This is a genomic window from Sphingobacterium chuzhouense, from assembly GCF_014692525.1.
Lineage (GTDB): Bacteria > Bacteroidota > Bacteroidia > Sphingobacteriales > Sphingobacteriaceae > Sphingobacterium > Sphingobacterium chuzhouense.
Window position 1 is genome coordinate 230,685 of record NZ_JACNYL010000005.1, and the last position, 57,671, is coordinate 288,355.

Here is a 57,671-nt window from a genome sequence, read left to right on the forward strand (position 1 = left end):
TACAGCGTTTCTGGCGTATTACCCACACCTCCATAAGCAGCCTTTATACGTAGAAAATCAATCGCTTCGACATTAAAAAAGGACTCTTTATGTATGTTCCATGCACCACTTACTGAAAAGAAATTACCATACTTCGTATTCGTTCCGAAGCGGGAAGACCCATCCCGCCGGAATGACGCCTGCATAATATAGCGGTCTGCATAGCTATAGTTAACGTTCATCAATACCGATTGGAAAGCATAATCATTGGTCGTACCTTCCAAGGACAAAGGTTCCGATGCACCATCAGGTACCGTGATGCCCGGCACAATACCCTTACCAATACCTACATTATTCTTGTAAGCATAGTCGTTATACTCATAAGCCACTAAAGCGTCAATCATGTGCTCATCAAAAGACTTTTTATACGTAAGCATCTGATTCGTAAAACGGGTTGTTCGATACGCATTGGCATTTTCCAAGCGCCCTTGATCCGATAAGCCGGCGATAGATCGAGGATCGACATAGTCCATACCGTCCGCTACATAGTAGGTGATGTTATTGGTTGTCTTAAATGTTAACGACGGCAGTATTTCATAAGATGCATCCAGATTGGCCATAATGTTAAATACATTCTCCTTACTGTAATTCCATTGCAAATCGTATAAATAGTTGGTCAAATCTCTTCCTCTCCAACCTGATCCCGGCGCTTGCGCATTAATTGGGCTGCCCGATTCATCGTATGGCTTATCCCACGGCAGATATGTAAACATGTCATACAAACTATGCTCCCGATCATCCGTCGTACTGTAGGTCATAGATAATTTAGGGCTCACCGTGAGTTTATCGGAAATCTTATAATCTAGGTTCAGGCGTCCGGCAAACCGCTCAAACGTCATTCCTTTTACCGAACCGGATTCTTTAAAATAGTTGAAACCCGTAAATACACTGGTTTTGCCCGAATTGCCATTCAAAGAAAGGTTATAATCTTGGATTATACCGGTCTGTGTCCCCAGTTTTTGCCAATCGGTGTTTGTTTGGAGTAGGTCTTCATTATACCAAGAAGGTATACCACTCTGGTTACCGAACGTCGACCAAAAATCATATAACTCCGGTCCATCCATCACTTTAAAGCCGCCAGTATTGAAATCCGAAGCGCCTGTTTTACTGCTGAAGCTAATGGTTGTTTGCCCGTCACCTTTTGCTCGACGGGTGGTCACGACGACCACGCCATTTGCGCCACGTGAACCATATAAAGCTGCCGAAGAGGCATCTTTCAAAACGGAAATCGACTCTACATCTTGTGGATTTAAACGGGGAGTATCGTGCTGAATAACCCCGTCGACTACCCAAATAGGATCACGGGAAGAGCGGATAGAGCTTACGCCCCGAATACGGATCGTAGGTAATTGCCCCGGTTGACCCGTTCCAGCACTCACATCTAAACCGGCAACTTTCCCTTGCAACATATTGCTCACATTCGGTGACGCTACATCGGTCAGCTCGTCACTGCTTATAATCGCAACGGATCCGGTAATATTTTCCTTTTTCTGACTGCTATACCCCACGACAACTACTTCTTCTAAATCAGCAATCGAAGGTACCATCACAATCGTCATATAGGTGTCTTCAACTGAGATTTCACGGGTGATATAACCTACATAACTACACTGGATTTGGCTGTTCCCCGGTTGTAACGCCAACGAAAACTCACCTTTATCATCCGTTGACGTCCTTCCTTGCCCATCAACTTCCTGGATAGACACACCAACAAGGGGATGGTTGTCCGAATCTGTAACTTTTCCCGTTATTGTACGCTGCTGTCGGGTAGGTGCCTTATTTTTTGCCGCTCTATTGAGTACAATGTTATGGTCGTAAACTTCATAACCGATACCTAAAGGTTCAAAAAGTGCTTTGAGTGCATCTGACAGCACATATTCTTTTGAAGCAGGTATAACGGTTGCTTGGTTCGCACCGATCAGCTCCGGACTATATACGAATGTGACCCCAAAAGCTTTTTCCAATGCTTTAAGTTGGTTACTCATGGTCTGGGTAGATTTTATTAAAGGTGCTTTCTTCGTTAGTACACCTTGTGCGATGGTGTTATTCGCAAAGGCTGTTCCCATAACCATCAGTAAAAAAAAGAGTTGCAATGTTCCTATTTTCATAAGGATTAACAGAGTTGAATTATTTTTCATACATTAGGATGTTAGATTTTATGATTAAGATTTAACAGATTTTTTGTTCTCAACATCCGTCGAACGACCAATTTTTCGGATGTATGAGATGTATTTTTGTCAGCGATGTTCCAGACATCGCTGATATTTTTCTCTTCCTTGTCTCTATATTCCCATACGCTATTTTTTAGTTTGATAGAATAATGATGCGGCCATCCACCAATTGATATTTTGCTTCCACCGCCTTACAGATTAATGCCAACTTTTCATACAGGTGCAAATCACCCAAAGACAATGTTATGGTGCGTTGTGCCAACCCCTCCTCCGGAATTTCAATGGCTATATTATATTGATCAGCTAAAGCGTCCAATACAATCTCCAGTGGGCTTTCCTGAAACGTAAACAATTCGTCCACGATCTCCTTAGACAATGGAGCTTGTTCACGCATAGCTTCTTGGATCAGTTCGTTCTTATTTACTTCATATATTGCTTCTTGATTTGCGGAGACACGTAAAGTCTCATTGCCACTTTTAACTTCAACCAACCCCGTATTGACTGTCACTCTGTGAGCCGAATTTTGCCGGTTGGCACTGACACGGAAACTCGTTCCTAAAACTTTCGTTTCCAAATGTTCGGTACGCACGATAAAGGGCATTTGTGGCATACGTTCGACTTCGAAGAAGGCTTCTCCCGTCAAATGAACCACTCTGTCTTTCAAAAAGCCCTGCTCATCATACACAATAGAACCCTGCGGATCGAGTACGATAGTAGAATTGTCCGGCAACAGCACAACTAACGGTATCGTAGCGGTATTGGTAATTTTTTTCTTATTTACATTTTCTTTTACATTTTCTGTAATCAAATACATGTCTTGCTGTTGTTCTCCGAATTGGAAATATAGAAATGCTCCGATAGTGATCAACAGGGAAGCAGCAACCGTCCATGCGGCCAATTTGTAATTTGCAAAACGATTCTTTGTTAGCAGTACCTCCGTATGCCGGGTATACTGTTTTATATTGGCCATCAGATCAGCTTTCATTCCTGCCGGCATTTTGGAATGGGGTTTTATCTGTATCCTTAGCAAGATGTCACGGGCCTGTTCGATAAGAGGAACGACCTTAGGATTGGTCGTCATTACATTTTCCCAATAGCGGTTGGAATCTATATCCGGAAATAAAACCCAGTTAACGAAATCATCATCAATAAGGAAATCTTCTATTAAATATGCCGCATATTTCTTCATTACATGGACTCTTTTATTATAAAGAGGCAGGTATTAAAGAAATCTACTCATACATATTTAAAAAAAGTAAAAAAATTATACTGTACATCAACGCGACTACGGCTTCATAATCCACAACTTTCCGCAATGCAGATAAAGCACTGCGTTGCAGGTTGTATACCGACTGCCTGTTTAATTGCATGAGCTCGGCTATTTTATCCTGTTTTAATCCTTGATAAAATCGAAGATAAAGTAGCTCTTTTTGGCGTGGTGCCAAGGAAGCAATATAGGATAAGAATTTTTGCTGTGCTTCGGGAGAAATAGGAGACTCCTGTTCAATCTCAATGTTAAGCTGGAAATTTGTTTCGTCGTAGATTTGTTCCAGTGGCGTGGACTGTGCCCATTTCGGTATTTCCCGAATGACTTTCTGTCTTAGGGATTTCATCAAATAGAATTTGACCGATCTCACTTCGCTCAAATTTTCTTTCCTATTCCACAACACATAGAAAATATCTTGGATACAGTCCTTTATAAGTTCGCTGTCTTTTGAGAATCGTACGCCATAGTCGTACAGAACGTCGCTATACTTATCTACAATTTGGGTAAAGGCTTCGACATCTCCACGTTGAAATCTTCGCCACAATAGCTCATCATCTTGCCGATAGTGTTCCATACTTCATGATATGCTTATGGTCGTTTGTTGAATTAGCAAAGCTAACATCCCGTCGTTATTTGTTCATTAATAAAACATAAACTATTTATTAGGCTTTGTCATGGAATTATATCACTGACAGTAATAGTACTTTTCTATTATATTACGTTATGTAATATCAATATTACAGAATATAAACGAGGTGTGCAAAAAGAAGTTCTAAGCAATCGATTGTTTAAACAGTAGCGATCACCTATCCGATTCTGTGTTAACATCCCCAGCTCCATTAAAAGCAAATTTGGTTTACACTCATTTTTTCTTAAATTTGAGAAACATCAAAGTAAAACCATTATGACAAATTTGCTCAACAACCACCAACATTTCCCTAGAAAAGCAATGATCAATGTATTCACCGATCTCTTTAAAATCTTACCTGAACTGATCGGAGAGTTAACACCAGAAGGATGGGAAAAAAGTGCCTATCATGCGTTATTCCATTTAAACGCAAGAGAACATTTCTTTGAGAAACTCTATTACAAGGTTATAGACCATAACTTTGACCTGCAGCACGGAACAGACTCCCGCGTCCGAAAAACAGGCGTTCTATCAGAAAACCCAATTGATCAAGAAATCTGGGAAGTGTTAAACACTATTGATCCTATTACAACAAGTTATGAAAAGAGACCGTACAGCCCTGAATTGGAATTGGCTTCTTTATTCGCAGAAACGCTCTTTTTTTTATCCCGTTGCCTTTATTTTCAATCCAAAGATTCCGAAGAATGGTTAGAAGTACATCCTGAAGTGGCTAGCAATGCTGCTACCATTGTTGCCCGTGACTTAGGAATATTTGAGGGACGGTCTTATACACAGTTCCCAAGAATTTATGGGTACAAACGAATGTTGATCCGTAAGGTTAAATGGCTCCCGCTTATGAAAATTTTGATAGGGGCATTCCAAAAAACGGAATATTCGTTGGTATATATTGATTACGAACTTCTGGAAGTTATAGAGAATCATTTGAACGAGCCTAATGAAACATCAAAGAAGATCCCTAATTATAAAAATAGGGAACACTATCAGTTAGGCATAACCAGTGATCCCGACATCGACGAGGTTTTCAATAACGCAGCGAGGGAGCTACCCTCCGAAGCGGTTATCGCTTATTTCGATGTTTATGGTGACTGGCCCCAAGGCTATCCGCCGACGCAAGAAGAATATTTCGCATTATACAAAAAGCTGGAGGAAAAGGGGTAACCAATCAATTGCCTTGCCATGACACAGACCAATGATAGCATTCGTATTTCATTACCTAAATCTGACGTAGCGGGCGACAGTAGCCCTCCGGGGCTGCATCTTAATTTTCTGACAGCGGACGATTTTATTCTTTGCGAGAAGAAACAGTATGTTGCTTCCAGGCAGCAGAAAGATATGTATGTCATGGAAGTCAAAGGAACGTTTGAATCAGACTGGCATATAGAGCTTCCGGCGCAACCAGACTGTTTTTGGTTGCTTTTTCAGTTTGCCGGGCACTCTCAACGAGACAAAGCACAACACACCGCATTATCCATTGATGGATATCGGGGTTTTTACGGCATGAGCCGGCCACAGAGAATAGGTATCAAGACCGGAAGGGTCTGGATGGTGCTGCTGGGTTTGAATATCGACAACGCAAAAGCCTTTACATCCGAATGGCCTTTGCTCAAAAAGCCAACTACCGCAGCCCAGCCCTACTTTTCCAGGATAAACATCGGCTACCGTATCAAACAAATCTTCAAAAAAATGCGGCAATTTGCGGATACCCCTTACTCGCTACATGGCAAAATTCAGGATCATTTTTGTCAACTCACAGATGTATATCATCAAGATCTGCATGATAAAGTCCGTTCGCTTCACAAAGAAGATATTGTAATCTATCATGAAGCCATCGAGTACATTACCGAGCACTATATGGATGAGGATATTAACATTGACACCATCGCTGAACGTATACATGTCAGTTCGCGCAAGCTATATCGAGCCTTCCAAGACAAACACATGACCGTCCATAAAGCCATACAGACCATCCGATTACATAAAGGTCGGGAATTACTCCGTGAAACAGATGACTCTATAGACATCATCGCTTTTCAGTTAAATTTTTCCACGGCACACTATTTCTACAAACAATTCGTACAATGCTTCGGCCATTCCCCTACCAAAGAACGGGAGATGTACCGCAAGTCGAAAAAGAAGAAAAAGCGTGGAGCTTTATAAAAAATGATGGCTCTTCCGCAAGATTGTAGCCATCTTTTGCCGTATATGAGCAATACATTCGAAAAAAAGAGCAATATTTTTTCTTTTCATATACATCCTAAGCAGAATTAGACGGATACCCCGCAAAAAAAGATCAATACTATTTTGTGCGGTATCGACATAATCCCGTATTATACTGCTATAAAATCGCACATGATCGATCTCCTGCAAAATATGTTCGATACTTTGCCACATCATAGCCTTCCCAAAAGAAAAAGAAACGGTAAAAAATGCCGATGTACCGATATCAAAAGAAATGGTATCGCTATAGTGCAAAAAAAGTGCATTCTTTTTTTGCGCTGTCGCATTCTTGCTAAAAAAAAGCGTGCTCTTTTTCAAAAAGAGAATGCGTTTATACTTTTGTCATATTTCTATATTTATTCCTAAAAAACAGCACTCAGCATATTTTAAACAACGTTTTTTTGTCATAAACCAACATACAAGAACTCGTTCTATATGGTAAAATCCTGCCAAAAGTTTTTCGGGGTACCCCCAATTTTGGCAGGATTTTACCATATCGGCGCCAAACTCATGTCGTATGTTTGTATCGTTGCAACAAGTTAAATAACAATGTATAATTTTTAAAAAAGTAAAAAAATGAGTAAACCCACAACACAATCGCAAAGATTGAAAGATGACAATCTGATGCAGTATGTAGAACAAATTATCACCAACATGAGAGCCGCGACAGCGACCTATCCGGAACCTGTACCGGGACTGGACACGATGGAAGCAGCGCTCACCGACTTCCGGCTATCGGCTACGGAAGCTGCCTATCGCGACCGCCGCGCAATCCGGATTCGGCAAGACAAAAGAAAGCGCCTGGAATACTTGCTTACCGAGTTGGCGAAATATGTGGACACGATTGCCAACAAGGACGTAAACCTCATCTTGGCTTCGGGCTTTGCGCTTCCTAAAGACGTCCAATCCTACGACGGCCCGGCACCGAAGGCTACGAACCTGGTTGCCGAACCGCAACAGGTCGGTTCCCGGCGCATCAAATTGAAGATAGACCGCTGGAAAGGAGCACGTATGTACCGGTTTGAAGCGCGCAAAAAAGGCGAAACAGAATGGCAAACGCAGTTCAGCACCAGGTCTACCTGCACGCTGGAAGGCCTCGAGATGTTTGAGGAGTACGAATTCCGTGCCACCTATATGGGCATCAACTCCGAACCGAACTACAGCAATGTAGTATCCAGCTACGTGGTTTAAGACCGTTCTGCAGAAGAACATTTTCCAAGATTAATAAATGAACTTCTAACGTAATAGAAGTAAGAAAACAACATGCAGAAGCATCATAAACTCAAAGAAAGGCGCCGTTATTTCTGATCTTCATCACGAGATTGGAATAACGGCAGCCATTTTCCATAAAAATAACTGTATATTGTAATAAAATGAAAGAGATCGTAAAAGAACATCCCCTACGCCCTATTATACTTCGATTTGACCTAAAAAAGAAAGCGCTAGATTTCGAGGTAAAGGCACTGGAAGCCTATTACCGCATGCATGACCAGACATGGGAGACGAAACAGGATCTGATGTATCATAAAGACAGTTTTTTGGAGATTGATTTGAAAACAATCGAACTCGAACACCGACTTTCACTTATAAAACAGCAACTGATTTTTCTGGAAGCGGCCTTTAAGCTCGCAGAAAACGTGGAACTCCCCGATATGGGAGAACGGTTTTCGATCGATATAGCGGATTTCTACACCGCGGTGGACAGCCATAACGAAGATCTTCGCGCGTTACATCGGTTGGTTGTGGAGGAAATGCAGTGGTTCGACGACTGGGCAGACTATATTTATGAAAACGAGTCATGGTTTGACAGGCAGGACGACAAGGGTGATGAATTGATCCACCAGGTTTTCCGCCGTTACGATGATGTTTCCGTCGATATCATCTCATTGGATCGCGACCAGCAGGAATTTTTCGGCGTACTCGGTGATACACGCAAACTCCAACAGGAATATTTTGATTATGGTGAGGAGGTCTCTGAACAATACAGCCGTGTGCATCATGAGTCCGAAGCGGTTTACCAAAGGGCGTTGCGTGTGCAGCAATATGTTAATAAGCATTATCCGTTGGATAAAAAATAGCGGTGTAGACATACTCACTAAAAAACATTCCTTTCGGTGAACATAAAAGTAAAAATCCCTTCCAACTTTGTAAATGCCTACGATGCGGATGTTCATATCATTACTAGAGCACTTATACTATCACACAACTTGATTTAACACTAACAAACAAAACTCCTGCATAAAAATGAATTTCAGAACAAAAATTCGTACATATTTTTGTATTTACGTATCCGCACTTCCATGAGCAATTATAGAGAATAACGAGGAACAAAAAGTATAGTACCACTCCCCCTAATTCACTAAAAAGCATTACTTTTGGTGAATTAATTCACTAAAAAGCATTACTTTTGGTGAATGGGAGAGAAATAATGATTGAAAGAACGATTAAAAATACAATTTCGAGCAAATTGTTTAAGGGAAAAACGATTATACTGATCGGTGCAAGGCAGGTCGGGAAAACGACGCTTATTAGAGAAATATTAAGAGGATCAGATTTTTTGTTTCTTGATGGTGATGACCCTTTGGTAAGAGAAAGGCTAACCAATCCTAACACCAAGGAAATCGAGAGCATCATTGGAAATTCCAAGATTGTTTTCATAGATGAGGCACAACGGATTGAAAACATAGGACTTACAGCAAAAATTATTCATGACCAGTTCAAAGCTGTACAGTTGATTATGAGTGGTTCATCAGCTTTTGAACTTCGGAATCAAATGAACGAACCGCTTACAGGTAGAAAATTTGAGTACTTTCTTTTCCCTGTTTCTTATGAAGAATACGAAAAATCGATCGGTTATTTAGATGCTGCAAGAGATCTCGAAAACCGTTTGATTTATGGTTTTTATCCGGATGTAATCAATAACACAGGCGAAGAGCGGGAGATTCTGAACGAGATTACGCAGAGTTACCTATTTAAAGATATCCTATCTTTCGCGAATATCAAGAAACCTGAAATCCTGGAAAAAATCCTTCAAGCATTGGCATTTCAGGTAGGAAGCGAAGTCAGTTATAACGAAATTGCACAGCTAACAGGAGTAGACAAAAACACCGTTTCAAGCTATATCCATTTACTAGAACTTTCGTATATCATCTACCCACTGACGTCATTTAGTCGCAACCTCCGTAACGAAATCAAAACAAACCGAAAGTTTTATTTCTATGATAACGGTATCCGCAATGCACTGATCCAGAATTTTAATCCAATAGGTCTACGGAACGACGTAGGGGTTTTATGGGAAAATTTTCTGATGGCTGAAAGACTCAAGCGAAATCATTACCACCGACAATACTGCAACTCCTATTTCTGGCGCACCAAACAACAACAAGAAATAGATTATGTGGAAGAGTCCGATGGAAAAATCAAAGGATTTGAGTTCAAATGGAATCCAAAAGCAAAAGCCAGTATCCCGTCAAACTTCGTTACAACGTATCAGGCGGATGTTAAGGTGGTCACCCGAGATAATTTCAGGGATTTTATTATGATGGTTGATGATGTGAAATAAGGATTTTCCGATAAATCGGGACTAATCTTGCGAGAGGCGAAAGCGAAGTCGGCTACAACGAAATAACACAGTTCATTTTTAGAATTCGAACATTTCTATTGTATCCATCGAAATACTACCGTTATTAAAAGTATACCTTACCAATTCCACCCCTTCACAAAGTAAACTTCCATAAAAGGTGTCATTTTCTTACTCTAATCCTCGTACATGTGATCGATTCCGATCAATCCTTTGACATCTCGATTCACTCTGTTTAAATTTTCCACCCATTGACTATTAGGCTTTGGTCGGAAAATACTGTACAGATCATTTGCTTTTCAAAACCGTAGACTGAATCCAAATAGCAAATACGATTTCCGCAATAAAAACACCTTTAATTACAAATACCTTAACATCAAATCATTTTTTTTAAAAAAATTACAACAAAAAACATTTTTTATTCATATATTAGCAACCAAATATTTTGAGGAGAGAAATGACAAACGAAAGATTACCGGAACAAGGGCTGTATAATCCTGACTTTGAGCGTGATGCGTGTGGTGTCGGCTTTGTAGCTCACATTAAAGGCAAGAAGTCGCATCAGCAAGTCAAGGATGCGTTAACCATGTTAGAAAACATGGAACACCGGGGTGCATGTGGTTGTGACCCTGAAAGTGGTGACGGAGCTGGGATTATGATTCAATTACCACATGAATTTTTGTGGGAAGAGTGTATAAACCTTGGCATCCAATTAGAAGAGCCGGGTTATTACGGCACGGGCATGGTCTTTCTTCCTAAAGAGGAAGAGTTGAACCAGATTTGTCGTAACACCATTATGGAAGCAACGGAAGAGCGCGGCATGAAGTTTTTAGGCTTCCGCGACGTTCCTGTCAACCGTGAGGGCATCGGCCCAACGGCATTGGGCGCAGAACCCGAGATTGTTCAGTTTTTTGTCTCTCGCCCTGATGGTGTGTCCGGCACAACGGATTTCGAACGGAAGCTTTTCGTTCTCAGGCGCCTCATTATCCAAAAAATCAAACAACATCAAGCATATCCATTACCGCTATATATCGCTTCATTGTCTTGTAAGACGATCGTATATAAAGGTCAATTAACGACCTATCAAGTCGGTACCTATTTCGAAGATCTGAGAGACCCACGTGTTGTATCGGCATTCGGATTAGTGCATTCTCGTTTTTCTACGAATACCTTCCCTTCCTGGTCGTTGGCACAGCCGTTCCGCAATATTGCGCACAATGGTGAAATCAACACCTTGACCGGAAACCTAAATTGGTTTTATGCCGGAGCAAGGGCGCTTTCATCTCCTTATTTCACTGAAGAAGAGATGCAGATATTGCTTCCTGTAGTAGATCGCGGGCAATCGGATTCGGCTTGTTTGGATAACGTCGTGGAATTGCTTTTACATAGCGGAAGAAGTTTGCCGCATGTGATGCTCATGCTTGTACCGGAAGCCTGGGACGGCAATACCCAAATGGATCCACTGAAGAGAGCATTCTATGAATACCATGCAACCTTAATGGAACCGTGGGACGGCCCTGCTGCCTTGTGTTTCACAGATGGTAATACCATTGGCGCAACACTCGATCGCAATGGTTTGCGACCGCTTCGTTTTGCTATTACCTCTGATGATCGCGTGGTCGTGGCTTCAGAAGCGGGTGCATTACCCGTACCGGAAAGCCTAATCATAAAAAAAGGCCGTCAGCAACCTGGGAAAATTTTCGTCGTGGATATGGAAAAAGGCTGTATCCGTTCCGACGAGGAAGTCAAAGGCGAACTTATTCGCCAACAACCCTACGGTGAATGGCTAGATAACTATAAAATCCGCATGGCGGAATTGGAAGCCCCTCGTGTTACATATACTTACCTTAAAAAAGAATCAGTATTCAAATACCAACAGGCATTCGGTTATTCACGTGAAGATTTAGAAAGTATCATCACGCCGATGGCATTGACCGGTTATGAGCCGATTGGCTCGATGGGTACGGATGTACCATTGGCAATTCTCTCCGACCAACCGCAACACCTGTCCAGCTATTTCAAACAATTCTTTGCCCAAGTTACCAATCCGCCGATCGATCCGATCCGCGAACGTTTGGTGATGAGCTTAGCGACATTCATCGGTAATGCGGGGAATATTTTAGTAGAAGACAAAAAATTCTGTCATTGTGTAACGTTAGAACACCCGATACTAACGTCGAGCGAATTAGAAAAACTACGTTCTATCGACACCGGTATCTTCCAGGCGAAAACGTTACAACTTTACTTCAAAGCAGACGGTAAGCCAGGTTCATTGGAAGCCGGACTAGAAAGACTATGCCGATACGCCGATGATGCCGTCCGTGATGGTTTTGAAGTCATCATTCTTTCCGATCGCGCCATTGACTCGCAACACTGTGCTATTCCATCGATCTTGGCGATATCTGCTGTACATCACCACCTTATTAAAACAGGAAACAGAGGTGCTGTAGGTTTAGTTGTCGAAGCCGGCGATGTGTGGGAAGTACACCATTTTGCTTGTCTGTTAGCTTTCGGAGCAACGGCAATCAATCCTTATATGGCATTAGCTTCGATCCGTACCATGAAAGAACTGGGACAGATCGAAACAGAATTGAGTTGGGAAGAATTAAGGAAAAATTACGTAAAAGCTATCTGTGCAGGTTTGTTAAAGATATTCTCAAAAATGGGTATCTCGACATTGCAATCTTACCACGGAGCGCAGATATTTGAAGTCCTTGGAATCGAAAAATCTGTGGTGGATACATATTTCTGTGGTTCGGTTTCCCGTATCGGGGGATTAACCTTAGATGATATTGCAACAGAAGCATTATCCAAACATTGGAGAGCTTTCGGCCAATCGCGCGTAGAACAGAAACTATTACCTGAGGGAGGCGTTTACCAATGGAAACGCCGTGGGGAACGCCATTTGTGGAATCCCGAAACGGTACACCTTTTACAAAAGGCTTGCCGCACAGGTGATTTCGAATCCTATAAGCAATACGCAGCTTTAATCAACAACCAAAAAGAACGGATGTATACATTGCGTGGATTGCTTGATTTTGCAAAGCATAGAACGCCTGTTTCGCTGGAAGAGGTAGAATCTGCAGAAAGCATCATGAAACGTTTTGCTACAGGAGCTATGTCCATGGGTTCGATTTCGACGGAAGCACATAGTACACTTGCAATAGCGATGAACCGTATCGGCGCGAAAAGCAACACAGGCGAGGGTGGTGAAGATGCTGTCCGCTTTAAACGGTTACCTAACGGTGATTCGATGCGTTCTGCTATTAAGCAGGTAGCATCTGCACGTTTTGGTGTGACGTCACACTACCTAACCGAAGCGGACGAAATCCAAATAAAGATGGCACAAGGTGCAAAACCGGGTGAAGGTGGTCAGCTACCGGGACATAAAGTAGACGAATTTATTGCCCGTCTACGTCATGCAACGCCGGGTGTCGGACTAATCTCTCCGCCGCCGCATCACGATATTTACTCTATCGAAGATCTTGCCCAATTAATTTTCGACTTGAAAAATGCAAATCGCCAAGCGAGAATCAACGTAAAACTGGTTTCTAAGGCTGGTGTAGGTACGATAGCTGCGGGAGTCGCAAAAGCACATGCTGATGTGATTCTAATCGCCGGATTTGATGGCGGTACGGGTGCATCACCATTGAGTTCTGTTAAACACGCTGGCTTACCATGGGAATTAGGACTAGCGGAAGCGCATCAAACGCTTGTACAGAACAAATTGCGTAGCCGTGTGGTCTTGCAAGCTGACGGACAAATGAAAACCGGACGCGACATTGTTATCGCCACCTTATTGGGTGCGGAAGAATGGGGTGTGGCTACAGCAGCATTGATTGCCGGTGGTTGTATCATGATGCGCAAATGCCATCTGAACACATGTCCTGTTGGCGTCGCTACACAAGATCCCGAATTGCGGAAGTTATTCTCCGGAAAACCAGAAGACATCGTCAACCTATTCCGCTTCCTTGCAGAAGAAATACGGGAGACAATGGCGCAGCTTGGTTTCCGTACGATAAACGAAATGGTAGGCCGCGCGCAGTTCCTGAAGAAACGTGAAAATATCGATCACTGGAAAGCAGCAAAGATAGATTTCTCGCAGATATTGCATGTTGCTCGAAACGAGCCATCTGAAAGTTTATACAACACACAGGAGCAGGATCATGGCATGAGTATGATTTTAGATTGGGGATTACTGAACCAAGCTAAACCTGCCATTGATACAAAGACACCTGTATTCGGCACATTCAAAGTAAAAAATACTGATCGTACCATAGGTACATTGTTATCGAATGAGATATCCAAAGTACACGGTGCAGACGGATTACCGGACAACACCATCAACTTCAAGTTTGAAGGCTCAGCCGGTCAATCGTTTGGTGCATTTGGCGTGAAAGGGCTTTCGTTTGAATTGGAAGGTGAAGCCAACGATTATGTAGGCAAAGGACTTTCGGGGGCACAACTTGCTATCTACCCAACAGATGACAGTCCGTTGATAGCACATGAGAACATCATCATTGGTAACGTTGCTTTATATGGCGCAACATCGGGTCACCTCTTTATCAACGGTATGGCAGGCGAGCGTTTTGCAGTAAGAAACTCCGGAGCTACAGCCGTCGTGGAAGGTATCGGCGATCACGGTTGTGAATATATGACAGGAGGGCGTGCCTTAATTCTGGGCGAAACAGGACGTAACTTTGCTGCTGGTATGAGTGGCGGTATCGCTTGGATTTATGACATCGCAGGCAACTTCCGTGATAACTGTAACCAGGAGATGGTAGACCTTGATCCGTTGGATACAGAAGATGAAAACGAGATCATCGCTTTGTTGAAGCGCCATATACACCTCACCAACAGTGAGCGGGCGAATTTCATCTTGCAAAACTGGGCAAGCGAAAAGAGTAAGTTTATCAAAGTATTCCCGCGCGAATACAAGAATGTGTTACGTAAAAAATTAGTGGAAGCTTAATTAGCGGAGGAAATAGTAGTCATGGGAAAACCAACAGGATTTTTAGAATTTGAAAGAGCGCTTCCTCAGAAAGAATCTGTAGAGAGCAGAAAACAAAATTATCAAGAATTTGTACATAGCTACACCGACGACCAACTGAATCAACAGGCGGCACGGTGTATGAATTGCGGCATTCCTTTTTGCCATTCGGGATGTCCGCTGGGGAATGTGATTCCAGAATTCAACGACGCCGTTTATGACGCCCGTTGGGAGGAAGCATATAACATCTTGGTATCGACCAATAACTTCCCCGAATTTACGGGAAGAATTTGTCCAGCACCCTGTGAATCAGCTTGTGTGCTAGGCATCAACAAACCACCGGTCGCTATAGAAGAGATCGAGAAGCACATCATTGAAATTGCTTTCAAGAAAAATTACGTACAGCCGAATAAAAGCTATATCAAGACAGGCAAGCGCGTGGCAGTAGTGGGCTCCGGCCCTGCCGGTCTTGCCGCCGCCGCACAATTGAACAAAGCGGGTCATGATGTTGTAGTCTACGAGCGTGATGATAAAGTAGGCGGCTTACTCCGTTACGGTATTCCCGATTTCAAATTGGATAAATCAGTTATCGACCGCCGTGTGGAAGTGATGGAGCAATCGGGTATCGTATTCAAAACAAATGCAGAAGTAGGCGTCAATGTTCCTGGCAGTGAATTGCAAGATTACGATGGCATTGTATTGGCAGGTGGTTCAACGATCCCACGTAATCTGCCGATTCCGGGACGCGAATTGAAAGGGGTTCACTACGCGATGGAATTTTTGAAACAACAAAACAAACGGGTAGGCAACTCCCCTATCGATGTAGAAGAAATCTTAGCAACCGATAAAAATGTATTGGTTATCGGAGGTGGTGATACGGGTTCCGATTGTGTAGGTACATCCAATCGTCACGGAGCTAAAAGTGTGACCCAATTTGAATTGATGCCACAACCACCACAGGAACGCACGGCTGCGATGCCTTGGCCTACTTACCCGATGTTGTTGAAAACTACGACATCGCACGAGGAAGGTTGTCAGCGTAATTGGGGCGTCAGCACGAAAGCATTCTTGGGAGACGATAAAGGGCACTTACGTGCTGCGTTGATTGTTGATTTAGAATGGGAAACTGACGCTTTGGGAAGACCAACCAAATTTAAGGAAGTAGAAGGCTCCGAACGGGAAATCCCTTGCGAATTGGTCACATTGGCCATGGGATTCCTTCACCCGCAACATGAGGGTTTATTACAACAACTCGGTGTGAAGCTTGATGGACGAGGTAATGTAGAAGCGCAAGAAGGCGAATATAAATCGTCTGCTGACAAGGTATTTGTAGCAGGTGATATGCGCCGCGGTCAGTCCCTTGTAGTTTGGGCTATCTCCGAAGGTCGCGAATGTGCTAGAAAAGTAGATGAATTCCTAATGGGATACTCCGAATTGGAGTGCAAGGACAAAGCAGTTTCATACGCTTAGGTTATATATAGAAAGAGAAAAAGCCGGAAAATGTCCGACTTTTTCTCTTTATCAATGCAACTTCCGATTAATCAATCTTTTCTCTCTATTTTCAATTTTCACTTTCACATAAGGATACACAAATACAGCCCCTAAAATAACAACGGCTCCTATATAAAAACCTAAGCTCATCGTTTCCTGTTGTCCAAAAATGAGTATAGCCAGAACGATACCATATATAGGCTCCATGTTCGTAGTCAGGGCAACCGTAAAAGCACTCAATTCCTTCATCACCGCAACGCCTAGTACATAGGCTACTGCCGTGCAGACTACACCAAGCAATAAAATGTAAGCCCAATCGGTATCCTGTAACCACATTTTCTCGTTGAAATCACCCATAAACAACATAATAACCGATACCCAGAAAAATGCACCCAGCATTTCATAAAACGTAATGACCGTAGGACTGGTCTTTTTGACCATACGAGCATTGAGGATAGAAAAAATACTAGCGCACAAGGCTGCTCCCAGCCCGAATATTATGCCCCATACATACTGAAACTCGAATTTAAAAATAAGATAGATACCCAATATGATAATCAAACCTATGGCTACATCTGCTTTGGATATTTTTGTTTTATTAATAATGGGCTCCAAAATGGAGGTAAATAGCGTCAATGAAGATAGTGTTACCAATGTAACAGACACCGTGGAAATCTTGATGGAATGGAAAAACAATACCCAATGCACACCGACAATACCACCGACCATAAAAAACTGTATCAGCTTTTCCTTCGTAACATGTATGGATTTACCTTTGAAGATAAAATAAATAAAAAGGGTAAGCGCCGCGATCAAAACCCGATACCATACCAAATGGACTGCCGATATAGATAGCAAACCTCCTAATACCCCTGTAAATCCCCAAATCAACACCGTGAAATGCAGGATAAGGACATTTTTATTTTTCACTATTTCGGCGCTTTATATTTTAACCAGAATGCCAGTACCAAAAACAACACATTTGGAATCAGGATCGCGATCAACGGTGGTAGTCCTCCTTTTAAGGAAAACATCGTTGAGAATTGTACCAGGACGAGAAACGTAAAACTCAGGGCTATACCAATACCCAAGCTCAAGCCGATACCTCCACGAACTTTTTTAGACGACAGTGATACGCCCATTAACGTCAAAATATAAGCTGAAAAAGGCCCAATATAACGTTTATATTTTTCCAATAATAAATCGGTCATCATACCCGTTCCTCGGGTTTCTTCTTTTGCAATACGCTGGTTTAATTCCCTGGTATCCATCGCGGTAAATACGTTGTCGTAAGTTTCGAAGTCCCTAGGTAGCATATCTAATGTTGTATCCCGATCTACCCCTTTCTCCATTGTCTCTTTCAAGCCATCAATACTCCGCACCGTATAGTCTTTTATTTTCCATTTTGTAGCGACGGAATCCCACGTGATACTTTGTGCCATCAGCTTCTCCGTGAGTTGGTCGCCGTCAAATTTCTCCATGGAGAAATTATAACCTATATTTCGCTTCGTATCAAAATTGTCGATGTACACGTACGTATTGGAATCAATCTGCATATGCGTAGACATCGTGGATGTGCTAATCTTATGCGGCTTTACATAGACATTTTCAAAATTCACCTTAATCTTATTAGTATAGGGAATAATCCAGATATTCGATACCAATGTAAATAGAAAGATAATGCTCGCCGCGATCATATAGGGTCGCAGAAAACGGTTAAAGCTCATTCCTCCACTCAAAATAGGCACGACTTCCGTTTGATCTGCCATCTTGGAGGTAAAGAAAATCACCGCGATGAAATTGATGAGCGGTGTCAACATATTCAAGAAAAAAGGGATGCTACCCAGCGCATAGTATTCCAGAAATACCTTGGACATCGGCGCTTTATATTTTAAGAAGTCATCCAGTTTCTCCGAAACATCAAAAACGACAATCACGACAATAAAAATACCTACCGTGAACACGAAAGTGCTCAGGTATTTTTTTATGATATAGCGGTCAATGATGTTCATGTTCTACAACCTTTGCCCTAAAACTTTTACCATCTTTTCTTTCCAGTCATAAAACGTACCCTCGATAATTTTCTCTCGGGCTTGTTTTACGAGCCATAAGTAAAAATGAAGGTTATGCAGCGATGCGATCTGCGCACCTAAAATCTCTTGCGACTTAATTAAATGACGAAGATAAGCTTTTGTATGTATCTGATCGACCAACAAATCGCTTTCTGCTTCAATAGGCGAAAAGTCGTCTTTCCATTTTTCATTTTTAATATTGATAATACCATTCTGCGTGAACAGCATACCATTACGCGCGTTCCTTGTGGGCATGACACAATCGAACATATCGATACCTAGCGCAATATTTTCGAGGATATTAATCGGTGTACCGACACCCATGAGGTAGCGGGGTTTATCTTGTGGCAAGATGTTGGTCACGACTTCCGTCATGGCATACATCTCTTCTGCTGGCTCGCCGACCGAAAGCCCGCCGATAGCATTACCATCCCGATTGAAAGACGCTATCACTTCCGCCGATTTTTCCCGTAAATCTTTATATACCGATCCTTGAACGATTGGAAAGAGCGTTTGCTCATATCCATACAACGGTTCGGTGCCGTCAAACCGGTCTACGCAGCGCTTTAACCAGCGATGGGTCATGTCCAACGATTTTCGAGCATAACTGTATTCACAGGGATAGGGTGTACATTCATCAAAAGCCATGATGATGTCTGCCCCAATAACACGCTGTGTGTCCATCACATTTTCCGGTGTAAAGAGATGCTTCGAACCATCAATATGTGAACGAAAAGTCACCCCTTCTTCTCTGATCTTACGTACCTCCGTCAGCGAATACACTTGATATCCGCCGGAATCCGTCAGTATAGGCCCATCCCAATGGTTAAATTTATGCAAACCACCTGCTTTATGCAGAACATCCAAACCCGGACGTAAGTACAAGTGATACGTATTTCCTAGAATAATCTGCGCCTGGATATCCTCCACCAGTTCGTGCTGGTGAACAGCCTTCACCGTCCCTGCTGTACCAACAGGCATGAAAATAGGTGTCTGAATATTTCCGTGTGCAGTTTCTAGGACACCGGCTCGTGCCTTAGATGCTATATCCTTTGCCTGAAGCGTAAATTTCATATTTATAATATCCCTCGTGCCCTTTTGAGCAAAATCAATGCAAAAATAGGATAAAAATCGAGAGGAAACGAGTGCATGCCAAAATCTTAATAAAACTTAACTTTTTCACTATTTATCTTTGTAGACACCGTATCTTTGCTGCACTGTATGACACTATTGGAACAACTGTTATCTTATCTTCCGTATACACCTATAGGGGTATTGGGTATTTTGTTACTTATCCAACTCTGCTATATCTATTTTGTATATGGAAAATTAGCCTTTTATTCGATAAAATCTTTCCGCGAGACTTCGCAGCAACCTCCGGTAAGTGTTGTTATATGTGCGCACAACGAGGAGGAGAACTTAAAATCGTTTCTTCCCCAAATACTGAAGCAGGATTATCCTCTATTCGAGGTAGTATTGGTTGATGATTGTTCGGATGACGACACAAAATGGATCCTCAAAGAATTTTCTTCCAGATATCCCGAACGATTAAAGATCGTGGAAATCAAAGAACATATCCGCTTAAAACACACGAAAAAATTCGCGCTCACCATGGGTATCAAGGCTGCAGCGCATGAACACCTCATTTTCACGGATGCGGACTGTCAACCGGCAAGTCCTTTCTGGCTCGCCGAAATGACGGGAGCTTTCTCGTCTGAAAAAGAAATTGTTCTGGGCTACTCTCCTTATTTCAAACAAAACGGGTTTCTGAATAAATTGATTCGATTTGAAACAACCCATACGGCAATGAGTTATTTGTCTTATGCTTTAAAGGGAAACGCATATATGGGGGTTGGTCGCAATTTGGCATATACAAAGTCTCTCTTTTACAAAGGCAAAGGTTTTAATAAGCATATGCATATCAAATCGGGAGATGATGATCTGTTTGTAAATCACAATGCAACCAACACAAACGTGAACATCGCTATACATCGCGACGCGCACATACTATCCGTTCCTAAGACAACGTGGAAAAGCTATTATAAACAAAAAGCACGTCATTCCGGTGCTTCTACACTATATAAAAGCAAACATAAGCGCATGCTTGCAACACAATTGTTATCTGCTTTATTGTTTTACCTGATGCTGATCGTGTCTTTCGTCCTATATCCTAGCTTATGGTATATTCCACTAGGTATATATAGTGTGCGCTTGCTTAGTCAACTCTTTATTTTTAACCGTATATACACGAAACTAGTTGTTCGGGACTTGCTTATCTGGCTTCCGCTGCTTGACGTTTTGTATTATTTTTATATTTGCATCAACGGTTTGTTTAACCGCGGCAAAAAACAAACATCATGGTGATGAACAACATGAATCCAACTGTCGATATTATCTACAAATATTTCCCCGGTTTAACGGAAAGACAAAAACAACAATTTGCACAATTGGCTGAGGTATATCCATTCTGGAATGACCAGATCAACGTCATTTCGAGAAAAGATATCGATAGTCTTTATTTAAAGCATGTACTGCATTCACTCGGTATCGCCAAATTTATGCCGGAGTTCACACCGGGTACTAAGATATTGGATGTTGGAACCGGAGGTGGTTTTCCAGGTATACCGTTAGCCATCCTTTTTCCAGAGGTACAATTTCATCTCGTCGATTCTATCGGAAAAAAAATTAAAGTCGTACGTGAAGTGGCAGAGGCTCTCGGCCTAGAAAACGTAGAGGCTGACCATATCCGTGCAGAGCAATTGGATTATAAATATGATTTTATAGTATCACGAGCAGTAACTCGTTTGGGCGAGTTTGCGCCGTGGGTTCGGAACAAATTTGCAAAGCAGGATCGAAACGGTCTTCCAAACGGAATCCTTTATTTGAAAGGAGGCGATCTTCGGGACGAAATTAAAGAATCGCGGCTAAAAGCAGAACTGCATGCCTTATCTTCCTATTTTAAAGAGGATTTCTTTGATACGAAATATGTGGTATATGTGCCGATGTAGGGTGCGTAATTTACCCTTTTAATTCTTCATCTATCTGTTGCCCAATAAGATTCACTTCCTCGTCCATCCCAAACATGGGCAGTTCAGTTTCGGGATTCAACTTTAGCCAGGAGGTGTCTGTATCTTTTACAATCTTAACGTATTCTTTTCCCTCTTTGAAAACAAGATAAACATCTTTTTCCTCTGGAAAGACGGAATATATGAAGTTTCCGATCTCTATATCAAATGGTTCTTGCGCTCCTTGTAATTCCATGCTTGTTAATTTTTAATCAAAGTTAGGGTTTTTATATAAATTTCTTATCTTTAGGTTTCTGAATTATGACCATGCTCAAACAAATAGCACTTACAAAGATCAAAGGTGTTGGCGCTAAGACAGCGCGCGCCCTATTAACTCACTGCGGTTCAGTTGATAATATTTTCGAGGCCAGCAAAAAGCAATTACTTTCAATTCCCAATATCGGGAACGCAACAGTTGAATCTATCCTCTCGAAGAATTATCTACGTGAAGCCGAACAAGAACTGGCTTTTATTGAAAAGCACAATATTGAAATTCTTTGGATCGAGGAAGCAAAATATCCGCGTCGTCTAAAGCAGTGCGAAGACGCTCCGCTCTTACTTTATTACAAGGGTGCAGCCGATTTAAATCCCCATCGATGTGTCAGTATTGTGGGCACTAGGAATGCAACAGCTTATGGAAAACGTCTTTGCGAAGAGCTGGTTTCCACTTTACAGGAATACAACATACAAATTGTGAGTGGTTTAGCTTATGGCATCGATGTGCAAGCACATCGGCTGGCGCTTAAGCACAATATTCCTACTATCGGTGTCCTGGGGCATGGACTGGATAGGATATACCCATTTGCACATCGGGATATTGCCTCCCGCATGCTGGAAGAAGGAGGTTTGCTTACCGAATATCCATCTAGCACCATTCCTGATCGCAATAATTTCCCGGCAAGAAACCGGATCATCGCCGGGTTGGCCGACGTGACCATTGTTGTGGAAGCTGCAAAGAAAGGCGGTGCACTGATTACTGCCGAGATTGCTAATAGCTATAATAGGGATGTGTGCGCTTTCCCTGGAGGTATAGACCAGGAATATTCTGCCGGCTGTAATTATCTGATTAAAACGCACCGTGCCCACCTTATTCGCCACGCAAATGACTTGATTTACTTGATGGGATGGGAGCGTCCTAAGCCTAAACCAGAGGTATTACAACTTCCGCTATTAACAAATAGTCTTAGCAAAGATGAACAACGGGTGTACAATTTCTTATATGAAAAGGAACAGGCTCGCGTTGACGAAATAGCGCTATACCTAGATTGGCCCACGAGCAAATTAGCGATGATACTTCTGGAAATGGAAATGAACGGTATACTTCTATCTTTACCAGGAAAAACGTACAAGATACTTTAAAGTGCTTATCGAACGACATTATTTTTAACTGACAATCAAGCGCCTAAGCAAAGTAACATAAAAAGTTTTCCAAAGAACTATTTTTTTACTACTTTTGTCGCAGGCAAGTCTCCTACGACCAGCTCCCTTTGACTCCCCCAGGTTGGGAACAAAGCAAGGGTATTAGGTTGAGCGGTGCGATAGGAGTAGCTTGCCTATTTTTATTTTATAAACCTCACACGCTCTATCACTTTCATAATCCGTCCCGTTCTCACACGCTTTTTTATATTTTTTTTCGTTTATTTGTAGTCCGAATTATCGTGATCTTATGAGTTGGTTTAAAAGAAACAAGGCAGGTATCAATACTGCAACCGAAAATAAAAAGGAAGCGCCTGATGGCATGTGGAATAAATGTCCGAATTGCAAAAAGCCGCTATTGAACAGTGAACAAATTGAAAACCAATACGTTTGTCAGTATTGTGATTATCATATCCGTATCGGTTCTGCTGCCTATTTCTCTGTCCTTTTCGATGACAACAAATACACAGAGCTATTTGAAAACTTAACGTCAGGTGACCCGCTTCAATTTTCCGATACAAAACCTTATCCTGTTCGACTAGCCGATAGCCAGGCGAAAACCGGATTAAAAGATGCTATCCGATGTGCACATGGTAAAATGGAAGGTCAAGATATCGTGATTGCTTGTATGGATTTCACTTTTATTGGTGGTTCCATGGGCTCGGTAGTTGGTGAGAAAATCGCCCGCGCTATCGATTACTGTATTGCGCATAAAATTCCTTTCATGTTGATTTCCAAATCGGGCGGCGCGCGTATGATGGAAGCTGCTTTCTCCCTAATGCAGATGGCAAAGACATCGGCGAAACTGGCGTTGTTAGCACAGGCTAAAATACCTTATGTTTGTTTATTAACCGATCCGACTACAGGTGGTGTAACGGCTTCCTATGCCATGTTGGGAGATATCAACATTGCTGAACCGGGTGCATTGATCGGATTTGCAGGCCCTCGTGTTATCAAAGAAACCATAAAAAAGGATTTACCTAAAGGTTTTCAGACATCTGAATTTGTTTTAGAACACGGCTTTCTAGATTTTATTGTAGATCGCCGGAATCTTAAAAAGAAGGTCGCAAGTTATTTACGATTAGTGAAATAAACGACAACTAAACATATTTCCTAAAAGCCCATAATTTACGGTTTTTTAAATAATGCAGATTTTTTTCATTTCGGTAGGCTTCCCGCTCAAAAGAAATATTAAGGTAAGCTTGCCGAAATTTTTTGTATTGTAAGTAGCGTATCAAAAATTCGATACCGTACCATATATAGAAAGGGACAACTAACATCTCCGCTGCCTGCCTAATATGTATATTTTCGTGGTTTAATAAATACCTATCTTGCCTATAACGCTGATCCAATAAAAATATAAAGGGAAAGATAACAATCGCAACCGCCCTTCTCCCCGAAAAGATATTTGTCCAAAATTTGCTTACGACGATTTTTCCTTTCATAACTTTTCCTACAATAAGGATAAGGCAAAGAGCTTGCCGAAATTATCTAATCTTTTTCCTATTTTTGTTAGCAAAGAAAACTTAAACAAACCGTATGACGACATATAACGAAGACAGTATACGTTCCTTAGATTGGAAAGAACATATCCGTCTACGCCCGGGTATGTATATCGGGAAATTGGGAGATGGTTCTGCTTATGACGATGGAATCTACGTATTGTTAAAGGAGATTGTCGACAACTCCATAGACGAATTCGTGATGGGCGCCGGCAAAACGATCGACATTACTGTACACGACAATAAAGTAGCGGTACGTGATTACGGCCGCGGAATTCCTATTGGGTCAGTAGTGGATGTTGTCTCTAAAATCAACACCGGGGGTAAATACGATAGCAAGGCATTCCAAAAATCTGTAGGTCTAAACGGTGTCGGTACGAAAGCCGTCAACGCGCTTTCCGACCAATTTACCGTACAATCATATCGTCAAGGGGTAACCCGTATTGCACAGTTTCAGCGTGGCGAATTAGTGAATGACGAGCAAAAAGAAACCACGCAACGTAACGGCACGGCGACAAGCTTCTATCCGGACGAAACAATTTTCCGAAATTACAAATTCCGAATGGAGTTTGTAGAAAACATGATATGGAATTATGTGTTTCTTAACTCCGGGCTGGCCATCAATTTCAATGGGCAAAAGTTTATTTCTGAAAATGGACTAAAAGACTTGCTTGAGCGTAATATTGATGCAGAATCCATGCGTTATCCGATCATCCATCTAAGAGGAGAGGATATCGAAATTGCACTGACACACGGTCAGCAATATGGTGAAGAATATTATTCTTTTGTCAATGGGCAACACACTACGCAAGGGGGCACACACCAAGCAGCATTTCGCGAAGCCGTTGTAAAAACAATCCGGGAATTTTATAAAAAAGAATTCGATGCAGCAGATATACGTTCGTCTATTATCGCCGCGATTGCAATCAAAGTACAGGAACCTGTTTTTGAATCGCAAACAAAAACAAAACTCGGATCACAAAGTATCGGCCCTGAAGGCCCGACTGTACGTACTTTTATCAACGATTTCGTTAAAAAGGCGCTGGATGATTATTTGCATAAAAACTCGGCTACAGCCGACGCTTTGCTTAAGCGTATCTTACAATCAGAACGCGAACGAAAAGACATTGCTGGCATTAAGAAGCTTGCAAATGAGCGTGCAAAAAAAGCATCTTTGCACAATCGGAAATTGCGTGACTGCAAAATCCATTTCAATGATAAAAACGAACGTAACCTAGAAACGACATTGTTCATCACCGAAGGAGACTCGGCTAGTGGATCGATCACCAAATCACGTGATGTACAGACCCAAGCGGTGTTCAGCTTGAAAGGTAAACCATTGAATTCCTATGGCATGTCGAAGAAAATAGTCTATGAGAACGAAGAGTTTAATTTGTTGCAACATGCGTTGAATATAGAAGATGGCCTTGACGGGCTGCGTTATAACAATATCGTTATCGCAACAGATGCTGATGTGGATGGTATGCACATCCGCTTGCTGTTGCTTACTTTCTTTTTACAATTTTTTCCGGATCTGGTGAAGGCCGGACACGTGTCTATCCTGCAAACCCCACTATTCCGTGTGCGGAATAAAAAAGAAACGATCTATTGTTATTCGGATGAGGAACGCCAACGTGCTATTGCTAAACTAGGGGGCAAACCTGAGATAACTCGCTTCAAAGGTTTAGGTGAAATCTCTCCTTCCGAATTTGGGCTTTTCATCGGCAAAGATATGCGTTTAGATCCTGTCATTCTTTCGAAAGATAATAGACTTCCGCAATTGCTAGAATATTATATGGGTAAGAATACACCAGACAGACAGAAACATATCGTGGAAAATCTACGTATTGAAATCGACCTGGAGGAAGAACTTGCTAAAGCCGCCGTTGCCTCCTAAAAAACATCGGTATTTTTTACAATGTAAATAATGAACAACCAAACCTTAATACTTATCCAGTGTCAAGATGCAGTGGGCCTGGTTGCCAGTGTCGCACATGTTATCGCTAAGCATCATTTAAATATCGTCACCATGCGGGAATTTGTTGACGAAGAAAATCGCAAATTCTTTGTCCGTGTGGTATGTAGCGGCGTGCCGGCTGCTACTCCACTATTGCAACGGGATTTGGAAGACAACTTACCTGCTCACGCACAGGTGTCCATCAATCCTGCTCGTGAAAAGAAGCTTGTTATCTTAGTAACTAAAGAACATCATTGCCTTGCGGACATCCTTGTACGTCATTTTTTCAAAACACTTAATGCTTCTGTAAAAGCAGTAGTCGGCAACTACGAAGTGCTGAAAGAATTTACCGAGAAGTTCAATATTCCTTATCATTATATATCTCATGAAAACAAAAGCAAGGAAGCGTTTGAGCAGGAACTAGCAGAAACCATTGCACCATACCAACCGGATTATATCGTGCTGGCAAAGTTTATGCGTATTCTCTCTCCCACTTTCGTGGCAAGGTTTGAGGGCAAGCTCATTAATATACATCATTCTTTCCTCCCTGCATTCATTGGCGCAAATCCTTACCGACAGGCCTATAAACGTGGGGTAAAGATTATCGGCGCAACGGCACACTACGTCACCAACGACCTGGATGAGGGACCAATCATCGTACAACGTACTAAATCGATCAACCACAGTTATGATGTTCCCAATTTGGTTACAGCAGGGAAGGAAATTGAAAAAGCGGTATTAAGCCAAGCCATCCATTTGCTGACGGAAGACCGAGTGATGCTACAGGGCAATAAGACGATTGTTTTTGAGTAGAGATACAAGAGAAAAATGACCGAAATCATTTTTATATAACACTTACGTTATTTTATACCCGAGTGGAATTGCTGTATTTTGTAATGATACACTATACACATGAAACACGCGTTCCACATCCCCGTATTGGGGTTAGCTTTCTCCATTGACTCTCCATTAAAAGTTGCAAAATTTGGTATCTCCTCAGTTATGTCTATCGTAGACGATGAGCTTATCGAACGTATACGAGCATTCCACGCGCACGAAAACCAGCTTTATTATGTTCCTATAAAGAAAACGGAGGAAGATTATCGCGCTAAGCGAATCACCGCTTATCTCAATTTAGTACAGCAGATTATTGATACACAGATTTTTCATATCAAGAACGAGGAGTTCTTACCAGATTCCGATTTGACAAAATATTTCGAGCTATTGCCAGATACCGATCTAAGCAAACGACGTTATAAAAAAATGTTAGCTTCCGATGATGGAGTTGAAAAAGCAACTTTGGAGGAAGAACTAAAAGCGATGGTTGTCCCCGGAGAAATTGACGTCAACATTATGGCAAAGGTTGACAAGCTCAACGTGGATGCAAAAGGAAATATGTTAGACGAAAAATATTCGGACGCTTTATCGGCATTACGAGGTTTCGCCCAATCTAACTTACGATCTTCCGTTGTGTTATCAGCCGGTATGAATCCTCGTCTATATAATTACCTTACCGAATTACCGGCTTTCTTTCCAAATCGATATGGTGTATTGGAGAAGAAGATTATCTTGAAAGTATCAGACTATCGCTCTGCCTACATTCAAGCAAAATACCTTGCTAAAAAAGGATTATGGGTTTCAGAATTTCGCATAGAGTCCGGGTTAAATTGTGGAGGGCACGCTTTCGCAACAGACGGTTATTTACTAGGCCCTATTCTGGAAGAGTTTAAACAAAAGAAAGAGGAACTTGTTCAAGAACTCTCCGGCATATATAGAGCATCCCTCCTTGAAAAGGGGATATCGAATGTACACACGCTCCCTATCAGATTCAGTGTGCAGGGGGGAATAGGGACAGCTGAAGAACAAACATTCCTTTTAACCTATTATGGCTTTGATAGTGCCGGATGGGGCTCACCGTTTTTATTAGTTCCGGAAGCAACTACGGTTGACAACGATACATTAACCAAATTAACGCAAGCAGATAAAGCCGATTTTTATCTAAGCGATTCTTCCCCACTTGGCGTCCCATTCAATAATTTTAAAGGAAGTACAGCGGAGCAAAGACGGATGGAACGTATTGCCAAGGGCATTCCCGGAAGTCCCTGCACAAAGAAATATCTGGTATCCAATACGGAGTTTTCGGACGTCCCCATATGTACAGCTTCCCGTGTTTATCAGCATGCTAAAATTAAAGAATTAAAAAATCGCCAGCTTCCCGAAACAGAATTTCAGGAGCAGTTTGATAAAACTACAGCAAAAACCTGCTTGTGTGAGGGGCTTGCCGCTTCTGCCTATCTGAAATATAATATACAGAAGCCCAAAGAGATTACGGCTGTTTCTATCTGCCCAGGTCCAAATATCGCCTATTTTAAGAGAACGTATTCCCTTCAAGAAATGATAGATCATATTTATGGTCGCCGTCCACTGGACTTGAAAAATAGGCCTCATATGTTTCTAAACGAACTGCATCTCTATGTAGACTACCTTCAGAACTTAGTAAAAAACAGTTTTGACGATATAAAAAAGCTGAAAGTTATCCAAAGATTTAAAGATCAACTCTTACAAGGGATAATTTACTATCGTACGATAACAAAAGAAATGGAAAAATTTGGCTTCAAGGAAACGCGGAGTTTCATATCTGCCTTAAGCGATTACGAACAGAGCTTAAAAGGACAGAAAAAGGAATCTGTAAATTTATATTTTTCGAAATTTCCCAAAAACGCCTAGAGGAAGTTTAGATCCTGCGGTCGCTTGTAAATAAAGTTCCCCTATTTCCAAATTTTCCACATGTGGTAAAGCCGTTCTTATCAGATTCTCCACAATGACTGAGGAAAATCCTAAAGAATAGGTATTCAAAATAAGGAAATGTTCTTCGGGATCGAGAAGTTGCACGACATCGCGCATCATTTCCATAATATGATCCTCAAGCTTCCACTTTTCCCCCTTCGGTCCATGTCCGTATGCAGGAGGATCCAATATAATGCCATGGTATCTATTTCCACGTTTTAATTCTCTTTTAACGAATTTAAGCGCATCCTCTACCACCCAACGGATATTATCCAGTCCGGATAATTCTTGATTTTCGTTTGCCCAAGTTACGACCTGTTTAATAGAATCCACATGTGTTGTATCCGCCCCTGCTGCTTTCGCAATTAACGAAGCCCCTCCTGTATAAGCAAATAAATTCAATACTTTAGGGTTAGGAGTTTTAAAAGATTTAACAGACTCCGATATATAATCCCAATTCACCGCTTGTTCGGGGAATATTCCAACGTGCTTGAACGAGGTTAGCGCCAAACGGAATTTAATTGCGACGTCTTTATTTTTATAAGTAATATGCCAACGATCTTGTGTTTGGGGATTTTTCTTCAACCAATCACCAGAAGTTGCCGACCGTCCTTTAAAGCGGATATGGTGTGTTTTCGTCCATTCCGCTTCCGATAGGGTTTTCGGCCATACGGCCTGAGGCTCAGGACGAATCAAAATAAAATCACCAAATCGTTCTAATTTTTCGAAATCACCACAATCGATCAGCTCGTAATCTTTCCAGTATTGTGGTGTAAGAAGTTGTATGTTTGTTGTTGAAGTCAATTTCAGATATTAGATGTCAGACATTAAAAACATCACAAAGATAAATATTAGATGTGAGATGTTGTATTATTTAATGGAATCCCTTGCTGCTTTCATCAACGGACTTGCAAAGACAAAATCATTCAATTCCTGTACATCCGAACGCAACATCTCCTCATTGGATCCTTCCCAGAACTTTTGTCCTTTGTATAAAAACATAATATAATCACCGATTCCCATCACGGAGTTCATATCGTGCGTTACCACGACAGTCGTACATTGATATTCCTCTGTCAACTCTTGAATTAACTCGTCTATCAGTATGGAAGTCGCCGGATCAAGACCGGAGTTCGGTTCATCACAAAACAAATACTTAGGACTCATACTAATGGCCCTCGCAATACCTACCCTCTTTTTCATTCCTCCTGAAAGTTCAGATGGATACAATTTATTTGCATTCTTTAAATTCACCCTGTCGAGACAGAAGTTCGCACGTTCTATCTTCTCCTCTTGGCTCATATCGGTAAACATGCTCAATGCAAAAGTAATATTCTGTTCTACGGTCATAGAGTCGAACAAAGCAGAGTTTTGGAACAACATGCCAATGTTCCGTCGGATGGGTACACGTTCCTCGAAATCCATTTCCGTAAACTCCTGCTGATCGAAAAACACCTTCCCCTGATCGGGTTCATGCAAACCAACGATGCATTTTAACACCGTACTTTTACCTGAGCCCGAGCCTCCGATGATTAAGTTCACCTTGCCCGGTTCAAAAATGGCATCTATCCCTTTCAATACCTCATTATCACCAAATGATTTGTATATATTTTGAATCTCAATCATAAATTTTAAAGCATCAATGCGGTAATAATATAATCGCAAGCCAAAATCGCAATACAGCCAATCACCACTGCTTTTGTTCCTGCTTGTCCAACCTCCAATGCCCCACCTCTGACATAAAAACCTTTATACGCCGGAACTGAAGTAATAATAAATCCATAAATTATAGCTTTTACAATGGCTACTGTTACCGTAAAACCATTAAAACCTTCTTGTATCCCTTGTATATAATCTGACGGTGCTACAGCACCCGATAGACTACCTCCTATTAATCCACCGGTAATAGCACAGAAAATGGCAATGATAACCAATACCGGAACCATGATAACACCTGCGATTATCTTAGGTAAGATCAAAAAGCCAGGTGCATTGATGCCCATGATCTCTAGCGCATCGATTTGTTCCGTTACACGCATGGAGCCTATTTGGGAAGAAATAGCAGACCCAACCTTCCCCATCAACACCAAACCCGAAATAGTCGGCCCCAGTTCTAAAATATTGGAATCCCGGTTGATTTGTCCGATAACTGTACTTGGAATAAGATCAGATACCAGCTGAAAGGCGATTTGTAACGTCATAACCGCTCCAATGAACGTAGAAATAATCAAAATTAAGCTTAACGAGCCTATGCCTATTTCATTCATCTCATGAAAAATTTCTTTTAAATATATCTTCCATTTTTCGGGTTTTTTGAAGACCTTTCTCAACAACAGGATATAGGAACCAAAATGATGAAATATCATAGAATAATCGACGTTTCGTTAAATACTATTGCAATATACACATTTGCGTGGAAGAAATTTCACCGATGGAATGGTTTCTTTCACCGAAAGTATTAACAACATAACCTAAAAGTAGTTTTATAAAAAAATCGTAACTTGTAGTTTTGAGCTGTTATATTTACAGAAGTATGGAGAATAAGTTAACATCCGGCATTTGGTTTGTCTTTATAGGACTAGTTCTTTTGTTGCACAATCTGGACATTATACATTTTAATTTTTGGGCAACAATCAAATATTGGCCTTTGCTCATTATTATTGTCGGTATCAACTTAATTGCCCAAAATAAGACCTATGGAAATTATATTAAAATTGGCTGTAATGTTCTGTTTTTAGGGTGGATTTTATACGTGGGTATGACGGCTCCTAAAACAGATTGGTCGGAACAACTTTTTAACAGCAAAAACATCAATGTCGGTAATATCGATGATAGTGGACCGCTGTCGAACGCTGTGCATACACCATTTGATCCTACAGTGGAAGAGTCTACTTTAGAGTTTAATGGAGGAGCTGGAAAATTTGAAATGAAGGTCGGTGAAAAAGCCAATCTGGTTTCTGCCAAAGCAAAGACTGACGACATGGGTATGAATATGAAGACAACGCAAGAGGAAGGTAAACAAAAAGTCGTTATCAATGCAAAGCCAACCTCAAAAAGCAAAAAGTCTGACGCGGTCCTAATAAATCTTCACCCTGATGTGCTTTGGAGCTTAAATTTAAACTATGGTGCCGCTAACATTAACAACGATCTGTCCACATTGAAATTCAAAAATCTGGAAATAAACATGGGCGCAAGTAATATGGATCTCACGTTAGGAACTCCAAAGGCCGGCATTTCTAAAATTGATATTGCTACCGGTGCGTCGAAAATCCATTTCCGCATCCCAAAGGACGCTGCCGTTAAAGTTGAATATACTTCTATTTTATCGAAAAATTCTTTTGAGGGTTTTGAAACCAACGAAAGTGGCATTGCAAAAACAGCAAATTATAACGAAGCGGAAAATAGATTTGATATCGAGCTGGAAGGAGCCGCCAATAATTTCACCATAACCCGATATTGATATAGCATATTGCAAAAAGTAAAATGAGAAAAAAAAGCTAACTTTGTATCTACGCATGGACACAACGAACGCAATCATTTTACCCGGAGGATATTGTAATTCCAAAACATCTTATAGTCGGTTTTTAACACGAGAAGTAACCGTGGGTGACATTCCCATGGGAGGGAATCATCCTATTCGTATCCAAAGTATGACGACCGTCGACACCATGGACACATTAGGATCCGTGGAACAGACGATCCGTATGGTAGATGCAGGATGTGAATATGTACGGATTACAGCACCAAGTATTAAAGAGGCTGAAAATTTAGCCAATATTAAAAAAGAATTAAAGATGCGCGGCTATAATGTTCCTCTTGTGGCAGATATCCATTTTACACCTAATGCGGCAGAGGTGGCGGCTCGTATTGTGGAAAAAGTACGTATTAATCCTGGTAACTATGCCGATAAAAAGAAATTTGACCAAATAGAATATACGGATGCAGCCTATCAGGGTGAATTGGAGCGTATCTATAAAAAGTTTGCTCCTTTAGTTAAAATATGCCAAGAGTATGGCACCGCTATGCGTATTGGCACGAATCACGGTTCGCTTTCCGATCGTATTATGAGTCGATACGGCGATACGCCCGAGGGTATGGTGGAATCGGCATTGGAATTCATTCGAATTTGTGAAGATTTGCGATACTATAATCTTGTCGTGTCCATGAAATCCTCCAATCCACAGGTAATGGTACGTGCCTACCGCTTGTTAGCCGAAAAAATGATAGCGGAGAATATGAACTATCCGCTTCACTTAGGCGTTACGGAAGCCGGAGATGGTGAAGATGGACGCGTAAAATCCGCAGTCGGTATCGGAACATTATTAGAAGATGGACTGGGCGACACTATCCGGGTTTCCCTTACAGAAGAACCGGAAAATGAAATCCCGGTTGCCCGGGCTTTAGTTAATCGTTATACAAACCGCAAGACACGACAAGAAAATATTCAAACACCCGAAATTATCAACTTATCAGGCCATACAGATACCAGCCCCTATGAAGCGGCGGAAGTCAATGCATTTATCGGTGGTTCTTTGGTCCCACGCGTAGTCGCGGATATCTCACGAGAAAATTTAAAAGATCCTTTTATATTGACTGCCGTCGGTTATCGGTACGACGCGATCAATGATAAGTATCACATGGGAGACCAATCGGTGGACTTTGTTTACCTCGGCTCGCAATTGCCATCGTTTACATTACCTGGAAACCTTAAAGTATTGTACGACTATGACACTTGGGAAAATTTAAAAGATAAGGCTAACAAACATCCAGTTTATACCTTGGAAAGTTTTCAAAATGCATCGGTATTCGATCCTTCCTTAAATTTGATAACATTAACAAACGACGATTTGGAGGGAGAGTATTTCGCGAATTTACAGCTAAACAACACCGTGGTCTTCCTCTTGGAAACGAATCAACCTCATGGAATGGCAGACCAACGACAGTTTTTCAACAACTTGCAAACTATCGGCGTGAATAATCCGGTTATTATCAAACGCAGTTATCCTATCGACGAATTCTCTGGTCCGGTGGGTGACATCATGAATCCAGAGGAACCAATCTCCAAAATCCAACTATATGCGGCTACGGATATGGGTGCTTTATTAGTTGATGGATTGGGCTCTGGTATCTGGATAGATTCACCAGCTACTCCCTTAGATAAACTTGCTTCACTGTCCTTTGGCATATTGCAAGCGACTCGATCCCGCATTTCGAAAACAGAATATATATCTTGCCCGAGCTGTGGACGAACCCTCTTCGATTTACAGGAAACGACACAAATGATTAGAAGCCGTACTAATCATTTAAAAGGCTTAAAAATCGGTATTATGGGCTGTATTGTAAACGGCCCCGGAGAAATGGCTGATGCAGATTATGGATATGTAGGTGCGGGCCCCGACAAAATAACACTCTATAGAGGTAAAGAAGTTGTAAAAAGAAATGTAAGCTCTGCCAATGCTTTAGATGAATTGATAGAGATTATAAAAAACGACGGATTATGGGTGGATGAGGGGAGTGAAAGCTTAACGATTAAAGATTAGGTAGAAACTACCTTACAGAAATGCGTTTCACAACGGTTTCGGTACCGGAAGATACCCGCACAAAATAGAATCCAGTAGACAGTTTTCCATCGGTATCGAAGGATAGGCTCTGTAGACCTGCATCTAAACGACCATTCATTAAGTTTAAAACTTCATTCCCCAAAGCATCCATTACTTTGATAACTACCGTATTTTGTTGGCTTAGGGTAAAGTTTAAGGTAATTTGTTCTGCAACAGGATTGTAAAATACTTTTACATTGTTGATCAATTTTTCGCTCTCCTGATCGTTAGAGTATGTAGTAAAATTAGAAAAAGAATGGATAGCTGTATTTGTTTTGCCTATGACAGTAGAAATATGCATAGCATTACCTATACTAAGCATTGCTATGCTTGCAACAGTAAATAATGCTATTTTTTTTCTTAATCCTGTCATGTTATATGTTCATCAGTAAGTAGAGTAGAGTAATTGATATTAACAAAGTTAATTTTTTTGATGTTTGGTTGGATACTTTTTTTTATTTTTTTTTTGCCTTTAACAATTTTTAACAAGATTATACGTTGTCCCTTTTGTCGTTATAAAAATACAAACATTTTTAATGTATGTTTGCATCATAATTTTTAAAAAATGAAACCCAATAAGCATTCCGATGCGAATAAGCTGAGTCTGGCCGGCTTATTAATTAGTTTAGGCATCATTTTCGGTGATATCGGCACTTCTCCCCTGTATGTCGTAAAAGCGATTTTCAACAAGGGCATCATAGAAGAAAACCTTATTTTAGGCAGTTTATCCTGTGTCTTTTGGACGTTGACCTTACAGACTACTATAAAATACGTGTGGATCACTTTGCAGGCCGATAATAAAGGCGAGGGAGGCATCCTATCCCTCTATTCTTTAGTTCGCAAAAAGGCAAAATGGCTTATTATACCGGCAATTATAGGGGCCAGCGCACTGCTAGCGGATGGCATGATTACCCCAGCGATTACTATTTCATCTGCAATTGAGGGGCTAGCCATTCGAAATCCCGACATACCAACCGTACCTATCGTCATTGCGATTATTAGTTTGTTATTTCTTATACAGCGATTCGGAACCTCCATCGTAGGGCGTATTTTTGGTCCCTTAATGTTTGTGTGGTTCAGTATGATTGGAATTTTAGGATTATTATATATCATACGTGCCCCGGAAGTATTCTACGCTTTAAACCCATATTATGCTGTTTCAACGATTATCGATCATCCCAATTCTCTTTTCTTAATCGGTGCTATATTTCTGTGTACAACAGGAGCAGAAGCTTTATACTCCGATATGGGACATTGCGGAAAATCTAATATCCGTGTTAGTTGGATATTTGTTAAGCTCATGCTCATATTCAATTATTTTGGTCAAGGTGGATGGCTGATGGAACACGCGGGTACACAAATCGGCGACACAAATCCTTTTTATGCCATTATGCCGGGCGCATTCGTTGGGTATGGCGTCATTATCGCTACTATGGCGGCAATCATCGCCAGCCAAGCTATGATATCCGGTTCTTTCACCTTAATTTCAGAAGCTGTACGTTTAAATATCTGGCCAAAAGTTTCTATCCGCTATCCCAGCGAACATAAAGGACAGCTATACGTACCGTCCATAAACCTTATTTTATATATCGGTTGTATGTTGATAATAGCTGTGTTTCAGCATTCCTCCAATATGGAGGCGGCCTACGGATTGGCAATTAACCTAACCTTTATTGCCACCACAATTTTGATGTGTGTTTTTCTTTCGAGGGTGCATGTCTCCAAAGTATGGATTATGATTTTCGCTTTGTTCTATTTCACCATTGAAATCGTGTTTCTTGCCGGAAACCTCGTAAAGCTGACACATGGGGGATGGTTGACGCTATTGCTAGCAAGCACCTTATTTGTGGTGATGTTTGCTTGGTATGGTGCACGCAAGATCAAGAACAGCTTTGTACGTTTTACCGACATCCGGCCGTATTTTCCCATTATTGCAGAACTAAGCGAGGATAAGTCAGTTCCCGTATTTGCATCACATATCGTGTATTTAACGAGTGCAAACAATAAAAACGAAATCGAGTCTAAAATCATCTATTCTATCTTGAATAAAAAACCCAAACGAGCAGACGTATATTGGCTTGTACATGTTGATGTAATGGATAACCCACACACAAGAGAATACCAAGTCGAACAGCTCATACCCAAAAAACTTATCCGTATCGACTTTAAACTGGGTTTTCGGGAAGAACAACGCATTAGTTTATTATTCCGAAAAGTCGTAGAAGATATGGTTGAGAAAGGCGAGATTGATATCACTAGTAACTATAATACGTTAAGAAAACATGGCATAGCTGGTGATTTCAATTTTGTAGTCCTCGAGAAAATAATTGCCAAAACACACGATTTAAAATGGCATGAAAAAATAATCTTGGAAATATATAAAACGTTAAAGAAATTCAGTTTATCCGAGGAGAAGGGTTTTGGTTTGGATAGCAGCTTTGTAACACTTGAACGTGTTCCATTAAACATCCCCAATACCAAGGAAGTTTCGCTTCGAAGACTCCCATAGGGGCTATTTTCTTAAATTTCGTATCTTTACACATCACAAAAATTACACTTCATGTCGCATAAAGCAGGATTCGTCAGTATCATCGGAAAACCCAACGCAGGGAAATCTACCTTAATGAATGCATTGGTAGGTGAAAAAATGTCTATCATTACACCTAAAGCGCAGACTACCCGACATCGAATCATGGGGATTGTGAACGATGAAGATCACCAGATTATATTCTCGGATACACCTGGCGTCATAAAGCCAAACTATTCCCTGCAGGAATCGATGATGAATTTTGTACAGGGCTCGCTTATTGACGCTGATGTCATTTTATTTGTGACAGACATTCACGAAAAATTCGATGAGAGTGATGTCATTGAAAGATTGCAAAGAACAAGTTCTCCTGTTGCGGTCCTTATTAATAAGATTGATAAATCATCGGAGGAAGAAGTGAGAAGTAAAATAGCATTCTGGCAAGAAAAACTAAATCCCGATGCTGTTTTTGCTATCTCTGCGTTGCTCAATCACGGCGTGGCAGGTATTATGGAATATATTAAAGAGAAACTCCCTATTCATCCGCCTTACTACGAAAAAGACGAGTTAACGGACAAAAGTATGCGTTTCTTCGTGTCGGAAATGATTCGTGAAAAAATCTTTAAGCTCTACGACAAAGAAATTCCGTATAGCACCGAAGTTATCGTAACATCATATAAAGAAGAAGATAACATTACCAGGATAGCTGCCGAAATCATTGTGGAGCGTGATTCACAAAAAAATATTCTTATTGGAAAAGCTGGCTCGATGATAAAAAAAGTTGGCACGTACGCTCGACAGGATATCGAAGAGTTTATTGATGGAAAAGTGTTTTTGGAGCTTTTTGTCAAGGTAATTCCCGATTGGCGACGCAAGAAGAATTACCTTAAAAAGTTTGGGTATGATGATTAATTTTTATGTTCTTTTTTCCCGTAAAAAAGAACCAAAAACCTCGTCCTTCGGATATTTGAAATGATTTATCCTGCAAAGAGCAAATTTCTACAAACTTCAAATATCCGGATGGACAATTAAAGATAAGGGAGGGATAGTACATTTATCCCAAAGATTATGGCATAAAATATTCGCGGAGCGCTATAACCTGTTTCCGGGTCAGCACTTTACTCAATTCTTCGTCGGAGGCTTCTTTTACTTTTTTAGCTGATTTAAAGGTTTTCAATAGCTTTTCTACAGAAGTTTTTCCTATTCCCGGAATATTTTCCAATTCAGAGACAAATGTTTTTCTGCTACGCTGATTACGGTGAAACGTAATACCGAACCGGTGTGCCTCGTCGCGTAGGTGCTGTATAATTTTTAAGGTTTCCGATTTCTTGTCTAGATACAACGGATATTGATCACCAGGGTAATATAATTCTTCCAAACGCTTGGCAATACCGATAACCGTCACTTTCTTTTCTATCCCTAACAATTTTAGACTTTTCATCGCCGCCCCTAGCTGTCCCTTACCGCCATCAATGACGATTAATTGAGGAAGCTGTTGGTCTTCATCCAATAATCTTCTATAACGTCGAAAAACAGCTTCCTCCATTGTAGCGAAATCATTTGGGCCAACAACGGTCTTCACATTGAAGTGCCGATAATCCTTTTTAGACGGCTTCGCATCCTTAAAGACGACAATGGCTGACACAGGAAAATTTCCTTGGATATTCGAGTTATCAAAACATTCAATATGTCGAGGAAGCACATTTAAACGCAAGTCTTTTTGCATCTGCTTAAGAATACGCTCTGTCTTCACTTCCGGGTTTAACTTCTCGTACTGCAGCATACGTTCCTTTTTAAAATAAGCAACATTCTTACGAGATAATTCCAATAGATTTTTCTTCTCCCCCGCTTTTGGGACTGTAAATCTTATCGTATTGCTTTCTTCGATATGAATATCAAATGGAACAATGATTTCCCTGGACGTACTTTTGAACCGTTCCCGAAATTCGGGAATTGCCAGAGCAAGTAATTCTTCTTCTGACTCATCTAAACGCTTCTTCATTTCCAACGTCTGGGTTTGAATAACAACGCCATGTGCTACTTTTAAGTAGTTTACAAAAGCATAGTTATCTTCCGAAGCAATGTTAAATACATCCACATTTGTAATCGACGAACTGACCACGGTCGATCTACTTTGATAATTAGAAAGCTTTTCCAACTTCGCCTTTAACTTATGTGCAGCTTCAAAATCTAAAGCTGTTACGGCATCATTCATCTGATTTTTCAAACGATTAGTGACCACCGTAATCTTTCCGTTCAATATATCTTTGATATCGGCGAGGTTTCGATTATAATCTTCCTCCGATTGATAACCTTCACATGGTCCTTTACAATTGCCAATCTGGTATTCCAGACAAATTTTGTATTTGCCTTTTGCGATGTTCTCGGGAGACAGGTTCAGATTACAAGTACGCAAGGGAAAAAGCTCCCGAATCATATCCAAGATGATATGCATCATACCTACGGAAGCGTACGGTCCATAATAGCGTGACCCATCCCGAATATATTTTCGCGTCCAAAACACACGTGGAAAATGCTCATTCTTGATGACAATCCAAGGATATGTTTTATCATCTTTCAACATGACGTTGTAGCGTGGCTTATGCTTCTTAATAAGGTTATTTTCCAAAAGCCAGGCATCGATTTCCGTATCCACGATGGTGAATGCTATACGGTTTATTTTTCGGACAAGTACACGTGTCTTGCTATTGAGTTGCTGTTCGTTTACGAAATAAGATCCTACCCGATTACGCAGATCCTTCGCTTTACCAACATAGATGAGTTCATTATTTTTATCAAAATATTGATAAACGCCCGGTTTACGGGGTATTTTCTTTAACTCCTCTTTGTAATCAAATACACTCATATTATAAAAATGCCGAACAACAAATTTCGTTAAAATTTGCTGTCCGGCGTTTATAAATCCTATTTAAATTAAGCAAGAATATTAGAATCCCAACCTATCATCATTTAAAGAACCTTCGCTAGACGGTGCACCTAAAAACTCCTGATACTGGCTACAATCTATTTCACGCGTTAATCCGCCGGGAGGAAGCGGAAAATCTTCTTGTGTATAATGCAGTTTTTTGTCACTGTATACTTTCTTCATATACAAGCCAAATATCGGAAGTGCAGCTTGCGCTCCTTGCCCCGACGCCATGCTATAGAAACGGATACCACGATCTTCCGCTCCTGTCCATACGCCTGTTACCAAATCCGGCGTAATACCGATAAACCAAGCATCGGAATTATCATTTGTCGTACCTGTTTTACCGCCAATTGGATTTTTAAATCCTCCAAACTCCGCACGTCTTAATCGAGAACCCGTACCACCATCCACAACACCTTTCAACATATCAACCATAATATAGGCAGATTCGCTGTTTAGCGCTTTAACCACCGTTGGTGTCTTCTCATAGATAGGTGTACCGTTTTTATCTTCGACACGTAAAATCATGGTTGGCTCAATCCACGTACCATGGTTAACAAATGCTGAATAAGCACCTACCATATCATATACAGATGCCTCGTATGCACCCAATGCAATAGATGGATAATTCGGAACATTAGATGTAATCCCCATACGCTTTGTCAACGAGGCAACAGTCGCTGCTCCGACTTCGTTGATGACATAAGCAGAAGCAAAGTTTTGGGAATATTTCAATGCGTTTTTTAACGAGATAGGGTCACCTCCCTGAATTGTTCCACGAGGCGTCCAGTTACCATAGGTACGAGAATGATTAGGCACCGGAAAACAAGGCGAGTAACCATTATCGATTGCAGCAGCATATGTAAACGGCTTTGCCGTTGAGCCCACTTGCCTTTGTGCCAACTTTACGTGATCAAATTTGAAATGTTCAAAGCTGGTACCACCAACCCAAGCCTTGATATGGCCTGTCTTCGGTTCCATAGACATAACAGCGTTTCGTAGAAAAAGCTTGTTATAACGAATAGAATCCATTGGCGTCATGACCGTATCAACATTTCCTTTATAGGTAAATAAGGTCATCGGCACTTTTTTATTAAATTCTTGTTTAATTTCCTCTTCAGACATACCGGTCTCTTTCAATACACGGTAGCGGTCAGAACGGCGCATACCAGAGACCAGTAATTTCGCATTTTCTCCCTTAAACGGATCGGAGTTGCGATACTGTCTGTCAAAATCCCGCTGTAGTCTTTCCATCCATTCCTTCTGCGCCTCTTCCGCATATTGCTGCATCGCGTAGTTGATTGGTGTGTATACTTTCAACCCATCACGATCCAGATCATAAGGCGTACCATCTGCTCTCGTAATGGACAGACGTTTAAATTCTTTTTTTAATTCTTCTTTTAGTACGGCGCGGAAATAAGGCGCCATGCCTTCTCCGTAATTAGATATACGTAGCTTCAAATCCAATGGCAGTTCCTTCGCCTTTTGTCCTTCTTCTTTCGTCAGAAAGTTCTGGTCGATCATATTATTCAATACTGTATTCCGCCGTTTCATCGAATTTTCAGGAAATCTCACAGGCGAGTAGATATATGTACCTTTCAACATACCCACCAACATGGCTGCCTGTTCAGCCGTCAATTGATCCGGAGTAGTATCAAAATAGGTTCTGGCGGCGGACTTAATACCAAAGGTGTTGTAAGCCCCAAAATCAACCGTATTGAAATACATGGTGATAATTTCTTCTTTGGTATAACTTCTTTCTAAACGAACGGCGGTAATCCACTCCTGGAACTTCTGCATGATGCGCTTAAATGTATTACGCTCCCGACGCTCGGAAAAGAGATTTAAAGCTAACTGTTGTGTAATTGTACTCCCTCCTTGTTTTCTATTCAACAACGTCGTATAAATAGCGGAAGTAACTGTCCGGGAATAATCAATACCCGAATGCTCATAAAAACGCTTGTCCTCCGTAGAAATCAGTGCGTGAACTAAATAAGGGGATAACTCGCTGTACTTTACATTGGAGCGGTTATGCTTATAATAAGTGCCTAAAACTTTGAGATCATCGGTCAATATCTCCGAAGCCAAATTACTCTTCGGGTTTTCCAATTCCTCAAAAGACGGTAATTTACCAAATACACCTAAACGTACACTTATGAGAAAAAGTGCCCCAAGAATAACAATACTACATAAGACCGTCCAAAAATTCCGGGTATATCGTTTAATATCTATGTCTGTCAACTTCTGCTTTGATTCTCTCTTCATTGCATCTATGATACGATTTCAGTACAAAGTTAACATTCTAGTTCTAATAAGTTTAAAAAAGTTAGAACGATACCATATTAAAGTTCTACATTAGCCAAATTATTTATTTTCGTAATCCGCGATTAATTACTCGTGACTAGTTACGAATCACGAACCACGAATGATGCATAAAAAAAACAATGCGGGGTTATTCTTCATTTTCCTGACCGTTGTTATCGATACCATCGGATTAGGTATTATTATCCCGGTGTTGCCCTCCCTCATTAAAGAATTGATACATGGGGACCTTAGTGAAGCTTCCCATTATGGAGGATGGTTGATGTTTTCCTATGCTTTTACACAATTTATATTTGCCTCGATACTAGGAAATTTAAGCGATTGCTATGGCAGACGCCCTGTATTACTGATGTCGCTATTAGGTTTTTGCATCAATTATATACTAATGGGTTTTGCCCCTAGTATCCTTTGGCTATTTGTAGGACGTCTCATCGCCGGTATCACTGGAGCTAGCCATACCGTCGCCGCGGCCTATATCGCGGACATTAGCTCATCCGAAAAGAAAGCTCAAAATTTCGGGTTGCTGGGAGCCGCTTTCGGACTAGGTTTCATCATTGGACCGGTTATAGGTGGGCTTTTAGGACAGTATGGCCCACGTATTCCATTTTTTGCTGCCGGCGCATTGAGCTTCTTCAATTTTATATACGGTTACTTCATCGTTCCAGAATCCTTGACCAAAGAGAACAGACGTTCTTTCTCCTGGCGAAACGCAAATCCCATTGGGGCATTCAAGCACATGAAAAAATACCCACAGATATATGCGCTTATCATTTGTATTTTTTTAGTTAACCTAGCTGCTCATGCCGTTCAAAGCACGTGGTCCTACTATACAATGGAAAAATTCGCTTGGGATGAAAAAATGGTAGGCATATCACTTGGTTTCATTGGAACACTACTTACCATTGTTCAAGCTGGCTTATTACGTATCGTTATCCCTAGGCTCGGCCTACCCAAATCCATTTTGACGGGCTTATTTTTTTTAACACTAGCATTGCCATTAATAGGTATAGTGCCCTCTAGCTGGATGCTGTTTGCAGCAAGTGTCCTTTATGTATGCGGAGGGATCGGCGGCCCTGCGATCCAAAGTCTCGTTTCTAACCTTACACCATCCAACGAACAAGGACAAATACAAGGCGGAATCGCTTCCGTTATCAGTTTGACAGCCATATTTGGTCCTTTAATGATGAGCAATCTATTTTCCTTTTTTACAAAAGAAAATACACCTATATATTTTCCGGGCGCACCTTTCATTATGGGAGGCTTACTGACACTTACTGCACTTATTACCGCTTATATTTATTTCCAAGGAAAACCTAGGGTTTCTCAATAAGGCATACAGCGTAGGCAACAACACCTTCCTGACGACCTATAAAACCCATCGTCTCATTGGTCGTCGCTTTTATGGATATGTCATCTATATCAATCCCGGCAGCTTTAGCGATATTCTCTTTCATGGCGGGGATGTATGGTTTAATCTTTGGAGCTTCCAAGCATAGCATACCATCGATGTTGCCCAATGTATATCCCTTTTCTTTTAAGAGCTTTACACATTCTTCAAGCAAAACGAGACTGCTGATCCCTTTCCATTTAGGATCGGTATTGGGAAAATGAAACCCCATGTCCTCTAAGTTTGCTGCCCCCAGGATAGCGTCACAAATTGCATGTACTAAGACGTCTGCATCCGAATGCCCGAACGCGCCTGCATGGTGTTCTAATTGCACTCCACCGATGACGAATGGATGTCCTTCTTTTATTTGATGGACATCAAAACCAAAACCTACCTTTATCTTCATAACAACGCGAAGTTAACCCTTTCTTTTTCCATCATGAAAAAAAGAACATACAAAAATTTATTTGCTACTTTTGATTCGTCATCTACTTGACGAAAATTTAAAATTTATACGGCGTAATAGGTTACTATTTGATTAAAAAGGTATTAATAAGTGAGTAAGGAAAAAAGCGATATACAGATTGATTCCGAAATCATTGACGGCATCAGGGAGGGAGATAACCTTGCTATCCAGCAGTTATATCAAATACATTTCCCACCTATTGCCAACATGGTTATCAACAATCGTGGTAGCAGAGAGGAAGCGCAGGACATTTTCCAAGAAACGGTGATGGTTTTGTATAATAAGATCAGTGATGACGATTTTGTTTTGAGCAGCAGATTACAAACGTTCTTATATGCGATTTCCAAACGATTATGGCTTAAGCATCTTACACGCGGCGAGGCGAAATACCGTAAGGATTCAATAGAGGATTACGGAGAAGCGCTAGCTGCTGAAGAAATCATCGAAGATCACGAGGTTAAGGAAGCTAATTTTGTTCAAATGGAAAATGCATTAAACGGATTAGGAGAGCCTTGTAGAACTATCTTATATGATTTTTATATACAAGGGCAATCGATGGCAGCTATTTGTGAGAAGTTTGGTTATACGAACGCCGATAATGCGAAGACGCAGAAGTATAAATGTCTCCAGCGTTTAAAAAAGATATTTTTCAAAAAATAAGTTATAATAATAGGCATGAAAAGCTTAAATCAACAGGAGTTTATAGAGTGGGCAGATGCATATCTTCGGGAAGAGCTTTCGCAGGAAGATCGATTGCGGTTTGAGACATATTGTGCGGAAAATCCCGTAAAGGCAGAACTTTTTGCACAACACAAAGCTTTTTTAACTACTATGGAAAAAGCGGATGCACGCTCAAATTTCAAACGAGACTTACAGCATATTGCATTGGATTACGATAAGACTCATAACCCAAAACCGGCAACTAAAGTTATCAGCTTATGGGATAGGCTGAAACTCAATGCCGCTGTAGCAGCTGCTATTGCCATTGTATCCGTGTTTTCGACTTTATGGTTGACAGGTTATTATAAAAACTTGAAAAAAACCACATCAGATTACAGTGCTTTACGCAGGGATATGAATACCGTAAAACGTAATGTAAATGCACAGAATGCAGCTATTCAAAATATCAACAACACCAAAGAGAATATTAAAGAAACGATGCACTACGGCGCTACCGGATTCATGATTACAAAAAATGGCTATGTTGTCACAAACTATCATGTTATCACCGGAGCCGACTCTGTACATTTACAGAATCATAAAGGGGAATCGTTCAAGGCAGATATTATTTTTACAAATCCTGAAAAGGACTTGGCGATCTTGCATATCAACGACTCCACCTTTAAATCTATAAAGAGCATCCCGTACACCTTTAAAAAACAAGACTCCGATATGGGGGAAGATGTTTACACTATTGGTTTTCCTAGAGATGAAGCTGTCTACGGACAAGGCTATCTAAGCTCCTCTACCGGATATGCCGGCGACACTCTTGCTTATCAAATATCAATCCCGGTAAACCCGGGTAACAGTGGAGGACCACTATTGGACAAAGAAGGTAATATAATCGGAATTATCAGCGGAAAACAAAAGGGAATAGATGGTGCAGCTTTTGCGATCAAGACGAAAGCTTTAATGGAAACATTGAACAGTATCCCTGCTGACTCCCTTAATGGGAAAAATGTTGTTCTTAACAATAAAAATTTATTGTACAATTTGTCGCGAACCGACCAGATTAAAAAATTACAAGATTACATTTATATCGTGAAGGTTTACTAAAAAAGAAAGGGGCAAATTTTATTTGCCCCTTTCTTTTTATTTATTCGGTTGCGGTGTAACACGCAAGTAAGGTTTTACTTCCGTGTAGCCTTTTGGAAATTTAGCTGGAATATCTTCTGTTTTTATTGCAGGAACGACAATGACATCTTCGCCGTCTTTCCAGTCAGCAGGTGTTGCTACAGAATATTGATCTGTTAATTGAAGCGAATCAATCACACGTAAAATCTCAAAGAAATTTCGACCTGTAGAAGCTGGATAAGTTAATGTCAATTTAATTTTCTTGTCCGGACCGATAACAAATACGGAACGTACCGTTGCTGTAGCAGACGCATTGGGATGAATCATATCATATAATTCCGCTACCTTACGGTCTTTATCCGCAATAATAGGAAAATCTACTTCACAATTTTGTGTCTCGTTGATATCTTTAATCCAGCCAAGATGATCTTCTACTGAATCAACACTTAATGCTAATACCTTCGTGTTTCTTTTTTCAAATTCTGATTTCAACTGTGCAGTACGTCCAAGTTCAGTGGTACATACAGGTGTGTAATCTGAGGGGTGTGAATACAAAACCGCCCAGCCATCGCCGATATACTCATAAAAGTCAATTTTTCCTATGGATGTCTCCGCTTGAAAGTTTGGAGCAACATCACCTAATCGTAAACTCATATCTTAAAATTTTAAAGGTTTTTAATAAACATTTTTATTCTCTACAAATTTAGTAGATTATTTGAGTTTTCAAAATGATACCGCATCTCATTTCTGTAATCTTTCATTAATAAGTGTCAGATTCCCGTAATCTTCAAAGGAGAAACTCGCCAATTTCTGCGACACGTGCTCCAACAGAAATTTCGACTTGTATAATAGTTGCTGTTGTGTTTCATCCGCTGGAGACAGTAATGCATCACGTAGAAAGAGTAACGCTAACGGGCGAATTTGCTCCGTTTCCAACTCCTGTTCCACGTACGTTAAAAGTTCATCTTGAGAAAGACCTATTAACCAGTCTCTTTGCTTTCCAAAAAACTTATGGTAACCTTCTTCTATAACCGCAGGCTCAGTCGGTTCATCAAAAGCTTCATATTTATCAACGAGCAGGCGCAGAAACTTGCCCATCTCATTAATCCAATTCAGGATCGTATCTTTCTCGTATCTAATGCCCATTATCTAGTCTGCCCATCGCCCGTAATATACCATTTCTCCGTTACCAATTTCTCTAAAGCGAAAGGTCCCCTCGCATGGAGCTTCTGTGTAGAGATACCTATTTCAGCTCCAAGTCCAAAAGCACCGCCATCGGTGAATCGCGTAGAGGCATTCGTATAAACTGCAGCCGCATCTACCGTTTCCATGTAGGTATTGATGCGTTCGGAATCTGTTGAAACAATACATTCTGAATGTTTGGAAGAATGCTCAGCGATATGTGTCAAGGCCTCGTCAAAATTCTCTACCACTTTGATCGAACACTGCAATGATAGAAACTCTCGGCCGAAGTCTTCTTCCTTAGCTAATTCCAACAATGGATAGCCGAGTTCTTTTAAAATAGAAAAAGCAGCTTCATCGGCATAGATTTTCACACTACTTTCTTCAAAATACGGTACAACTTTGTCCAGAAGCTCTTTTGCTACTTCTCTATCAACCAAAACAGTATCCAACGCATTACATACGGATGGTCGCTGTATTTTGGCATTCGCTATAATTTTTGCAGCTTTCTCCAAGTCGCCTGTTCGCTCCACATACGTGTGGCATACGCCAGCTCCTGTTTCGATTACAGGAACTTTTGCCTGTTCGCGGACTAAATCAATGAGTGCCTGTGATCCTCTTGGTATAATGATGTCTACATATTGGGTAGCAGAAAGCAGCTCACTCACAAACGCTCTATCCGTCGGCAACAATTGCACGATATGTACATTTAAATTATGTCTGCGTAATTCTTCTTGTATAATTTCCACCAACACGCTATTCGTAAACCAAGCATCCGATCCTCCTCGCAACACACAAACATTTCCGGATCGTATACACAATGCCGCTACGTCTACCGTTACATTTGGTCTGGATTCATAAATCACGCCGACTACTCCCAGCGGAACAGTTTTCTTCTCGACTAACAAACCATTCTCTAGTTCCTTGCGAGAAATCAATGCCCCTGTTGGATCAGGGAGATTTGCAACGTCGATCAGACTGGCTGATAATGCCAAAATTCGATCTTTATCCAACAATAATCTATCATATCGTGGATCTTCCCGATCCATGCGCTCCAAGTCTTTCTTATTCTCCCGAATAATATCATCTACACGCTGTTCTAGTGAACTGGCAATATCTTTCAGCAACTGCTGCTTCGCACTATCAGTCAAACGTTTAACCGCGATGGTAGCTTCATGAGCAGCCTTTAACTCTTCCTGTATACTTTCCTTCATCATCTAAAAATCCCTTTCCTTTTTATTATATGTTACAAATAAATATAAATCACAACAACACAATATCATCTGCATGCGCTATCGCGACATTCTTTTTCTTGTGAATTGATTCCACGTCCATGACATCGATTTTTGATTTCGCCACAGCAAACACCACTCCTTTTTCATTAGCTATCTGGAAAACCTCACCTGTCTCCAAGGCTTGATTGATGGCCACTACACCCACAGCCAACAGGCTTTTACGATTTTGAATGGCGTTTGCTGCTCCTTCATCAACCTGCACCAGTGCTTTGATGAGGCTACCCGTTGCAAGCCACTTGTTCCTCGAAGATACCTTTTTTTTCTGGGGTAAACAAACCGTTCCTGTCTCACCTTTTACCGCTTTTAAGATTCCATCCTCCGTTTGCATGCTGAAGATAACGGTCTGAATGCCCATTTGATTTGCTAACCTGGCAAAATTGAGTTTGGAGGTCATCCCTCCTAAACCGACAGCTGATTTTTCTTTTTTCACAAATGAAAACACGTCTTTATCAATCATCGATATTTGTGAAATCACTTTCCCTTTAGTATCCAAAACCCCCGGAACAGACGTGCTGAACAATAGTTGTTCTGCACCAAACCCAACCGCTATCAATGTTGCAAGCTCATCATTGTCCGAGAATTTGAGTTCCTTATTACTCACCACATCGTTTTCGTTAGCAATAGGAATAATATTGTTCTTCCAAAGTTCTTGATACGTATCCTTTAGTTGAAGAAACTGTGCTCTATTCGCAAAATGCTGTCTTTCACATAAACTTTGCGCCAATGCAATATTAAAAGGTTTAAAGTACGTGCTATATGTACGGACAAGTAATGGATTTCCAATAGCCGCTGCAGCCTTCCGCGCCGACAAGCTTCCATCATAATTCTTTAAATATTTTTTTCCAGCCGCGACAGCACCCGATGATACCAGAACGATATTGTATTTCGATTGCAACTGGGCCGTCTGCCGTGCAATTTCCAACACGATACGTTCATCTACATCTCCATCTTTGGTTGTAATCGCAGCCGAACCAAATTTTATGACCAATACAGGTTTCTTCATTTATTTTAACAATTTGACAAAATCAAAACTATTTGTTTAAAGAAATGTAAATGTAATAAGGATTTTTGTCGGAACAAATTATTTTAAATCACACTTTGGTATGGTTTATGGACATCTTCTTTTTAAAAGAAAAAATATAATGAAGTACGTCGCACTCATATTGGTTTCATTTATGCTTTCTTGTCAAGGTTCCGTTCAGAAAGACATACCTAATGACAGTTCTTCTTCTCTCCCGCCTATCGGTGGAACAAAAGATAAACACGGTTGTCTTATTGCTGCAGGCTATACTTGGTCAAAAGTCAAAGAAGAATGTATCCGCCCTTGGGAAGGTACTATTACCATGAACGTTACGGACACGTCAACGAATTTTGAAACCGCTACTTTCGTTTTGATGGATTCCATTAAGCAAAAGGCAGAGCTTTTCATAAAGGAAGAAGATGAGAGTATATTATTGGATAGTGTTGCTCCCCATTTATACGCCAATAAACATTACAAGTTGATAGAAGAAAACCACTGTTGGTCGTTGGTCCATCAAGAGGAAGTTCTCTATGAAGAGAAGAAATAAAGTAAAGCTTTTTATTTTATTTTATTTCTTCTCCAAATCGTTCCTTATAAAGCTTCTCCATGGCGAACATTTCGTCACGCAGCTTGGCAGCTTCCAAAAAATCCATTTCCTTTGCCGCTTTTTCCATTTTTTTGCGTACATTATCAATAGCTTTTTTCATTTCTTTATCCCCTAGATATTCCATCACTGGATCAGCCGCTATTAGTGTTGTAGGATCAGGCTCTACATAAGCTTTCGCTTCACCTGGTCTGAAATCCGCCACTGAAGTCTGCTCTAGTATCTCTTGGCGTGTTTTACCTACTGTTCGTGGCACGATTCCATGTTCTTCATTATAAGCGATCTGTTTCTCCCTGCGTCGGTTCGTCTCGTCGATAGTCACTCGCATACTCTCTGTCATTTGATCAGCGTACATTATAACACGCCCTCTATCGTTACGAGCCGCTCGACCGATGGTTTGAATCAATGAACGTTCTGAACGGAGAAATCCTTCTTTATCTGCATCTAAGATCGCAACCAACGTTACCTCCGGCAAATCCAATCCTTCACGCAAGAGATTCACGCCTACCAATACATCAAACTCACCCAATCGCAAGCCACGCAAGATTTCCACACGTTCCAGTGTCTTTATTTCCGAGTGGATATAACGTACTTTAATATTCAATCGGCTCATATATTTAGTTAGCTCTTCCGCCATACGCTTGGTCAATGTGGTCGCTAATACACGTCCTCCCTCTTTGATTGTCTTATCCACTTCTTCCAAGAAATCGTCAACCTGATTAATAGCCGGGTGCACCTCAATGATCGGATCTAACAAACCAGTAGGACGAATAACCTGTTCTACGACGACACCTTCCGTTTGTTGCAATTCATAGTCACCGGGAGTTGCCGAAACGTAAACAGTTTGGTTCGTCAATGATTCAAACTCTGGGAAGTTAAGCGGTCGATTATCTAATGCTGCAGGTAATCGAAATCCGTGCTCGACTAAGGAAATCTTACGTGAGCGGTCGCCACCATACATGGCGCGTAGCTGGGGCAACGTAACATGGCTTTCATCAATAACCAACAGATAATCGTCTGGAAAATAATCCAATAAACAGAATGGTCGCATACCTGCTTGGCGTCCGTCAAAAAAACGGGAATAGTTTTCAATTCCAGAACAATAGCCCAATTCCCGCATCATTTCCAAGTCGTAGTTCACCCGTTCCTCCAGGCGTTTAGCTTCCAACAATTTACCATCGCCTTCCAATTGTGCTTTTCGCTGCTCTAATTCTTCTTGTATCGCCCAAATAGACTGTGTAAATTTCTCTTTAGGGGTTACGAAGAGATTGGCGGGAAATAAAGCTATATCCTCCATTCTGGAAATCGTTTGTCCCGAGACAGGATCAATTTCACTAAGTTCATCGATTTCGTCACCAAAGAACGAGATTCGGAAAGCATTATCCAAATAAGCGGGATACACATCCACGATATCTCCTTTTACCCGAAACGTTCCCCGTTTAAAATCGCTTGTTGTTCGGGCATAGAGTATTTCCACCAAACGATGTAAAAATGCATTTCGGCTGATCGTAATGCCTACAGAAAAGCGAAAAATGGAACGCGAGAAATCATCCGGATTTCCCATACCATATATACAGGATACAGAAGAGACGACAATCACATCTCGACGCCCCGACATCAATGCAGAGGTTGTTGCCAGACGTAATTTTTCGATTTCTTCGTTGATAGCCAGATCCTTTTCGATATAGGTATTCGATGACGCAATAAATGCTTCAGGTTGATAATAGTCGTAGTAAGATACAAAATAGTTGACGGAGTTTTCCGGAAAAAACTGCTTAAATTCCCCGTAAAGTTGTGCGGCCAGTGTCTTATTATGGCTTAAAATAAGTGTGGGGCGCTGTGTTTCCTGTATGACGTTTGCTACCGTAAATGTCTTTCCCGAACCCGTTACACCTAATAATGTCTGATATTGATCTCCCTGCTGTATCCCTGCTACTAATTCTTTGATCGCCTGTGGCTGGTCTCCCGTAGGCTTGTATTCTGATGTTAATTTGAATTTCATTAAAAATCTTCCGTTTATGGAAATATAAAGTTAGGAAAAAGGCACTTAATTTGCTAAATTGCTGATATCAAATATAACGTTATGGTAACAATCCTGACCAAAGAAAATAGTATCGCCAACCACTATTTAGTGGAATTGCGAGATATCAACATACAACAAGACCGCATGCGCTTTCGAAAAAACTTGGAACGTTTGGGAGAGGTTATCGCCTATGAGATAAGTAAAACACTGGATTATGAACCTGTGACCGTCCAAACACCTTTGGGAGAAGCTTCTCATCAAGTTTTGCAGGAACAGCCTGTATTAGCGACCATCATGCGGGCAGGTTTGCCTTTCCATCAAGGCATGCTAAATGTATTTGATCGTGCCGATAGCGCATTTTTTGCAGCGTACAGACATACCAAAAAGAGTGGAGAAATGGAAGTATATAAAAAATATGTCAATACGCCTAATCTCGATGACAGAACCCTCATCATGGCCGATCCCATGCTGGCAACTGGGCGAAGCTTGGTACTTTGTTGTAAAGATCTATTGGCTGAATACAACATTAAAGAGCTTCATATAGCGGTCGTCATTGCTTCCGAGGAGGGACTTCAGCATGTACGTGCTTTCCTTCCCGAGGCACACCTTTGGGTAGGCGACGTAGATAACGAAATGACGTCGAAATCCTATATTGTTCCCGGATTAGGTGATGCAGGGGATTTGGCTTATGGCAACAAAGAATAGTGTAACAGATAACAAAAAGATAAAACGAAATTAACATATAATGAACAATACAACACTAAATTCATTCATAAATCTCATAAACTATGGTTTGGCAAAAATACAATGGCGAAAAAATCCACACGCCCATCAACGATGCTGTTGAAGAAATCATCAAAAGGGAAACTTACCTCGGTAACAAGCTAAAAGTATATATAGGCACCGATTCTCAAGTAAAGCGAGGAATAGTCGAATTTGCTACCGTCATCGTTTTTCTACGCGAACACAAAGGTGGTTTTATGTTCATCAACCGCGACAAAATCATCCGTCGGCTAAGCATTAAAGAACGCATGCTTACCGAAGTCCAAAAATCCATTGATATCGCCTACCAATTATGTCCACTTCTTGACCAATATCATATCGACCTTGAAGTGCACGCAGACATCAACACCAATCCCAGTTTCGAATCCAATATTGCGCTAAAAGAAGCCATGGGGTACATCATGGGTATGGGATTTCAATTCCGTGCCAAGCCGGAGTCATTCGCCAGTACGAATTGTGCCAATAAAATGGTACAATAGTCAATTTTAGAATCGATTGGTACTCTTTCGGCAGGTTTTAGTATAATTGTAAAAACGATTATACTTTGGTTGATATTGCACTGAAAAAAATCGCCATCGTAGGGCCGGAATCTACCGGAAAATCAACGATGGCGCAGCATCTCGCACAGGTTCTCGGAACAGTATGTGTACCGGAGTATGCCCGATATTATTGCAGGAATCTCGACAGACAATATACGTTACAGGATGAGGTGAATATGTTCTATGGACAGGTCGCTCTGGAAGATGCATTGATCCACCTAGCAAAAAATAATGTACTTGTTTGCGATACCACCATGCTAACCGTAAAAATCTGGTGCGACCATCTTTTTGGTGGTACCCCCGAAGAAGTAACCGACGAAATCAAATCCAGGAAGTACGATTTTTATTTACTTATGGATATTGACCTTCCGTGGGAAGATGACCCGTTACGGGATTTTCCTCAACAACGAGAACATTTCATGCATGTTTGGAAAAAAGAATTGGAAGCATTGGATGCTTCGTATAAAATTATTTCGGGAATAGGTGATGAAAGACTAAAAAATGGTGTAAATGCTATTGATTTATAAAAAAACCTGTCGGATGTTCGACAGGTTTTTATTTCACTCTCTTTCTTAATAACGATATGCTTCGGGTTTATAAGGCCCGTCTACCGTCACACCGATATAATCGGCTTGTTCCTCTGTTAGCGTATCCAGCTCCACGCCGATATGTGCCAAGTGCAAACGCGCCACTTTTTCATCTAAATGCTTCGGAAGCGTGTATACTTTTTTCTCGTATTGACCGTTGTTTGTCCACAACTCAATCTGTGCTAACGTTTGGTTTGTGAATGAATTGGACATCACAAAAGACGGATGGCCGGTTGCGCATCCCAAATTCACCAAACGACCTTCTGCAAGCAAGATAATGTCTTTCCCATCTACCGTATACTTGTCCACTTGCGGCTTTATCTCCACTTTTGTATCGCCGTAACTGTTATTTAACCAAGCGACATCAATTTCATTATCAAAGTGTCCGATATTACACACAACTGTTTTGTCTTTCATTGCTTTAAAGTGCTCCGCACGAATAATGTCTTTATTGCCGGTCGTCGTCACGACAATATTGGCTTCTTTCACCGCATCAGCCATTTTCTTCACTTCATATCCTTCCATTGCGGCCTGCAATGCACAAATCGGATCAATTTCCGTTACGATAACACGCACGCCTGCCGAACGCAATGATTCCGCAGATCCCTTGCCCACATCACCATAGCCCGCTACGACCGCAACTTTTCCGGCCAACATCAAGTCGGTTGCACGACGAATTGCATCCACTAATGACTCGCGGCAGCCGTATTTATTATCAAATTTAGACTTCGTCACTGAGTCGTTTACATTAATTGCCGGTAAGTGCAATGTACCTTTTTTATATCGTTCATAAAGACGGTGAACGCCCGTAGTTGTCTCTTCAGATAGTCCTTTGATTTCATCGATTAGCTCGGGAAATTTGTCGAATACCATATTCGTCAAATCTCCACCATCGTCTAAGATCATGTTTAATGGCTTACGCTCTTCTCCGAAAAATAGAGTTTGCTCGATACACCAATTAAACTCTTCTTCAGTTAATCCTTTCCATGCATATACGGGAATGCCTGCAGCAGCAATAGCAGCGGCAGCATGATCTTGCGTAGAAAAGATATTACACGACGACCAGCTCACTTCCGCACCTAATTCCACTAACGTCTCTATCAATACAGCTGTTTGTATCGTCATGTGCAAACAACCCGCAATTCGAGCACCTTTTAATGGTTTAGAAGCTCCGTATTCTTTGCGTAGGCTCATCAAACCTGGCATCTCGGCTTCCGCCAATTCTATTTCTTTTCGTCCCCACTCCGCCAAAGAAATGTCTTTTACTTTGTAAGGAACGTACGCTGTTTCAACTGTTGACATATTATTCTATTTTTTTATGGAAATACAAAAATAGCTGATACCCAATTCAAATCAAAAACATAGGCATATTATTCTTTTAATCTGACATTATCTTGAGGATAATATCTTGATTGGAGACGGATAATGCATTATCTTTGCTTTTAACCAATCCGCCAGTTGGCGGAGAGTTTATTTTTAGATAATTTTTACTTAAAGAGAGAGATGTATCCGGAATATTTAGTAGCTCCTATGCGCCAAGAGTTGGTCGACGCAGGATTTGAGGAATTAAAAACAGTACAAGAAGTAGACACAGCGATTCCTTCCGAAGGGACTGTATTCGTAGTTGTCAATTCAGTTTGTGGATGTGCTGCAGCAAATGCACGTCCTGCTGCACGCTATGCGGTAGAAAATGGTAAAAAACCTAATAAATTGGTAACTGTTTTTGCTGGTATGGAAAAAGACGCAGTGGATAAAGCACGGGAGTACATGCTTCCGTATCCTCCTTCTTCACCAGCGATGGCCTTGTTCAAAGATGGTAAGTTGGTACACATGATCGAAAGACACATGATTGAAGGACGACCTGCACAAATCATTGCAGATAACCTTATTGCGGCTTTCGACGAGTACTGCTAGTCATTACATTTTGATTTTTGAATAAAAAGGCTCTCCTGTGTTTTATCGGAGAGCTTTTTTTGTAATGTATAATAAAATGAAGCCACACCTTGTCTCAATGAAACTATTTTACTCCATCTTATTGCTTATTGCTATAGGTTTCTTTACGGTTCAGTGCACGACCAATAAAGAAGTCGATCTTATCGTTTATAATGCAAAGGTTTACACGGTAGACTCCGTGTTTTCCCAAAAAGAAGCATTTGCTATAAAAGGGGGAGTATTTGTCGACATGGGTACTTCGGAAGAAATTCAAAGTAAATATGTGGCAAAAGAAATTATTAATGCGGAAGGAAAAACAATATATCCTGGATTTTACGATGCGCATGCTCATTTCTTAATGTTGGCAGATATGTTGGAGCGGGTCAATCTTAATGGTACAAAATCTTATGACGAAATAATCAAAAAGCTCATCGCGTATCAAAAAGAAAATCCGGATAAACGATGGATTATTGGGAGTGGATGGGATCAGAATTTATGGGAAGACAAAAGCTTTCCTACCAAAGACAGTTTGGATAAATATTTTCCCGAAACGCCTGTTTTTCTTTCCCGTGTCGATTATCATACTGCTTTAGTAAACAGCCAAGCATTGCATATAGCACAATTGGACACTACCCGTCCTGTCCCAGGAGGTCTGATGGCTGTTGACAGCTTAGGTAACTTCACGGGTATATTAATAGATAACGCTATGGAATTAGTTTCCCGTCACATCCCTGTACCGGAGGAACATCATTTATTAGTAGGCCTACGTAAAGCACAAGACTCCTTATTTTCTGTGGGATTAACCTCAATCGTAGAAGCAGGACTTTCTCTGGAAGAATTAGAACACCTTAAGAAATTCTATCAGCAGGATTCCTTGAAAATAAGAAATTATGCGATGATCGGTGGAAGCGCTCGCGATATTGAGCGTTATATCCGGGAGGGTATTTATGAATCCGAGCGTTTAACCATCCGCTCTGTAAAGCTTATGGCTGATGGTGCATTAGGCTCACGTGGCGCATGCTTACTTGAGCCTTATAGCGACGACTCGCTCTCACAGGGATTTCTTTTGCAAAATCCAAAAGAACTGGATGATGTTATCAGAAGGATTGCCAGAACCCCTTTCCAGATCAGTACACACGCTATCGGAGATTCTACCAATAGATTAGTATTGGATATCTACGGTAAATATTTAAAGGATGGAAAAAAAAGACGGTGGAGAATTGAGCATGCTCAAGTAGTATCTCCTTCTGATTTTTCAAAATTTGCCCAATTTCATATTATCCCATCTGTCCAACCTACACATGCGACTTCCGACATGTATTGGGCTGAAAACCGTTTGGGTACTGAACGGATCAAAGGTGCTTATGCTTATAATACATTATTAAAACAATACGGAAAGCTGGCGTTGGGCAGTGATTTTCCTGTAGAGCATTTCAACCCGCTATTTGGGTTTCATGCCGCGGTGGCCCGTGTCGAT

47 protein-coding genes and 1 other RNA gene (2 of these 48 cut by a window edge) are annotated in these 57,671 nt (G+C 41.0%); 28 read left to right on the plus strand and 20 right to left on the minus strand.

What is annotated here, in order from left to right:
• From H8B21_RS18670 to H8B21_RS18680, 3 genes are all read right to left on the minus strand, one after another.
• Positions 1-2,147, minus strand: the 5' portion of a protein-coding gene (locus H8B21_RS18670; protein WP_223815142.1) for a SusC/RagA family TonB-linked outer membrane protein. It extends 1,057 nt beyond the left edge of the window; the window shows 2,147 of its 3,204 coding nt (coding positions 1-2,147); its start codon is at positions 2,145-2,147; its stop codon lies beyond the left edge, outside the window.
• Between the two features lie 196 nt (positions 2,148-2,343).
• Positions 2,344-3,399, minus strand: a complete 1,056-nt coding sequence (locus H8B21_RS18675) for a FecR family protein (protein WP_190315361.1) — start codon at positions 3,397-3,399, stop codon at positions 2,344-2,346.
• 43 nt (positions 3,400-3,442) lie between these two features.
• Positions 3,443-4,051: an RNA polymerase sigma factor gene (locus H8B21_RS18680; protein WP_190315362.1), complete on the minus strand. Its 609-nt coding sequence runs from the start codon at positions 4,049-4,051 to the stop codon at positions 3,443-3,445.
• Positions 4,052-4,381: 330 nt separating this feature from the next.
• Here H8B21_RS18680 and H8B21_RS18685 point away from each other — a divergent pair, with 330 nt between their 5' ends.
• From H8B21_RS18685 to H8B21_RS18715, 7 genes are all read left to right on the plus strand, one after another.
• Positions 4,382-5,284: a hypothetical protein gene (locus H8B21_RS18685; RefSeq protein WP_190315363.1), complete on the plus strand. Its 903-nt coding sequence runs from the start codon at positions 4,382-4,384 to the stop codon at positions 5,282-5,284.
• A gap of 18 nt (positions 5,285-5,302) precedes the next feature.
• Entirely contained in the window at positions 5,303-6,283 is a 981-nt protein-coding gene (locus H8B21_RS18690) for a helix-turn-helix domain-containing protein (RefSeq protein WP_190315364.1), read from the plus strand.
• Between the two features lie 636 nt (positions 6,284-6,919).
• Positions 6,920-7,534, plus strand: a complete 615-nt coding sequence (locus H8B21_RS18695) for a fibronectin type III domain-containing protein (protein WP_190315365.1) — start codon at positions 6,920-6,922, stop codon at positions 7,532-7,534.
• A 182-nt stretch (positions 7,535-7,716) separates the two neighbouring features.
• Entirely contained in the window at positions 7,717-8,421 is a 705-nt protein-coding gene (locus tag H8B21_RS18700) for a hypothetical protein (protein WP_190315366.1), read from the plus strand.
• Positions 8,422-8,771: 350 nt separating this feature from the next.
• The gene (locus H8B21_RS18705) at positions 8,772-9,905 is read left to right on the plus strand and encodes an ATP-binding protein (protein WP_190315367.1); all 1,134 of its coding nucleotides are present in this window, start codon (positions 8,772-8,774) and stop codon (positions 9,903-9,905) included.
• 475 nt (positions 9,906-10,380) lie between these two features.
• On the plus strand, positions 10,381-14,895 hold the full coding sequence (gene gltB / locus H8B21_RS18710; RefSeq protein WP_190315368.1) for a glutamate synthase large subunit: 4,515 nt from the start codon (positions 10,381-10,383) through the stop codon (positions 14,893-14,895).
• Positions 14,896-14,916: 21 nt separating this feature from the next.
• Positions 14,917-16,383: a glutamate synthase subunit beta gene (locus tag H8B21_RS18715; RefSeq protein ID WP_190315369.1), complete on the plus strand. Its 1,467-nt coding sequence runs from the start codon at positions 14,917-14,919 to the stop codon at positions 16,381-16,383.
• Positions 16,384-16,434: 51 nt separating this feature from the next.
• Here H8B21_RS18715 and H8B21_RS18720 read toward each other — a convergent pair whose 3' ends face one another.
• Genes H8B21_RS18720 through tgt form a run of 3 tightly spaced genes read right to left on the minus strand, consistent with a single transcriptional unit; the run spans position 16,435 to position 19,550 of the window.
• Positions 16,435-17,337 (minus strand): DMT family transporter, encoded by a 903-nt coding sequence (locus tag H8B21_RS18720; protein WP_190315430.1) that lies wholly within the window; start codon positions 17,335-17,337, stop codon positions 16,435-16,437.
• Positions 17,334-18,416: an LptF/LptG family permease gene (locus H8B21_RS18725; protein ID WP_190315370.1), complete on the minus strand. Its 1,083-nt coding sequence runs from the start codon at positions 18,414-18,416 to the stop codon at positions 17,334-17,336. The genes H8B21_RS18720 and H8B21_RS18725 overlap by 4 nt, the downstream gene beginning before the upstream one ends.
• Before the next feature lie 3 nt (positions 18,417-18,419).
• Entirely contained in the window at positions 18,420-19,550 is a 1,131-nt protein-coding gene (tgt, locus tag H8B21_RS18730; protein WP_190315371.1) for a tRNA guanosine(34) transglycosylase Tgt, read from the minus strand.
• Positions 19,551-19,697: 147 nt separating this feature from the next.
• On the opposite strand from tgt, the gene H8B21_RS18735 reads away from it, so the two are divergent.
• Both H8B21_RS18735 and rsmG read left to right on the plus strand, forming a co-directional pair.
• Positions 19,698-20,840: a glycosyltransferase gene (locus H8B21_RS18735; protein ID WP_190315372.1), complete on the plus strand. Its 1,143-nt coding sequence runs from the start codon at positions 19,698-19,700 to the stop codon at positions 20,838-20,840.
• A gap of 8 nt (positions 20,841-20,848) precedes the next feature.
• Positions 20,849-21,484, plus strand: coding sequence for a 16S rRNA (guanine(527)-N(7))-methyltransferase RsmG (gene rsmG, locus H8B21_RS18740; RefSeq protein ID WP_190315431.1), 636 nt, complete (start codon positions 20,849-20,851; stop codon positions 21,482-21,484).
• A 10-nt stretch (positions 21,485-21,494) separates the two neighbouring features.
• Here rsmG and H8B21_RS18745 read toward each other — a convergent pair whose 3' ends face one another.
• A complete protein-coding gene (locus H8B21_RS18745) occupies positions 21,495-21,737 on the minus strand; it encodes a hypothetical protein (RefSeq protein ID WP_190315373.1) in 243 nt (80 codons plus the stop codon).
• 71 nt (positions 21,738-21,808) lie between these two features.
• Between H8B21_RS18745 and dprA the strand changes: the two genes are divergently transcribed.
• The 6 genes from dprA (at position 21,809) to H8B21_RS18780 (ending at position 29,143) form a co-directional block, all read left to right on the plus strand.
• Positions 21,809-22,900, plus strand: a complete 1,092-nt coding sequence (gene dprA / locus H8B21_RS18750; RefSeq protein ID WP_317170416.1) for a DNA-processing protein DprA — start codon at positions 21,809-21,811, stop codon at positions 22,898-22,900.
• A 101-nt stretch (positions 22,901-23,001) separates the two neighbouring features.
• An RNA gene (gene ffs, locus H8B21_RS18755) (signal recognition particle sRNA small type) lies at positions 23,002-23,099 on the plus strand.
• 108 nt (positions 23,100-23,207) lie between these two features.
• Complete coding sequence (gene accD / locus H8B21_RS18760) at positions 23,208-24,050, plus strand: acetyl-CoA carboxylase, carboxyltransferase subunit beta (protein WP_190315375.1); 843 nt, start codon at positions 23,208-23,210, stop codon at positions 24,048-24,050.
• A 446-nt stretch (positions 24,051-24,496) separates the two neighbouring features.
• A complete protein-coding gene (locus tag H8B21_RS18770) occupies positions 24,497-26,356 on the plus strand; it encodes a DNA topoisomerase IV subunit B (RefSeq protein WP_190315376.1) in 1,860 nt (619 codons plus the stop codon).
• Between the two features lie 30 nt (positions 26,357-26,386).
• Positions 26,387-27,229, plus strand: a complete 843-nt coding sequence (gene purU / locus H8B21_RS18775) for a formyltetrahydrofolate deformylase (protein ID WP_190315377.1) — start codon at positions 26,387-26,389, stop codon at positions 27,227-27,229.
• A gap of 99 nt (positions 27,230-27,328) precedes the next feature.
• Entirely contained in the window at positions 27,329-29,143 is a 1,815-nt protein-coding gene (locus H8B21_RS18780) for a hypothetical protein (RefSeq protein WP_190315378.1), read from the plus strand.
• Here the strand turns inward: H8B21_RS18780 and H8B21_RS18785 are convergent.
• The 3 genes from H8B21_RS18785 to H8B21_RS18795 form a co-directional block, all read right to left on the minus strand.
• Positions 29,111-30,007 (minus strand): class I SAM-dependent methyltransferase, encoded by an 897-nt coding sequence (locus H8B21_RS18785; protein WP_190315379.1) that lies wholly within the window; start codon positions 30,005-30,007, stop codon positions 29,111-29,113. The genes H8B21_RS18780 and H8B21_RS18785 overlap by 33 nt on opposite strands.
• 66 nt (positions 30,008-30,073) lie before the next feature.
• The gene (locus tag H8B21_RS18790; protein ID WP_190315380.1) at positions 30,074-30,829 is read right to left on the minus strand and encodes an ABC transporter ATP-binding protein; all 756 of its coding nucleotides are present in this window, start codon (positions 30,827-30,829) and stop codon (positions 30,074-30,076) included.
• Between the two features lie 5 nt (positions 30,830-30,834).
• The gene (locus tag H8B21_RS18795) at positions 30,835-31,569 is read right to left on the minus strand and encodes an MlaE family ABC transporter permease (RefSeq protein WP_190315381.1); all 735 of its coding nucleotides are present in this window, start codon (positions 31,567-31,569) and stop codon (positions 30,835-30,837) included.
• Positions 31,570-31,736: 167 nt separating this feature from the next.
• Between H8B21_RS18795 and H8B21_RS18800 the strand changes: the two genes are divergently transcribed.
• The gene (locus tag H8B21_RS18800) at positions 31,737-32,663 is read left to right on the plus strand and encodes a LiaI-LiaF-like domain-containing protein (protein WP_190315382.1); all 927 of its coding nucleotides are present in this window, start codon (positions 31,737-31,739) and stop codon (positions 32,661-32,663) included.
• Between the two features lie 55 nt (positions 32,664-32,718).
• Complete coding sequence (gene ispG / locus H8B21_RS18805; RefSeq protein ID WP_190315383.1) at positions 32,719-34,743, plus strand: (E)-4-hydroxy-3-methylbut-2-enyl-diphosphate synthase; 2,025 nt, start codon at positions 32,719-32,721, stop codon at positions 34,741-34,743.
• Positions 34,744-34,750: 7 nt separating this feature from the next.
• On the opposite strand, the gene H8B21_RS18810 is transcribed toward ispG, so the two are convergent.
• Positions 34,751-35,176 (minus strand): T9SS type A sorting domain-containing protein, encoded by a 426-nt coding sequence (locus tag H8B21_RS18810; RefSeq protein WP_190315384.1) that lies wholly within the window; start codon positions 35,174-35,176, stop codon positions 34,751-34,753.
• A 192-nt stretch (positions 35,177-35,368) separates the two neighbouring features.
• On the opposite strand from H8B21_RS18810, the gene H8B21_RS18815 reads away from it, so the two are divergent.
• Together H8B21_RS18815 and era are read left to right on the plus strand one after the other, a co-directional pair.
• Positions 35,369-37,312, plus strand: coding sequence for a KUP/HAK/KT family potassium transporter (locus H8B21_RS18815; protein WP_190315385.1), 1,944 nt, complete (start codon positions 35,369-35,371; stop codon positions 37,310-37,312).
• 51 nt (positions 37,313-37,363) lie between these two features.
• The gene (gene era / locus H8B21_RS18820) at positions 37,364-38,242 is read left to right on the plus strand and encodes a GTPase Era (RefSeq protein WP_190315386.1); all 879 of its coding nucleotides are present in this window, start codon (positions 37,364-37,366) and stop codon (positions 38,240-38,242) included.
• A gap of 154 nt (positions 38,243-38,396) precedes the next feature.
• Here era and uvrC read toward each other — a convergent pair whose 3' ends face one another.
• Together uvrC and H8B21_RS18830 are read right to left on the minus strand one after the other, a co-directional pair.
• Positions 38,397-40,196, minus strand: coding sequence for an excinuclease ABC subunit UvrC (gene uvrC, locus H8B21_RS18825; protein WP_190315387.1), 1,800 nt, complete (start codon positions 40,194-40,196; stop codon positions 38,397-38,399).
• Positions 40,197-40,277: 81 nt separating this feature from the next.
• Entirely contained in the window at positions 40,278-42,524 is a 2,247-nt protein-coding gene (locus H8B21_RS18830; protein ID WP_190315388.1) for a penicillin-binding protein 1A, read from the minus strand.
• Between the two features lie 160 nt (positions 42,525-42,684).
• Between H8B21_RS18830 and H8B21_RS18835 the strand changes: the two genes are divergently transcribed.
• Entirely contained in the window at positions 42,685-43,911 is a 1,227-nt protein-coding gene (locus H8B21_RS18835; protein WP_317170417.1) for a TCR/Tet family MFS transporter, read from the plus strand.
• Here H8B21_RS18835 and ispF read toward each other — a convergent pair.
• The gene (gene ispF / locus H8B21_RS18840; protein WP_190315389.1) at positions 43,895-44,374 is read right to left on the minus strand and encodes a 2-C-methyl-D-erythritol 2,4-cyclodiphosphate synthase; all 480 of its coding nucleotides are present in this window, start codon (positions 44,372-44,374) and stop codon (positions 43,895-43,897) included. The two genes, H8B21_RS18835 and ispF, sit on opposite strands and share 17 nt — an antisense overlap.
• Before the next feature lie 150 nt (positions 44,375-44,524).
• Here ispF and H8B21_RS18845 point away from each other — a divergent pair, with 150 nt between their 5' ends.
• Entirely contained in the window at positions 44,525-45,094 is a 570-nt protein-coding gene (locus H8B21_RS18845) for an RNA polymerase sigma factor (protein WP_190315390.1), read from the plus strand.
• 15 nt (positions 45,095-45,109) lie between these two features.
• Positions 45,110-46,210, plus strand: coding sequence for a S1C family serine protease (locus H8B21_RS18850; RefSeq protein ID WP_190315391.1), 1,101 nt, complete (start codon positions 45,110-45,112; stop codon positions 46,208-46,210).
• Positions 46,211-46,246: 36 nt separating this feature from the next.
• Here H8B21_RS18850 and H8B21_RS18855 read toward each other — a convergent pair whose 3' ends face one another.
• The 4 genes from H8B21_RS18855 to proB form a co-directional block, all read right to left on the minus strand.
• Positions 46,247-46,882, minus strand: coding sequence for a peroxiredoxin (locus H8B21_RS18855; RefSeq protein ID WP_190315392.1), 636 nt, complete (start codon positions 46,880-46,882; stop codon positions 46,247-46,249).
• Positions 46,883-46,969: 87 nt separating this feature from the next.
• Positions 46,970-47,374, minus strand: coding sequence for a hypothetical protein (locus H8B21_RS18860; protein WP_190315393.1), 405 nt, complete (start codon positions 47,372-47,374; stop codon positions 46,970-46,972).
• Positions 47,374-48,627, minus strand: a complete 1,254-nt coding sequence (locus H8B21_RS18865) for a glutamate-5-semialdehyde dehydrogenase (protein WP_223815143.1) — start codon at positions 48,625-48,627, stop codon at positions 47,374-47,376. The genes H8B21_RS18860 and H8B21_RS18865 overlap by 1 nt, the downstream gene beginning before the upstream one ends.
• Before the next feature lie 46 nt (positions 48,628-48,673).
• Entirely contained in the window at positions 48,674-49,708 is a 1,035-nt protein-coding gene (gene proB, locus H8B21_RS18870; protein ID WP_190315394.1) for a glutamate 5-kinase, read from the minus strand.
• 139 nt (positions 49,709-49,847) lie between these two features.
• On the opposite strand from proB, the gene H8B21_RS18875 reads away from it, so the two are divergent.
• Positions 49,848-50,273: a hypothetical protein gene (locus H8B21_RS18875; RefSeq protein ID WP_190315395.1), complete on the plus strand. Its 426-nt coding sequence runs from the start codon at positions 49,848-49,850 to the stop codon at positions 50,271-50,273.
• Between the two features lie 16 nt (positions 50,274-50,289).
• On the opposite strand, the gene uvrB is transcribed toward H8B21_RS18875, so the two are convergent.
• A complete protein-coding gene (uvrB, locus tag H8B21_RS18880; RefSeq protein WP_190315396.1) occupies positions 50,290-52,332 on the minus strand; it encodes an excinuclease ABC subunit UvrB in 2,043 nt (680 codons plus the stop codon).
• An 81-nt stretch (positions 52,333-52,413) separates the two neighbouring features.
• Between uvrB and upp the strand changes: the two genes are divergently transcribed.
• The 3 genes from upp (at position 52,414) to H8B21_RS18895 (ending at position 54,202) form a co-directional block, all read left to right on the plus strand.
• Positions 52,414-53,058, plus strand: coding sequence for a uracil phosphoribosyltransferase (upp, locus tag H8B21_RS18885; RefSeq protein WP_190315397.1), 645 nt, complete (start codon positions 52,414-52,416; stop codon positions 53,056-53,058).
• A gap of 83 nt (positions 53,059-53,141) precedes the next feature.
• On the plus strand, positions 53,142-53,615 hold the full coding sequence (locus tag H8B21_RS18890) for a ribonuclease H-like YkuK family protein (RefSeq protein WP_190315398.1): 474 nt from the start codon (positions 53,142-53,144) through the stop codon (positions 53,613-53,615).
• A 74-nt stretch (positions 53,616-53,689) separates the two neighbouring features.
• Entirely contained in the window at positions 53,690-54,202 is a 513-nt protein-coding gene (locus H8B21_RS18895; RefSeq protein WP_380906604.1) for an AAA family ATPase, read from the plus strand.
• Between the two features lie 45 nt (positions 54,203-54,247).
• On the opposite strand, the gene ahcY is transcribed toward H8B21_RS18895, so the two are convergent.
• Entirely contained in the window at positions 54,248-55,564 is a 1,317-nt protein-coding gene (ahcY, locus tag H8B21_RS18900) for an adenosylhomocysteinase (protein ID WP_190315400.1), read from the minus strand.
• A gap of 201 nt (positions 55,565-55,765) precedes the next feature.
• On the opposite strand from ahcY, the gene H8B21_RS18905 reads away from it, so the two are divergent.
• Positions 55,766-56,176, plus strand: coding sequence for a BrxA/BrxB family bacilliredoxin (locus H8B21_RS18905; RefSeq protein ID WP_190315435.1), 411 nt, complete (start codon positions 55,766-55,768; stop codon positions 56,174-56,176).
• A gap of 97 nt (positions 56,177-56,273) precedes the next feature.
• A protein-coding gene (locus H8B21_RS18910; protein WP_190315401.1) for an amidohydrolase crosses the window boundary here: on the plus strand, positions 56,274-57,671 show its 5' portion. Its footprint extends 252 nt past the window's final position; 1,398 of the gene's 1,650 nt are visible here — the first part of the coding sequence; the start codon lies at positions 56,274-56,276; its stop codon lies beyond the right edge, outside the window.

What these genes read in the sequence shown, in the direction of transcription:
- H8B21_RS18675 (WP_190315361.1), bottom strand. Translation starts at nt 3,399, where the DNA reads ATGAAGAAATATGCGGCATATTTAATAGAAGATTTCCTTATTGATGAT.
- H8B21_RS18680 (WP_190315362.1), bottom strand. Translation starts at nt 4,051, where the DNA reads ATGGAACACTATCGGCAAGATGATGAGCTATTGTGGCGAAGATTTCAA.
- H8B21_RS18685 (WP_190315363.1), top strand. Translation starts at nt 4,382, where the DNA reads ATGACAAATTTGCTCAACAACCACCAACATTTCCCTAGAAAAGCAATG.
- H8B21_RS18690 (WP_190315364.1), top strand. Translation starts at nt 5,303, where the DNA reads ATGACACAGACCAATGATAGCATTCGTATTTCATTACCTAAATCTGAC.
- H8B21_RS18695 (WP_190315365.1), top strand. Translation starts at nt 6,920, where the DNA reads ATGAGTAAACCCACAACACAATCGCAAAGATTGAAAGATGACAATCTG.
- H8B21_RS18700 (WP_190315366.1), top strand. Translation starts at nt 7,717, where the DNA reads ATGAAAGAGATCGTAAAAGAACATCCCCTACGCCCTATTATACTTCGA.
- H8B21_RS18705 (WP_190315367.1), top strand. Translation starts at nt 8,772, where the DNA reads ATGATTGAAAGAACGATTAAAAATACAATTTCGAGCAAATTGTTTAAG.
- gltB (WP_190315368.1), top strand. Translation starts at nt 10,381, where the DNA reads ATGACAAACGAAAGATTACCGGAACAAGGGCTGTATAATCCTGACTTT.
- H8B21_RS18715 (WP_190315369.1), top strand. Translation starts at nt 14,917, where the DNA reads ATGGGAAAACCAACAGGATTTTTAGAATTTGAAAGAGCGCTTCCTCAG.
- H8B21_RS18725 (WP_190315370.1), bottom strand. Translation starts at nt 18,416, where the DNA reads ATGAACATCATTGACCGCTATATCATAAAAAAATACCTGAGCACTTTC.
- tgt (WP_190315371.1), bottom strand. Translation starts at nt 19,550, where the DNA reads ATGAAATTTACGCTTCAGGCAAAGGATATAGCATCTAAGGCACGAGCC.
- H8B21_RS18735 (WP_190315372.1), top strand. Translation starts at nt 19,698, where the DNA reads ATGACACTATTGGAACAACTGTTATCTTATCTTCCGTATACACCTATA.
- rsmG (WP_190315431.1), top strand. Translation starts at nt 20,849, where the DNA reads ATGAATCCAACTGTCGATATTATCTACAAATATTTCCCCGGTTTAACG.
- H8B21_RS18745 (WP_190315373.1), bottom strand. Translation starts at nt 21,737, where the DNA reads ATGGAATTACAAGGAGCGCAAGAACCATTTGATATAGAGATCGGAAAC.
- dprA (WP_317170416.1), top strand. Translation starts at nt 21,809, where the DNA reads ATGCTCAAACAAATAGCACTTACAAAGATCAAAGGTGTTGGCGCTAAG.
- accD (WP_190315375.1), top strand. Translation starts at nt 23,208, where the DNA reads ATGAGTTGGTTTAAAAGAAACAAGGCAGGTATCAATACTGCAACCGAA.
- H8B21_RS18770 (WP_190315376.1), top strand. Translation starts at nt 24,497, where the DNA reads ATGACGACATATAACGAAGACAGTATACGTTCCTTAGATTGGAAAGAA.
- purU (WP_190315377.1), top strand. Translation starts at nt 26,387, where the DNA reads ATGAACAACCAAACCTTAATACTTATCCAGTGTCAAGATGCAGTGGGC.
- H8B21_RS18780 (WP_190315378.1), top strand. Translation starts at nt 27,329, where the DNA reads ATGAAACACGCGTTCCACATCCCCGTATTGGGGTTAGCTTTCTCCATT.
- H8B21_RS18790 (WP_190315380.1), bottom strand. Translation starts at nt 30,829, where the DNA reads ATGATTGAGATTCAAAATATATACAAATCATTTGGTGATAATGAGGTA.
- H8B21_RS18795 (WP_190315381.1), bottom strand. Translation starts at nt 31,569, where the DNA reads ATGATATTTCATCATTTTGGTTCCTATATCCTGTTGTTGAGAAAGGTC.
- H8B21_RS18800 (WP_190315382.1), top strand. Translation starts at nt 31,737, where the DNA reads ATGGAGAATAAGTTAACATCCGGCATTTGGTTTGTCTTTATAGGACTA.
- ispG (WP_190315383.1), top strand. Translation starts at nt 32,719, where the DNA reads ATGGACACAACGAACGCAATCATTTTACCCGGAGGATATTGTAATTCC.
- H8B21_RS18810 (WP_190315384.1), bottom strand. Translation starts at nt 35,176, where the DNA reads ATGACAGGATTAAGAAAAAAAATAGCATTATTTACTGTTGCAAGCATA.
- H8B21_RS18815 (WP_190315385.1), top strand. Translation starts at nt 35,369, where the DNA reads ATGAAACCCAATAAGCATTCCGATGCGAATAAGCTGAGTCTGGCCGGC.
- era (WP_190315386.1), top strand. Translation starts at nt 37,364, where the DNA reads ATGTCGCATAAAGCAGGATTCGTCAGTATCATCGGAAAACCCAACGCA.
- uvrC (WP_190315387.1), bottom strand. Translation starts at nt 40,196, where the DNA reads ATGAGTGTATTTGATTACAAAGAGGAGTTAAAGAAAATACCCCGTAAA.
- H8B21_RS18830 (WP_190315388.1), bottom strand. Translation starts at nt 42,524, where the DNA reads ATGAAGAGAGAATCAAAGCAGAAGTTGACAGACATAGATATTAAACGA.
- H8B21_RS18835 (WP_317170417.1), top strand. Translation starts at nt 42,685, where the DNA reads ATGATGCATAAAAAAAACAATGCGGGGTTATTCTTCATTTTCCTGACC.
- ispF (WP_190315389.1), bottom strand. Translation starts at nt 44,374, where the DNA reads ATGAAGATAAAGGTAGGTTTTGGTTTTGATGTCCATCAAATAAAAGAA.
- H8B21_RS18850 (WP_190315391.1), top strand. Translation starts at nt 45,110, where the DNA reads ATGAAAAGCTTAAATCAACAGGAGTTTATAGAGTGGGCAGATGCATAT.
- H8B21_RS18855 (WP_190315392.1), bottom strand. Translation starts at nt 46,882, where the DNA reads ATGAGTTTACGATTAGGTGATGTTGCTCCAAACTTTCAAGCGGAGACA.
- H8B21_RS18860 (WP_190315393.1), bottom strand. Translation starts at nt 47,374, where the DNA reads ATGGGCATTAGATACGAGAAAGATACGATCCTGAATTGGATTAATGAG.
- H8B21_RS18865 (WP_223815143.1), bottom strand. Translation starts at nt 48,627, where the DNA reads ATGATGAAGGAAAGTATACAGGAAGAGTTAAAGGCTGCTCATGAAGCT.
- proB (WP_190315394.1), bottom strand. Translation starts at nt 49,708, where the DNA reads ATGAAGAAACCTGTATTGGTCATAAAATTTGGTTCGGCTGCGATTACA.
- H8B21_RS18875 (WP_190315395.1), top strand. Translation starts at nt 49,848, where the DNA reads ATGAAGTACGTCGCACTCATATTGGTTTCATTTATGCTTTCTTGTCAA.
- uvrB (WP_190315396.1), bottom strand. Translation starts at nt 52,332, where the DNA reads ATGAAATTCAAATTAACATCAGAATACAAGCCTACGGGAGACCAGCCA.
- upp (WP_190315397.1), top strand. Translation starts at nt 52,414, where the DNA reads ATGGTAACAATCCTGACCAAAGAAAATAGTATCGCCAACCACTATTTA.
- H8B21_RS18890 (WP_190315398.1), top strand. Translation starts at nt 53,142, where the DNA reads ATGGTTTGGCAAAAATACAATGGCGAAAAAATCCACACGCCCATCAAC.
- ahcY (WP_190315400.1), bottom strand. Translation starts at nt 55,564, where the DNA reads ATGTCAACAGTTGAAACAGCGTACGTTCCTTACAAAGTAAAAGACATT.
- H8B21_RS18905 (WP_190315435.1), top strand. Translation starts at nt 55,766, where the DNA reads ATGTATCCGGAATATTTAGTAGCTCCTATGCGCCAAGAGTTGGTCGAC.